This is a genomic window from Chryseobacterium cupriresistens (assembly GCF_046614675.1).
Lineage (GTDB): Bacteria > Bacteroidota > Bacteroidia > Flavobacteriales > Weeksellaceae > Chryseobacterium > Chryseobacterium cupriresistens.
The window spans coordinates 576715-634385 of sequence record NZ_JBKKJT010000002.1 but is presented as its reverse complement, the minus strand read 5'-3'; the positions used below and the strand labels follow the sequence as shown (position 1 = coordinate 634385).

At 36.6% G+C, this 57671-nt stretch carries 62 protein-coding genes and 1 other RNA gene (1 of these 63 running past the window's edge); 32 read left to right on the top strand and 31 right to left on the bottom strand.

Annotated features, from left to right (window positions below; translation table 11 throughout):
• On the bottom strand, positions 1-1045 hold the beginning of the coding sequence (locus ACLI50_RS08080) for a valine--tRNA ligase (RefSeq protein ID WP_343639560.1). The gene continues 1571 nt to the left of window position 1, outside the view; only the first 1045 of its 2616 coding nucleotides appear in the window; the start codon lies at positions 1043-1045; its stop codon lies off the left edge, out of view.
• A gap of 128 nt (positions 1046-1173) precedes the next feature.
• Here ACLI50_RS08080 and ACLI50_RS08075 point away from each other — a divergent pair, with 128 nt between their 5' ends.
• Both ACLI50_RS08075 and ACLI50_RS08070 read left to right on the top strand, forming a co-directional pair.
• Positions 1174-1638: a DUF1573 domain-containing protein gene (locus tag ACLI50_RS08075; RefSeq protein ID WP_110010053.1), complete on the top strand. Its 465-nt coding sequence runs from the start codon at positions 1174-1176 to the stop codon at positions 1636-1638.
• A 271-nt stretch (positions 1639-1909) separates the two neighbouring features.
• On the top strand, positions 1910-2779 hold the full coding sequence (locus ACLI50_RS08070) for a polyphosphate kinase 2 family protein (protein ID WP_202841060.1): 870 nt from the start codon (positions 1910-1912) through the stop codon (positions 2777-2779).
• Between the two features lie 98 nt (positions 2780-2877).
• On the opposite strand, the gene rnpB is transcribed toward ACLI50_RS08070, so the two are convergent.
• An RNA gene (rnpB, locus tag ACLI50_RS08065) (RNase P RNA component class A) lies at positions 2878-3201 on the bottom strand.
• Between the two features lie 188 nt (positions 3202-3389).
• On the opposite strand from rnpB, the gene ACLI50_RS08060 reads away from it, so the two are divergent.
• From ACLI50_RS08060 to ACLI50_RS08050, 3 genes are read left to right on the top strand one after another with little or no spacing between them, the layout of a single operon-like run.
• Positions 3390-3881 carry an RNA polymerase sigma factor gene (locus ACLI50_RS08060; protein WP_002976998.1) on the top strand — a complete coding sequence of 164 codons (492 nt, stop codon included), beginning with the start codon at positions 3390-3392 and terminating at the stop codon, positions 3879-3881.
• On the top strand, positions 3874-4548 hold the full coding sequence (locus ACLI50_RS08055) for a DUF8845 family protein (RefSeq protein WP_343639565.1): 675 nt from the start codon (positions 3874-3876) through the stop codon (positions 4546-4548). Before ACLI50_RS08060 ends, ACLI50_RS08055 begins: the two co-directional genes overlap by 8 nt.
• Before the next feature lie 58 nt (positions 4549-4606).
• On the top strand, positions 4607-6232 hold the full coding sequence (locus ACLI50_RS08050) for an AMP-binding protein (protein WP_110010056.1): 1626 nt from the start codon (positions 4607-4609) through the stop codon (positions 6230-6232).
• Positions 6233-6279: 47 nt separating this feature from the next.
• Here the strand turns inward: ACLI50_RS08050 and rpoN are convergent, their stop codons facing one another.
• The 3 genes from rpoN to ACLI50_RS08035 all read right to left on the bottom strand — a co-directional run bounded on the left by rpoN (position 6280) and on the right by ACLI50_RS08035 (position 11794).
• The gene (gene rpoN, locus ACLI50_RS08045; protein WP_330747466.1) at positions 6280-7743 is read right to left on the bottom strand and encodes an RNA polymerase factor sigma-54; all 1464 of its coding nucleotides are present in this window, start codon (positions 7741-7743) and stop codon (positions 6280-6282) included.
• Positions 7744-7903: 160 nt separating this feature from the next.
• Positions 7904-9352 (bottom strand): asparagine--tRNA ligase, encoded by a 1449-nt coding sequence (gene asnS, locus ACLI50_RS08040; protein WP_411413543.1) that lies wholly within the window; start codon positions 9350-9352, stop codon positions 7904-7906.
• A gap of 738 nt (positions 9353-10090) precedes the next feature.
• Positions 10091-11794, bottom strand: coding sequence for a helix-turn-helix domain-containing protein (locus tag ACLI50_RS08035; protein WP_411413542.1), 1704 nt, complete (start codon positions 11792-11794; stop codon positions 10091-10093).
• 217 nt (positions 11795-12011) lie between these two features.
• On the opposite strand from ACLI50_RS08035, the gene ACLI50_RS08030 reads away from it, so the two are divergent.
• The 5 genes from ACLI50_RS08030 to ACLI50_RS08010 all read left to right on the top strand — a co-directional run bounded on the left by ACLI50_RS08030 (position 12012) and on the right by ACLI50_RS08010 (position 16972).
• Positions 12012-12335, top strand: coding sequence for a hypothetical protein (locus tag ACLI50_RS08030; RefSeq protein WP_411413541.1), 324 nt, complete (start codon positions 12012-12014; stop codon positions 12333-12335).
• On the top strand, positions 12332-13138 hold the full coding sequence (locus tag ACLI50_RS08025) for a helix-turn-helix transcriptional regulator (protein WP_137905098.1): 807 nt from the start codon (positions 12332-12334) through the stop codon (positions 13136-13138). The genes ACLI50_RS08030 and ACLI50_RS08025 overlap by 4 nt, the downstream gene beginning before the upstream one ends.
• Before the next feature lie 164 nt (positions 13139-13302).
• Positions 13303-14142, top strand: a complete 840-nt coding sequence (locus tag ACLI50_RS08020) for an SDR family NAD(P)-dependent oxidoreductase (RefSeq protein WP_343639583.1) — start codon at positions 13303-13305, stop codon at positions 14140-14142.
• A 166-nt stretch (positions 14143-14308) separates the two neighbouring features.
• A complete protein-coding gene (locus ACLI50_RS08015; protein WP_343639585.1) occupies positions 14309-15223 on the top strand; it encodes a helix-turn-helix domain-containing protein in 915 nt (304 codons plus the stop codon).
• Between the two features lie 96 nt (positions 15224-15319).
• Positions 15320-16972, top strand: a complete 1653-nt coding sequence (locus ACLI50_RS08010; protein WP_411413540.1) for a serine hydrolase domain-containing protein — start codon at positions 15320-15322, stop codon at positions 16970-16972.
• A 56-nt stretch (positions 16973-17028) separates the two neighbouring features.
• Here the strand turns inward: ACLI50_RS08010 and rimM are convergent, their stop codons facing one another.
• The 7 genes from rimM to ACLI50_RS07975 all read right to left on the bottom strand — a co-directional run bounded on the left by rimM (position 17029) and on the right by ACLI50_RS07975 (position 21262).
• On the bottom strand, positions 17029-17571 hold the full coding sequence (gene rimM, locus ACLI50_RS08005) for a ribosome maturation factor RimM (protein WP_110010066.1): 543 nt from the start codon (positions 17569-17571) through the stop codon (positions 17029-17031).
• 14 nt (positions 17572-17585) lie between these two features.
• Positions 17586-18152 (bottom strand): 30S ribosomal protein S16, encoded by a 567-nt coding sequence (locus ACLI50_RS08000; RefSeq protein WP_062673921.1) that lies wholly within the window; start codon positions 18150-18152, stop codon positions 17586-17588.
• Positions 18153-18266: 114 nt separating this feature from the next.
• Complete coding sequence (locus ACLI50_RS07995; protein WP_343639591.1) at positions 18267-18851, bottom strand: hypothetical protein; 585 nt, start codon at positions 18849-18851, stop codon at positions 18267-18269.
• Positions 18852-19361, bottom strand: a complete 510-nt coding sequence (locus tag ACLI50_RS07990) for a nitroreductase family protein (RefSeq protein WP_120232096.1) — start codon at positions 19359-19361, stop codon at positions 18852-18854.
• A 44-nt stretch (positions 19362-19405) separates the two neighbouring features.
• Positions 19406-20041 (bottom strand): DoxX family membrane protein, encoded by a 636-nt coding sequence (locus ACLI50_RS07985; protein ID WP_411413539.1) that lies wholly within the window; start codon positions 20039-20041, stop codon positions 19406-19408.
• Between the two features lie 108 nt (positions 20042-20149).
• On the bottom strand, positions 20150-20599 hold the full coding sequence (locus tag ACLI50_RS07980) for a hypothetical protein (protein WP_202841088.1): 450 nt from the start codon (positions 20597-20599) through the stop codon (positions 20150-20152).
• 138 nt (positions 20600-20737) lie between these two features.
• The gene (locus tag ACLI50_RS07975) at positions 20738-21262 is read right to left on the bottom strand and encodes an SRPBCC family protein (RefSeq protein ID WP_411413538.1); all 525 of its coding nucleotides are present in this window, start codon (positions 21260-21262) and stop codon (positions 20738-20740) included.
• A gap of 215 nt (positions 21263-21477) precedes the next feature.
• Here ACLI50_RS07975 and ACLI50_RS07970 point away from each other — a divergent pair, with 215 nt between their 5' ends.
• The 15 genes from ACLI50_RS07970 to ACLI50_RS07900 all read left to right on the top strand — a co-directional run bounded on the left by ACLI50_RS07970 (position 21478) and on the right by ACLI50_RS07900 (position 33293).
• On the top strand, positions 21478-23496 hold the full coding sequence (locus ACLI50_RS07970; RefSeq protein WP_411413537.1) for a M3 family metallopeptidase: 2019 nt from the start codon (positions 21478-21480) through the stop codon (positions 23494-23496).
• A gap of 17 nt (positions 23497-23513) precedes the next feature.
• A complete protein-coding gene (locus ACLI50_RS07965) occupies positions 23514-23927 on the top strand; it encodes a hypothetical protein (RefSeq protein WP_343639601.1) in 414 nt (137 codons plus the stop codon).
• Positions 23928-24013: 86 nt separating this feature from the next.
• On the top strand, positions 24014-24433 hold the full coding sequence (locus ACLI50_RS07960; protein WP_343639603.1) for a DUF1801 domain-containing protein: 420 nt from the start codon (positions 24014-24016) through the stop codon (positions 24431-24433).
• 91 nt (positions 24434-24524) lie between these two features.
• On the top strand, positions 24525-24908 hold the full coding sequence (locus tag ACLI50_RS07955) for a tetratricopeptide repeat protein (RefSeq protein ID WP_411413536.1): 384 nt from the start codon (positions 24525-24527) through the stop codon (positions 24906-24908).
• Positions 24909-24936: 28 nt separating this feature from the next.
• Positions 24937-25137, top strand: coding sequence for a YqaE/Pmp3 family membrane protein (locus tag ACLI50_RS07950; protein WP_411413535.1), 201 nt, complete (start codon positions 24937-24939; stop codon positions 25135-25137).
• 171 nt (positions 25138-25308) lie between these two features.
• Positions 25309-25629, top strand: coding sequence for an ArsR/SmtB family transcription factor (locus ACLI50_RS07945; RefSeq protein ID WP_047378845.1), 321 nt, complete (start codon positions 25309-25311; stop codon positions 25627-25629).
• 65 nt (positions 25630-25694) lie between these two features.
• Positions 25695-26198 carry an SRPBCC family protein gene (locus ACLI50_RS07940; protein WP_202841102.1) on the top strand — a complete coding sequence of 168 codons (504 nt, stop codon included), beginning with the start codon at positions 25695-25697 and terminating at the stop codon, positions 26196-26198.
• A gap of 2 nt (positions 26199-26200) precedes the next feature.
• Entirely contained in the window at positions 26201-26614 is a 414-nt protein-coding gene (locus ACLI50_RS07935; RefSeq protein WP_343639610.1) for an SRPBCC family protein, read from the top strand.
• 220 nt (positions 26615-26834) lie between these two features.
• Positions 26835-27566, top strand: coding sequence for a class I SAM-dependent methyltransferase (locus tag ACLI50_RS07930; protein WP_411413534.1), 732 nt, complete (start codon positions 26835-26837; stop codon positions 27564-27566).
• 386 nt (positions 27567-27952) lie between these two features.
• Positions 27953-28576, top strand: a complete 624-nt coding sequence (locus ACLI50_RS07925) for a hypothetical protein (RefSeq protein ID WP_411413533.1) — start codon at positions 27953-27955, stop codon at positions 28574-28576.
• 164 nt (positions 28577-28740) lie between these two features.
• The gene (locus ACLI50_RS07920; protein ID WP_411413532.1) at positions 28741-29235 is read left to right on the top strand and encodes a GNAT family N-acetyltransferase; all 495 of its coding nucleotides are present in this window, start codon (positions 28741-28743) and stop codon (positions 29233-29235) included.
• Positions 29236-29246: 11 nt separating this feature from the next.
• Positions 29247-30065 (top strand): helix-turn-helix domain-containing protein, encoded by an 819-nt coding sequence (locus tag ACLI50_RS07915; RefSeq protein WP_411413531.1) that lies wholly within the window; start codon positions 29247-29249, stop codon positions 30063-30065.
• Between the two features lie 75 nt (positions 30066-30140).
• Positions 30141-30731 carry an NAD(P)H-dependent oxidoreductase gene (locus ACLI50_RS07910; protein WP_202841108.1) on the top strand — a complete coding sequence of 197 codons (591 nt, stop codon included), beginning with the start codon at positions 30141-30143 and terminating at the stop codon, positions 30729-30731.
• Between the two features lie 480 nt (positions 30732-31211).
• Complete coding sequence (gene tyrS / locus ACLI50_RS07905; RefSeq protein WP_411413530.1) at positions 31212-32411, top strand: tyrosine--tRNA ligase; 1200 nt, start codon at positions 31212-31214, stop codon at positions 32409-32411.
• Between the two features lie 441 nt (positions 32412-32852).
• A complete protein-coding gene (locus tag ACLI50_RS07900) occupies positions 32853-33293 on the top strand; it encodes a GNAT family N-acetyltransferase (protein WP_411413529.1) in 441 nt (146 codons plus the stop codon).
• 166 nt (positions 33294-33459) lie between these two features.
• Here the strand turns inward: ACLI50_RS07900 and ACLI50_RS07895 are convergent, their stop codons facing one another.
• The 8 genes from ACLI50_RS07895 to panD all read right to left on the bottom strand — a co-directional run bounded on the left by ACLI50_RS07895 (position 33460) and on the right by panD (position 40884).
• The gene (locus ACLI50_RS07895; protein ID WP_411413528.1) at positions 33460-34971 is read right to left on the bottom strand and encodes a helix-hairpin-helix domain-containing protein; all 1512 of its coding nucleotides are present in this window, start codon (positions 34969-34971) and stop codon (positions 33460-33462) included.
• Between the two features lie 5 nt (positions 34972-34976).
• Positions 34977-36254, bottom strand: coding sequence for a PP2C family serine/threonine-protein phosphatase (locus tag ACLI50_RS07890; RefSeq protein WP_202841115.1), 1278 nt, complete (start codon positions 36252-36254; stop codon positions 34977-34979).
• A complete protein-coding gene (locus tag ACLI50_RS07885) occupies positions 36254-37297 on the bottom strand; it encodes a TerY-C metal binding domain-containing protein (protein WP_411413527.1) in 1044 nt (347 codons plus the stop codon). The genes ACLI50_RS07890 and ACLI50_RS07885 overlap by 1 nt, the downstream gene beginning before the upstream one ends.
• A gap of 17 nt (positions 37298-37314) precedes the next feature.
• Positions 37315-37953, bottom strand: coding sequence for a vWA domain-containing protein (locus ACLI50_RS07880; protein WP_110010091.1), 639 nt, complete (start codon positions 37951-37953; stop codon positions 37315-37317).
• An 88-nt stretch (positions 37954-38041) separates the two neighbouring features.
• Positions 38042-38719 carry a TerD family protein gene (locus tag ACLI50_RS07875; RefSeq protein ID WP_202841121.1) on the bottom strand — a complete coding sequence of 226 codons (678 nt, stop codon included), beginning with the start codon at positions 38717-38719 and terminating at the stop codon, positions 38042-38044.
• A gap of 27 nt (positions 38720-38746) precedes the next feature.
• Complete coding sequence (locus tag ACLI50_RS07870) at positions 38747-39322, bottom strand: TerD family protein (RefSeq protein ID WP_034698933.1); 576 nt, start codon at positions 39320-39322, stop codon at positions 38747-38749.
• Positions 39323-39501: 179 nt separating this feature from the next.
• The gene (locus ACLI50_RS07865; protein WP_411413526.1) at positions 39502-40530 is read right to left on the bottom strand and encodes a lysylphosphatidylglycerol synthase transmembrane domain-containing protein; all 1029 of its coding nucleotides are present in this window, start codon (positions 40528-40530) and stop codon (positions 39502-39504) included.
• 3 nt (positions 40531-40533) lie between these two features.
• Positions 40534-40884, bottom strand: coding sequence for an aspartate 1-decarboxylase (gene panD / locus ACLI50_RS07860; protein WP_002976902.1), 351 nt, complete (start codon positions 40882-40884; stop codon positions 40534-40536).
• Positions 40885-41283: 399 nt separating this feature from the next.
• On the opposite strand from panD, the gene ACLI50_RS07855 reads away from it, so the two are divergent.
• Positions 41284-41574, top strand: coding sequence for an HU family DNA-binding protein (locus tag ACLI50_RS07855; protein WP_002976900.1), 291 nt, complete (start codon positions 41284-41286; stop codon positions 41572-41574).
• Positions 41575-42035: 461 nt separating this feature from the next.
• Here ACLI50_RS07855 and pdxH read toward each other — a convergent pair whose 3' ends face one another.
• Entirely contained in the window at positions 42036-42677 is a 642-nt protein-coding gene (gene pdxH / locus ACLI50_RS07850) for a pyridoxamine 5'-phosphate oxidase (RefSeq protein ID WP_411413525.1), read from the bottom strand.
• A gap of 24 nt (positions 42678-42701) precedes the next feature.
• On the opposite strand from pdxH, the gene ACLI50_RS07845 reads away from it, so the two are divergent.
• Positions 42702-43250, top strand: a complete 549-nt coding sequence (locus tag ACLI50_RS07845) for a YqgE/AlgH family protein (protein ID WP_110007966.1) — start codon at positions 42702-42704, stop codon at positions 43248-43250.
• A gap of 103 nt (positions 43251-43353) precedes the next feature.
• On the top strand, positions 43354-43938 hold the full coding sequence (locus ACLI50_RS07840; RefSeq protein ID WP_411413524.1) for an N-acetylmuramoyl-L-alanine amidase family protein: 585 nt from the start codon (positions 43354-43356) through the stop codon (positions 43936-43938).
• Between the two features lie 85 nt (positions 43939-44023).
• Here ACLI50_RS07840 and ACLI50_RS07835 read toward each other — a convergent pair whose 3' ends face one another.
• The 10 genes from ACLI50_RS07835 to ACLI50_RS07790 all read right to left on the bottom strand — a co-directional run bounded on the left by ACLI50_RS07835 (position 44024) and on the right by ACLI50_RS07790 (position 54914).
• Complete coding sequence (locus tag ACLI50_RS07835; RefSeq protein WP_202841130.1) at positions 44024-44839, bottom strand: aminotransferase class IV; 816 nt, start codon at positions 44837-44839, stop codon at positions 44024-44026.
• Between the two features lie 78 nt (positions 44840-44917).
• Positions 44918-45304: an START-like domain-containing protein gene (locus ACLI50_RS07830; protein ID WP_034696870.1), complete on the bottom strand. Its 387-nt coding sequence runs from the start codon at positions 45302-45304 to the stop codon at positions 44918-44920.
• A gap of 188 nt (positions 45305-45492) precedes the next feature.
• Positions 45493-46668: an aspartate aminotransferase family protein gene (locus ACLI50_RS07825; RefSeq protein ID WP_411413596.1), complete on the bottom strand. Its 1176-nt coding sequence runs from the start codon at positions 46666-46668 to the stop codon at positions 45493-45495.
• 96 nt (positions 46669-46764) lie between these two features.
• Positions 46765-48504 (bottom strand): OstA-like protein, encoded by a 1740-nt coding sequence (locus ACLI50_RS07820; RefSeq protein ID WP_411413523.1) that lies wholly within the window; start codon positions 48502-48504, stop codon positions 46765-46767.
• A 3-nt stretch (positions 48505-48507) separates the two neighbouring features.
• On the bottom strand, positions 48508-48981 hold the full coding sequence (locus tag ACLI50_RS07815) for a Fur family transcriptional regulator (protein ID WP_002976876.1): 474 nt from the start codon (positions 48979-48981) through the stop codon (positions 48508-48510).
• Between the two features lie 64 nt (positions 48982-49045).
• Positions 49046-51040 (bottom strand): KUP/HAK/KT family potassium transporter, encoded by a 1995-nt coding sequence (locus ACLI50_RS07810; RefSeq protein ID WP_110007970.1) that lies wholly within the window; start codon positions 51038-51040, stop codon positions 49046-49048.
• Between the two features lie 114 nt (positions 51041-51154).
• Positions 51155-52135, bottom strand: a complete 981-nt coding sequence (locus tag ACLI50_RS07805; protein ID WP_110007971.1) for a pyruvate dehydrogenase complex E1 component subunit beta — start codon at positions 52133-52135, stop codon at positions 51155-51157.
• Between the two features lie 20 nt (positions 52136-52155).
• The gene (locus ACLI50_RS07800; RefSeq protein WP_202841134.1) at positions 52156-52305 is read right to left on the bottom strand and encodes a hypothetical protein; all 150 of its coding nucleotides are present in this window, start codon (positions 52303-52305) and stop codon (positions 52156-52158) included.
• Between the two features lie 54 nt (positions 52306-52359).
• On the bottom strand, positions 52360-52779 hold the full coding sequence (locus tag ACLI50_RS07795) for a DUF2147 domain-containing protein (protein WP_110007974.1): 420 nt from the start codon (positions 52777-52779) through the stop codon (positions 52360-52362).
• A gap of 206 nt (positions 52780-52985) precedes the next feature.
• Positions 52986-54914 carry an LTA synthase family protein gene (locus tag ACLI50_RS07790; RefSeq protein WP_411413522.1) on the bottom strand — a complete coding sequence of 643 codons (1929 nt, stop codon included), beginning with the start codon at positions 54912-54914 and terminating at the stop codon, positions 52986-52988.
• Between the two features lie 89 nt (positions 54915-55003).
• Between ACLI50_RS07790 and ACLI50_RS07785 the strand changes: the two genes are divergently transcribed.
• The 4 genes from ACLI50_RS07785 (at position 55004) to ACLI50_RS07770 (ending at position 57618) form a co-directional block, all read left to right on the top strand.
• Positions 55004-55717: a CDP-alcohol phosphatidyltransferase family protein gene (locus ACLI50_RS07785; protein ID WP_202841138.1), complete on the top strand. Its 714-nt coding sequence runs from the start codon at positions 55004-55006 to the stop codon at positions 55715-55717.
• Positions 55718-55757: 40 nt separating this feature from the next.
• A complete protein-coding gene (locus ACLI50_RS07780; RefSeq protein ID WP_131435691.1) occupies positions 55758-56522 on the top strand; it encodes a 3'-5' exonuclease in 765 nt (254 codons plus the stop codon).
• 2 nt (positions 56523-56524) lie between these two features.
• The gene (locus ACLI50_RS07775) at positions 56525-56923 is read left to right on the top strand and encodes a putative signal transducing protein (RefSeq protein WP_343644231.1); all 399 of its coding nucleotides are present in this window, start codon (positions 56525-56527) and stop codon (positions 56921-56923) included.
• Between the two features lie 89 nt (positions 56924-57012).
• Complete coding sequence (locus tag ACLI50_RS07770) at positions 57013-57618, top strand: fumarylacetoacetate hydrolase family protein (RefSeq protein ID WP_411413521.1); 606 nt, start codon at positions 57013-57015, stop codon at positions 57616-57618.
• Positions 57619-57671: the final 53 nt, after the last annotated feature.

Below are 57671 nucleotides of genomic sequence, written 5' to 3'. Positions count from 1 at the left end.
CAGCACCTGTTCTCTCAGATGTTCCAACTTTATTTACATAATCTTCTGCTTTCAGCAAAAGATCTTTCTCTTCAAGTTCTTTAGCGATCTGCTTTCTTACGTCAAATCTGTTTTTCCCTGCGTAATGTAAACCATGCTCATTAAGATTTCCGTCATCATCCAGCGCATCAATCATTTTTAATTGATGTTTCTGCCCTATCTCATAGTCATTGATATCATGTGCAGGAGTAATTTTCAAAGCTCCTGTTCCGAACTCAATATCAACATATTCATCCTCAATAATCGGGATTACTCTGTCAACGATAGGTACGATTACATTTTTACCTTTCAGGTGTGCATATCTTTCATCATTCGGATTGATACATACTGCTGTATCCCCAAAAATAGTTTCAGGACGTGTAGTCGCTACTGAAAGGAACTCTTCTGAACCTTCAATCTTATATTTAAGGAAATATAATTTCCCGTTTTGCTCTTTAAAGATTACTTCTTCGTCAGAGATATTCGTTTTCGCTTCCGGATCCCAGTTCACCATTCTATAGCCTCTGTAGATGAGTCCTTTATTATATAGGTCTACGAAACTTTTGATAACCTGCTGCGAAAGTTTATCTTCCATAGTGAACCGGGTTCTGTCCCAGTCACATGAACATCCCAGTTTTTTCAACTGCTCAAGGATAGTTCCTCCGTATTTGTGAGTCCAGTCCCATGCGTGGGCTAAAAACTCTTCACGGGTAATATCTGACTTATTGATTCCTTCAGACTTCAATTTAGCAACAACTTTAGCTTCAGTAGCAATTGAAGCATGGTCTGTTCCCGGAATCCAACAAGCATTAAACCCGCGCATTCTTGCACGGCGGACCAGAACATCTTGAAGGGTATTGTTCAACATATGCCCCATGTGTAGTATTCCCGTCACGTTTGGCGGAGGAATGACCACGGTATAGGGTGGTTTGTCGTTAGGTTCTGAGTGGAAATATTTGTTTTCCAGCCAGTAATTGTACCATTTCTGTTCTGTTTCCTGTGGATTGTACTTTTCTGAAATCTGCATAAATTCTATTTCTTTGGCTTGCAATTTGCAAAAATAGTCTAAAGAAAAAAATTTTTAAGCATGAATTAAAATAATTTTTAACTTTGTTTCACAAAATTTATCTAACAAACGTATTAACATTCAAGAATATGAAAAAATTAATTGCAGGAATTGCACTATTCGGGACATTTGCTCTGGCATCTGCACAAACCATTACATTTGATAAAACGACTTTCGATTATGGTACTATCAAGCCTAATGCTGATGGTACAAGATTCTTTACAGTAACGAATTCAGGGGATAAGCCTTTGATTCTTTCAAATGTAAAACCTTCTTGTGGATGTACAACTCCTGAATTCAGCCAGGATCCTATCATGCCTGGAAAGTCTGCGAAGATCAAGGTTGGATACAATACAGCGATCCCCGGCCCTTTCAACAAAATGATTGAGGTTTTCTCTAATGACCCTGCAAACAACAGAAGTGTAATCTACATCAAAGGTAACGTAGACGCAAACGCTCCTGAGCCAAAAGTACTGACTCCTGCTGAGCAGAAAGAGGCTGCCAAAGCTGAGAAAAAAGCTGCAAAACTTGCAAAAAAGACTGCTGCAAAGTAAGCTCTACTCAAAAAAAATAAAAGAACCGTCTCTATTGAGGCGGTTTTTTTATTACATTTATGTTTGATTAGGTGGAAGATGATAGGTAATAGGTGGCAGTAAATGTATGGACGCTGATCATATATATGATTTAGGTTTTAGCTCCTTGGTTTTTTTTAAATGGCTGGGCTAAAGCCCACCCCTATTGAGTTTTAATAACATCTTTACTTTTATCTTTTTACTTTTATCTTTTTACTTTTATCTTTTTACTTTTATCTTTAAATAAAAAAATATGGACACCGACTTCTCAGATAACTTTAAGGTAAGTGGAAAATTTTCTATAAAAAAAGCATCAACATCTTATAATGGAAAGCTCACTAAAGAAGAAGGAGAGCAAATGCTGATTCAGGAGAAGGAAAAACTTCGTGAGCTGCAGGAAAAATTATATGCTGACGGAAGCCAGTCTTTGCTGGTGGTATTACAGGCTATGGATGCAGCAGGGAAAGACAGTATGATTGAGCATGTTTTCGGAGGAGTGAATCCTCAGGGATGTAATGTAACCAGTTTTAAAACACCCAGCTCGAAAGAATATTCTCATGATTTTTTATGGAGGCATTATCTGGCACTGCCACAGAAAGGAATGATCGGGATTTTCAACCGTTCTCATTATGAAAGTGTTTTGGTTTGTAAAGTACATCCTGAATATAATCTGAGTGAAAAGACATGGTCTTCCGTAAAAGATTTTGACAGCAAATTCTGGGAAAACAGGTATGAGAGCATCCGCAATTTTGAAAAGCACCTTTCACAGAATGGAACTACTATTGTGAAGATATTTTTACATGTTTCTAAGGATGAACAGAAACAAAGACTTCTGGACAGAATTGATGAACAGGAAAAAAACTGGAAATTCTCAGCCGGAGATCTTCCTGAAAGAGCGTTGTTTGGCCAATATATGGAAGCTTATGAGGAAGCCATCAATGAAACATCAAAAGATTATGCTCCATGGTATGTAATCCCGGCAGACAGTAAATGGTTTGCAAGAGTAGCAGCTATTCAGATTATTATTGATACCCTGGAGAAAATGAATCTCAAATATCCTACTCTTTCCGATAAGGACAGACAGGAATTACAGGAATCCAAAAGACAATTGGAAAGTGAATAAAATAGGGTTGGATGATGGAAGCGTGAAGACGGAGATTTAAAATCATTACGTTTTGAGAAACTTCATTCTTCAAGCCTATGACTTCCAGCTTAAAAAAAACCACGAGAAAATCTGTAAGCCGGATTCTGTACTTCCGAAGAAGTGCCTGTTATTTATCTACGTATTACATTGCTGCAATACTTGAGCTGATTACCCCTCGGCTTTCAGGACGAGCCGCCCCTATTTTCATTGCTGAAAAGAACCGATATACTTATCATTGCACCGCAAAGAGTTTACCTGGTTTCACTACAGCCGAACTGTACCTGCTTTCTGTTGCACTTGTCCTACCCTCACGGGTGACGGATGTTATCCGCTTTGCTGCTCTATGGTGTCCGGACTTTCCTACCTCCTGTAAACAGGAAATCAACAAGCCGATTTTCTCGCAGATGCAAAGGTACACAAATTTTGTGGTAAAAAGGCAAAACGGTAAAATGGCTAAATGGTGTTAGTGCTGCGTAAACGATATGGATGTATCAATATTATTCTTGCATTTTTTTACCTTTTTACTATTTTACATGATAATTTTCCCCTAATTACCAGTTTATTATTATCTTCGTGCCATTATATATCTATGGATTCCAGAGAAAAAGAATTTGCGCAGCTTATCAAAGATAATCAGGGACTGATTATTAAAGTATCGCGTTTGTATACCAATTCTCTGGAAGATGAAGAGGATCTTTTCCAGGAAATCGTGTTACAGCTCTGGAGAAGTTATGATTCTTTCAAAGGAAACTCTAAAATTTCCACATGGATGTACCGTGTAGCGCTCAATACAGCCATTACCCTCTTTAGAAAAAAAAGCAAAAGCCTTCCTACCAATGAGCTTGATATCAACCACAGAGATTTTGTGGAAGATGATGACGAAAAACAACAGCAGGTATCACTTTTGTATACGGTAATCAAGACTCTTCCTAATGTAGAAAGAGCCATTGTCATGATGTATCTTGACGATCTGCCTTACAAGGACATTGCAGAAAACCTCGGAATCACTGAAGTTAATGCACGTGTAAAAATGAACAGATTAAAGAAAACCCTTAAAGAACAGATGGAAAAATATGCCTGAATTTGATTTAGATAGCTTTAAGAAAACATGGCAGGAACAACCTGTCCAGCCTAAATATGACAACAAGGAGATTCTTCAGATGTTGAATAGAAAATCACGTAATTATGTGAAGTATATTTTCTGGATCAGCGTTATTGAATTCCTGTTCTTTTCTGTATTTGGGTTGTTCTACTTTTTTCAGGAAGAAGAGTCGGAAAGTTTTCGTAAAATGCTGACAAGATTGGGTGCACAGGAGGCTCCTGAAATAGAAAGCAACTTCGGCCATGCCTATCTGGCTATAAAAATCTTAAGCTTGCTGATTACAGCTTATTTCGTCCTGAAATTCTATCAGAATTACCGGAAAATAAAGATCGAGGAAAATCTGAAAGGGCTTATCACACGAATCATCAAGTTCAAAAGAACGGTGAATGCCTTTATTCTGATCAGCATTGTATTGCTGCTGCTATTCACTTTTGTGCTGATCGCTTTTATATTATATATATTAGATTCCCAGAATATACAGCCTACCAGCTCCAGTCTCACCATCATTATTGTTGGAATTACTGTCAGCACACTACTGGCAATCTCTATGATCTGGGTTTATTACAGACTGGTATATGGTACTATTATTAAAAAGCTTGATAAAAATCTGAAGCAGCTTAAAGAGATAGATTCTCAGGAAAATTAATATACATAGGCATAGTTCGGGATATAATCATTAATTTTATTCCACCAAATCTTAAACTATGCCCTTATCTTATGTGTATGGAACTTCTGACGTTTCATTATTAGGACAGACCATCGGAGCCAATCTTAAAAGTACTGTCGAAAAATACCCTCACCAGGAAGCACTTGTCTGCGTTCATCAGAATTACAGAGCGACTTATCAGGAATTTTACAATCAGACCACAGCTGTTGCAAAAGCTTTATTGTTTTTAGGAGCAAAAGCAGGTGACAGAATCGGGATCTGGTCTTCCAACCGTTATGAGTGGGTACTTTTACAGTATGCCACTGCCAGGATAGGAACTATTTTAGTGAATATCAATCCGGCTTACAGAACTCATGAACTGACCTATGTACTCAATCAGTCCGAAGTTCGTTTTATTTTTTCTTCTTTAAGCTTTAAAACCAGCAATTATAAAGAAATGGTTGAATATGCAAAAGAAGTTTGTCCAACCCTGGAGCATGAAATATTCTTTGATGAAAACTGGGAATATTTTGTGAATAACGGCCAGGAAATTTCAGACGAAGTACTTCACAGTTTTGAAGAACATGTACAGTTTGACGATCCTGTTAATATCCAATATACTTCCGGAACAACCGGTTTCCCGAAAGGGGTTACTCTTTCTCATCATAACATTCTCAATAACGGTTATTTTATAGGGATCCGATTGAAATATACTGAGAAAGACCGCGTCTGCATTCCAGTGCCCTTCTACCACTGTTTTGGGATGGTTATCGGAAATATGTGCTGCACAGCTCACGGGGCCTGTATGGTAATTCCGAATGACAGCTTTGATCCGGAGATTACTTTAAAAGCTGTTTCAGACGAAAAATGCACTTCTTTGTATGGCGTGCCCACCATGTTTATTGCGGAACTGGCAGTAAAAGATTTTGACAGCTATGATTTTTCAAGTTTAAGGACAGGTGTTATGGCTGGTTCCGTATGCCCTCCGGAGATTATGAAAAAAGTGGAAAGCCTTATGAATATTAAAGAAATGAGCATCTGCTATGGGATGACGGAAACTTCACCAGTATCTACTCAGACTTTAATAGGAACACCGCTGGAAAAACAGGTCAGCACTGTAGGAACTGTTCAGGATCACCTTGAGATCAAAATCATTGATGAAAACGGAAGGACTTTAAAACGTGGAGAGCATGGTGAACTTTGTACCAGAGGATATTCTGTGATGCTGAAATACTGGAATGATCCTGAAAATACAAAGAAAGTACTGGATGATGCCCGCTGGATGCATACCGGAGATATGGCTGTAATGGACCAAGACGGTTATATTACTATTTCAGGAAGGATAAAAGACCTCATCATCCGTGGTGGAGAAAATATTTCGCCTAAAGAAATTGAAGACTTTTTATATACGTATACCAACATTCTGGATGTTCAGATCATTGGTGTTCCGAGTGAGAAATTCGGGGAAGAAGTAATGGCCTGGATAAAGGTGAGAAAAGGATTTACCATCACGGCAGAAGAACTTCAGGAATACTGCAAAGGAAGGATAGCCCACTATAAAGTTCCGAAATACTGGAAATTTGTAGATGAATTCCCAATGACCATTTCCGGAAAAATAAGAAAGGTGGAAATGAGGGAAATTTCAATGAGAGAGCTGGGGCTGGAACATGTAAAGCAGGGCTAAAATTAAAAAACAAAAAGCATTTCAGACTGAAATGCTTTTTTTATATTTTAAAGTTCTTTTCTTAATCTTGCGACAGGAATATTGAGCTGTTCACGATATTTTGCAATCGTTCTTCTGGCAATATTATAGCCCTGCTCTTTCAGGATCACCACCAACGCATCATCTGTAAGCGGCTTTCTTTTATTTTCTTTACTGATCACTTCCTGAAGATGGGTTTTGATCTCCTTGGTAGAAACTTCTTCTCCATCGTCATTGGTTAAGCTGTCGGAGAACAGATCTTTAAGATATACAATTCCGTTAGGCGTATCTGCATACTTGCTTTTTACCACCCTTGAAATGGTAGAGATATCAAAACCTGTAATATCAGCAACATCTTTTAAGATCATTGGTTTCAGGGACTTTTCGTCACCTGTAATGAAATAATCCTTCTGGAACTTTACAATCGCTGTAATTGTTTGTAATAAGGTATTCTGACGTTGATTAATCGCATCAATATACCATTTTGCAGCATCCAGTTTTTGCTTGATAAATAAAGCAGCCTGCTTGTGTTCCGATGAGTTTTTATCATGGGAATAGGTTGTCAGGATATCTTTATATTCTTCAGACACTCTTAAAGTAGGCGCATTTTTGCTGTTCAGCATAGGAATTACCTGCCCGTCTTTCACCTGAATCACAAAATCCGGAATAATTTCCTGATTGATCGTAATCGTCTGGGTATCAAAGTTTCCTCCAACTTTCGGAGATAATTTTGAAATTTCATCCAGCGCATCTTTCAGATCATCTTCTTCAATATCATATTTCTGAATGATCTTGTTATAATGCTTATTGGTTAAAGCTTCAAACTGATGTCTTAAGATATTGGCAGCCAAAGAAACAGCTTTATCAGAGCTTACTTTCTTTTCGATCTGCAGTAAAAGACACTCCTGAAGACCTCTTGCTCCTACTCCCGGCGGATCCAGTTTCTGAACATAATTTTCAAGGATATCCTCCACTCTTTCTTTCGTGGTATAGATTCCCTGTGAGAAAGCAAGATCGTCAACGATAGATTTGATCTCTCTTCTCAGATATCCGTCTGTATCTAAATTTCCGATAAGGTATTCTGCAATCTTCAGATCTTCCTCACCGATATTCACCAGGTGAATCTGTTCTGTAAGATAATCATATAAGGACTGTCCTTCCGTTAAAAGACTCTCATTATCAAATTCTTCATCATCCGGAGAATAGTTGCTGGATGCGGTTTTATAGCTAGGTTCATCGTCATAGATATATTCGTTGACGTCGAAATCTGTTTCAATGCTGTCTGTACCCTCATCCTGATAAGCGTCTTCAAGGGAAGAATAGTCATCTTCCTTAGAATCTTCTTTTGCAATTTCCAAAGCTGGGTTTTCTTCCAACTCTCTCTCCAACTCCTCTTCAAATTCAAGAGTATGAAGCTGAATAAGCTTCATCAACTGAATCTGCTGAGGGGCCAGCTTCTGTCCTAATTTGAGTTGTAAGTGTTGTTTAAGCATATTCTTATTTGGCGTTTTAACATAACATATTCTACGAATTTAATAAATTTATTTGATAAAAAACATATTTAGCATGATTTTTGCATTACTTGTCCTAATATAATAAACTATTAAAGAATAAAAAAAGCCTTAACTTGTGATTAAGGCTTTTTTTATTGTTCTAGAATTCAGCACTTTTGGGTGTTCTAGGGAAAGGAATTACGTCTCTGATATTCGTCATTCCTGTTACGAAAAGAACCAATCTTTCCAATCCTAAACCGAAGCCTGCATGCGGCACAGAACCGAATTTTCTGGTATCAAGATACCACCAAAGTTCATGCTCATCTACGTGCATATCTGCCATTTTCTGTTTTAAGACATCTAATCTTGCCTCTCTCTCAGATCCTCCGATGATTTCACCGATACCAGGGAAAAGAACATCCATAGCAGCAACGGTTTTGTTGTCATCGTTCAGTTTCATATAGAAAGCTTTGATTTCTTTCGGATAGTCAAATAATACTACCGGGCTTTCAAAGTGTTTTTCAACAAGATATCTTTCATGCTCAGACTGAAGGTCTGTTCCCCATTTTTCAACAGGGTACACAAATTTTCCTTTTTTATTTTCTTTAGAGTTCAATAAAATTTCGATTGCTTCTGTATAGCTTACACGCTTGAAACGCTTCGCTACCACATTCTGAAGTTTTTCGATAAGACCTTCTTTTGCTCTTTCTTTTTCCGGTTTTGTCTTTTGTTCTTCTGTAAAACGGTTATCCAGGAACTCAAGATCATCTTTGCAGTTATCCAATACATACTGGATCACATATTTTAAGAAATCTTCCGCAAGGTCGATGTTATCTTCAAGGTTGTTGAATGCCACTTCCGGCTCAATCATCCAGAACTCGGCAAGGTGTCTTGTCGTGTTGGAATTTTCAGCACGGAAAGTAGGTCCGAATGTATAAATTCTTCCCAATCCCATAGCTGCAGTTTCTCCTTCAAGCTGTCCTGAAACGGTAAGGTTTGTTTTTTTACCGAAGAAATCCTGTGCAAAATCAATTTCACCATCTTCAGTTTTCGGCATGTTGTTCAGATCAAAGTTGGTTACCCCAAACATTTCACCTGCACCTTCTGCATCTGCTCCTGTAATGACTGGTGTGTTGATATAGAAAAACTGATTCTGGTTGAAGAATGAGTGAACAGCAAAACTTACTGCGTGACGCACTCTGAACACCGCTCCGAAAAGGTTTGTTCTGAATCTTAAGTGAGCCTGCTCACGAAGTTTCTCAAGACTGTGTTTCTTAGGCTGAAGAATTGTACTCTGAAGTTCTTCTGTAAAGTTATCTCCTAAAATAATGATCTTTTTAGCAATAATTTCCACAGATTGTCCAGCTCCCTGGCTTTCCACCACTTCTCCTACCACTTTCAGGGAAGAAGCCGTACTGATATTCTTGATGATTGCTTCATCAAAATTTTCGAAATCAACAACTATCTGCAAATTATTAATCGTAGAACCATCATTAAGCGCAATAAAGCGATTAGCACGGAAGGATCTTACCCATCCGTAAACAGTAATGTCATGATGTAATACTTTCTTGTAATCCTTTAGGATTTCTTTGATCGTTTGCTTTTTCATTTGTTGATGATAAATTTTTTATATAAAAATTAATGTCTGCAAAGTTACAAAAAAACAGCGCAACTTGATGATTGCGCTGTCTTTAAAAATCATTTAACTGGTATTTAAACTCTCAGTTCAGGAAATTCACCTTTTCTTCTTCGGACTCTTCTGCATTTTCAGGTACATTTCCACTCAATATTATCCTGAACTTCAATAAAATCCGGAATACCCGGAATGAACACTTACACGATCACTTTTAAAAAGAATAAAATATGATTTTATTCTGAGTTTTCATGGAATTAGTTATTGAAATGGTTATTAGTTTTTAGATGATACGTTCGTGGTCATTACCGGGGCTTACATCCATTTTTAGACTATACTATACTTTTAAACTGTGGCGGATTCACCGGATTTATACTGTTTAATGATTTTTAAATAATCACTACACTTTATATTCTAAATTTCTAAACAAGTACTTCATTATTTACATTTAATTTTCTGGTTATTATTTCTGTTTTTACCCTCATTTGTTATTCTTTTTCTGATACAATTCCAGACCTGGATTTTAAATAATCAGGAGTTTGAAACTGATATCTTGTATTGTGCACATACAAAATAAATGATTGTGTTTTTACCTGAAGCAAAGATGCAGGAAGTGAAATAATGATACAAGGGAATGGTTTATAGATTCATAAATTTATATACCTAAAATCATGAATCTATAAATAATATTAAACTGAAAATCAATCGATTAAATTAATCCACAGACATATTTTCAATTTCTTTCAGGTAGATAGAAAGTGGTGTTCCGGTTCTTTTTTTGAAGGCTAAAGTGAAAGCCTGTTCATTATTATACCCTAATTCTTCGGCGATAAAAGGAATTTTATAAGACCTGAATTTTTTGTCATTGGCCAGTCTGCTGATGGCATAATCAATACGAAGATCATTGAGATAAGTTGCAAAGTTTTTCCCTTTGTAAGTATTGATAATTTCTGACAGATATTTTGAGTTTGTTTTTATTTTTTTGGCCAGACTTCCCAACGTGATTCCTTTATTCAAAAACTGATCTTTGCTTTCAAATATCTCAAGTTCATGTAAAATATTCCTGGCAATATCTTCAGAAATAGTTCTTGATGTTTTATCTTCTGTATTTTCTGTGAGAAGAGGTTCTGATGAAATTTCCTTTTTAATTTCCCCGTCACTTTTTCTCCCTACCCTGTTTTCATTAACGGATTGAATAAGATCCTGAGCGATCTTTTTATAGTTCTTTTCAGATTTTTTATATTTAAAATAAACGTTGATAAACAGCAAATGCGAAATCAACAAAAGGCTCAACACAATATAAAAGAGGCTTTTTCTTTTTGTAAGTTCATTGGTAATATCCTCTTTCTCCTGCTGCAGTTCCGGAGTATCATATCTTCTGGGAAGCTCTCTGGAAATATACCTGAACTGTGTATACAGTACCTGATCCACCTTTAAAAACCGGTCCACATAATACAGCTGCTTTTCTATATCATTATTTTCTTTATAATGATCAATGAGGTAAGTATATACATCTCTCAGCTCGGGATAAATATAATTCGTTTTAAGAACCAAAGAATCGATCCTGTGGAAAAAGCCTGCTGCTTTTTCTTTTTCCTGAAGTCCGGCATAGGATTTTCCCAGGTATAAAAGAGTGTAATTCTGGTCTCTTTTATCATTAGTATTTGTAAAGAAATATTTTTCGCACTCCAATAAGGCGTTAATTGCTTTCTGATAATTTTTCAAATGCAGATGGTAAGATCCCAGCAGCCCAAGATTCTGGTAATATCGGTAAAGATTTTTATTTTTTCTGGAATCCAGTAAGCCTTCCTGTATCAATGTATAAGCAGAATCCATTTTATTGATCTCTATATAGGCGTCTGCCAGATTCAACTTAAGAGATTTCTGTTCATCTTCATTCATATAATCGGTATCATACGCATAATGTCTTAAAACTTTAGCTGTCTCAGCGTGTTTACCAATATAATTATTAAGGGAGGCAATACTGATATGTGCCATGGCAATCTGCCTTTTATTTCCTTTTTCTTTTGCATATTTCAGACCTAAAATATAATTGTTCAATGCAGCCTGAAGATTATCATTTCTGAAATACAGATTCCCTTTTAAAAGATAAATTCTGGCCGGATATATATTTTCTTTGGAATTCCTGGTGATCTGTTGTAAGCTGTCAAGATATTTTAATGCAATGGGCAGAGTTTCACCAAAATGGAGCATAACATATCCTTCAGCAATCTGAATCGTATTTTTTTCAGATTTTGCTTTTTTAAGATAGCTTTCTGCAATGCTTTTACTGTTCACATCCCCGACATGGCTGTAGAATTCTTTTTCCAATTTGTCATAAGACCGTTTTTCGGGAATATTTTTTTCAGCATTATTGGTTTGTGCATGAAAAAACACATTCCCAATAACCAATAACATTAGTAAATATTTTAATTTCATCACTCATCCTGGCTATATTACAAAAATATTATTTTTCTTCAGTAGATACACCACAGCTTTTGCTTTTTTCGTGTATTTATCCATATTTTCATTAGAAGTAATGAAAATTAATCAACAAAAAGAGAGAACAGCCTTAAAAAACTGTACTCTCTTCAAAAATTATTTCCATTCTATTTTACCTTCCATATAATATACCTTGGCAGACCTAAGAAAATTACTGGAAGAACTGGAGACTAAAACACTGGAAAAAAATAATTTTCAGATCTATGTCAATGATTTAGTAATTTTAAACAACAGTATTTTATTCAAAAATGAAGAACAGTGTTCCTTTTTTGTGCCTTTCAGCATGTTTGGATATATGATGACCAATGATAAAATGACGTGCGAAGATTCTCTGAGCTATTTTGAACATCAGATCAAAAACTCAAGATCACTGAACGAATCCGGAAACAGAGAGAGGAAAATATTTTTTAATAAGATGTATGAGCAGATCGACAGATTAAAACAAAATTTATCATGAACAGTCTTCGTAGCGGCGAATATTTCGGGGAAACCAATCAAATGGTCAATTTGGAAGGATTGACCATCACCGATACGGAGTATACTCATCCTTACGTAGACTGGCACTATCATGAAAATGCTTATTTCACTTTTCTTCTACAGGGCACCATGACAGAAGGAAACAGAAAAGAAACCTACGGCTGTTCTGCAGGGACATTATTGTATCATCATTGGGAAGATCCGCACTATAATCGTAAACCGGATATTTTCACAAGAGGCTTTCACATTGAGCTTTCGCAAAGCTGGTTTGATCGGTTTGATATTCAGAAAAATAAAGTGGAAGGCAGTTTTAATATCAAAAATCCTGCTTTAAAACTATTGGTTTATCAGATGTTCAAAGAAACCAAAACCAATGATATTTCTTTTGATCTAAATATTAATCAGTTATTACTGCATCTTTTCAACCAGTTAACTCATCAGAAGGAAAATACAGAAAGAAAACCTTTGTGGGTAGGCCGGATCAATGAAATTCTGCATGAAAGCTTTACAGAAAATCTCAGTCTTACAGAACTTTCCAAAACACTGAACATCCATCCTGTTCATCTCAGCAGGGAATTTCATAAACATTTCCATTGCAATCTGGGGGAATATCTCAGAAAATTAAAGATTAATAAATCAATGGAACTTCTCAATTCACCTTCTTCTTTAACGGATATTGCTCTGGAATGTGGTTTTTCAGATCAGAGTCACTTTATCCGATGTTTTAAAGAAAATATCGGAATTACTCCTTTGAAATACAGGAATCTGTTGAAAAATCATTGAAACTTGATTGTTTGAGATTCTTCATTACATTGCATTTCATTGAGACTGACACGCTTTAAATAACATCATTCACGATTTGGATACATCATTCCCCGATTTGGATACATTTCCCTTTTCGTAAGTGTTCATCTTTGTACCATCATTTAAACAAAAAATATTTAAAAATGGAAACAAAAAAAGTATGGTTCGTGACAGGAGCTTCAAAAGGCTTAGGATTCGAGCTGGTAAAAAAATTACTCTCAGAAGGATTTCAGGTTGCTGCAACAAGCCGTACCGTTGAATCCTTGATCTCCAACATTGGAGAAAGTTCAGAAAACTTCCTTCCGCTCAGCGTAAACATCACAAACAATAATGATATCAAATCTGCTATTGAAAAAACAGTAAACCATTTCGGACAAATTGATGTAGTGGTCAACAATGCAGGTTACGGCCAGATCGGAACGCTTGAAGAACTTACTGATGAGGAAGCAAGAGAAAATTATGCTGTAAATGTTTTCGGAACTTTAAATGTGATCCGAAACGCCATGCCTTATCTGCGTAAACAAAGGTCAGGAAACATTTTCAATATTTCTTCTGTCGGAGGATATTCTGCTAATTTTCCAGGCTGGGGAATCTACTGTTCTACAAAATTTGCGGTTGCCGGATTTACGGAAGCGCTGGCTGAAGAGGTAAAAGATTTCGGAGTTCATGCTACCGTGGTTTACCCGGGATATTTCCGTACCGATTTTCTAACTAAGGATTCTGTGAAAACGCCAGCCAATCCTATCCAGGCTTATGAAGCAGCGAGAAATTCGGAACAGGCTCACCTTAATGAAATCAATGGAAATCAGCCTAACGATCCTGAAAAAGCAGCGGATGTCCTGATTCAGATCAGTAAAGAGAAAAATCCTCCAGTACATTTATTATTGGGTGTAGGAACGATGGAATTTCTGAATAACAAAATTGATATTTTAAAGAAAGATGCTGAGAAATGGGAAAGCCTGACTGTTTCTACTGCAATTTAATATAATCATGTCCTTCGACTCCGCTCAGGGTGACATTTCTAATACTGAATGTTTTAATTTATATTCCTGAATTCGATATAAAACTTTAGAGAGATCAGTCTTAGCGGAGCCGAAGACTTTTTGGATCAATGTGTTATCATTTTGAAAAAACAACTAACTTCGTTATATGAAACAACCTGTTCGTTTTAATTCTATATCCGATTTTCATGCTTTCTGCGGACTTCCGAGTCCTGAGCATCCGCTGATCAGCCTGATCGATTACAGCAAGGTCCGCTATGTTGTAGAAAATGAAGAATTGAGATGGATCCAGAATTTTTATTCCATTGGTTTGAAAAAAAATGTTACTCCAAAGTTCAATTACGGGCAGCAGCAATACGACTTTAACTCCGGAGTGCTCTGTTTCGTTTCCCCGCAACAGTATTTAAGCCTGGAAATCAATCCGGATATAGAAGCAGAACCTACAGGATATTTATTGCTTATTCATCCTGATTTTCTATGGAATACTTCATTAACCCGGAAAATAAAGTCTTACGATTTCTTTAGTTATAAGGTGAAAGAAGCACTTTTCCTTTCCGATAAGGAAGAGAAAATCCTTGTTGATCTATTTAAAAATATCGAACGGGAATATATGGCCAATATTGATAAATTCACACAGGATCTGATTATTGCCCAGATTGAATTGTTACTGATTTATTCAGACCGCTTTTATGAAAGGCAGTTTTTCACCAGAAAAAAATCAAGTCACGAATTGTTATATAAATTTGAAGACATTCTTTCTCAATATTTTGAAAACGGAAACCTCCTTGAAAACGGAATTCCCACAGTGAAATGTATTGCCGGGCAGATGAATATTTCACCTAATTACCTTGGAACGCTCTTACGTCTTCACACCCGGCAAAATACACAGCAGCATATTCAGAATAAATTAATTGATGCGGCAAAAGAACGTTTAAGCACCACCAATTTGTCTGTCAGTGAAATTGCTTATGAGCTGGGCTTTGAGCATCCGCAGTCTTTCAGCAAACTTTTTAAGCAAAAAACAAATCAGTCACCAGGAGAATTCAGAAAGCTTTTCAATTAGCACCGCTTTGAAATGATCATTATAAAATAGCAATGTTAATTTCATTCTATTTCACTCTAAAAAAGTTTATTATTTTTGATTAAATACTTCTTTGATATGAAATCATTTCTACTATTGATCTTTATTTTTATATTTTGTCTACATCACGGGCAAAACAACAATATTGTCAATCCTGAAAAAATTGAAAATCCGGTTCAGAAAAAAAATAGTGGAAAGATTGTTTTCCTTTCACAAAATACGCCGCTGGACAACCTGAAAGATTCAGATATTCTCACTTCTACTGTATTTCAGGAAAACGGAGATCTTGGTATTCATGCTTTTTTTGATAACTCGCTGATCAATTATCTTCATCAGCTTGAACCCGGCTGGACTATGGATGAATTGTTGAAAAAAGGAAATTATCAGTTCTCATTTTATGTAGACGGAAAACTTATTTATCAGGAAAATATCAATACAGGAGCGGGAACTTCCGACCATAAAAAATTCAAAACCAGCTTACGAATTCCTCTTCTCAGCAGCAAAAATGAAGATTCCTGGGGAAGGTATTTATGGATGCGTTTTTATATGGCTCATAACGGAATTGATGCGCTGACAGTAGGAAATCATATTTTAAAAATTGAAATCAGACCTTATATCAATACTTCTACGATCCAAACGGGATCAGTCATTGCAGAAGGACAAATCAATCTTACTGTTCCTGCTCAAAACACTACAGAGCAGCAAATCGCCATTCAACCTATTCAGTCCAATAGCGGTTGGAATATTTCACAGGAAAGAATCAATACGGAAAGCATCAGAACTCTGAATAAGAAAATTGCAGAAAACAGGTTCAAAAATATCACCGGAATAGCTGTTATAAAGGAAGGAAAATTACTTCTTGAAGAATATTTTAACGGATCCGGAAGAGATTCATTACAGGATACGCGCTCTGTGGGGAAATCTTTTTCTTCTGCTTTAACGGGAATTGCAATCCAGGATGGATATTTAAAAAGTGAAAATCAGACTCTGAAAGAATTTTATGATCTGAAACTTTTTAAAAATTATTCTTCTCCAAAAGAAAATATTACTATAAAAAGCTTACTGACAATGAGTTCAGTATTTGACGGAAATGATGAAGATTCTGAATCTCCGGGAAATGAAGAAAATATGTACCCGACAGAAAACTGGGTAAAGTTTACGCTGGATCTGCCTTTGGCAGGGAATAAAACCGGTAAAAACTGGAGTTATTTTACGGCAGGTGTTGTATTATCCGGAGATATTTTGGATAAAACAGTTCCAAAAGGTTTAAAAAATTATGCAGATAAAACATTATTCCAGCCACTCGGAATCACCCGCTATAAATGGCAGTTTACACCACAGCAGAAGCCTTCTTTGGCGGGAGGACTCCGTATGAGACTACTGGATCTTGCAAAATTCGGACAGTTGTATAAAAATAATGGCGACTGGAATGGAAAAACGATATTGAGTAAGGAATGGATTAAAAAATCCTTCACCAATTATTTTCCTGATCATCCTGATTTCGAAGGATATGGCTATCTGTTCTGGCGAAAGATTTACAAGGTGGGAAACAAAAGTTATGAAGCTTTCCAATCCAGTGGAAATGGAGGAAATAAGATTATTATTTTCACTCAGATACCAGTTGTCATAGTAATTACAGCGCAAGCCTACAACAAGCCCTATGCACACCAGCAATCTGAAAAAATAGTACAGGATTATCTTTTACCCGCCTTAAAAATGAGTAATGAATAATCAGTAATGAGTAATGTAGAAAAGTGAGAAAGAATAGCTTATTGCTTATTGCTAAACTATTCGTCTTTTTTTGAAGGAACTAGAAAAACATCAATAAGACCTTCAGGAAGTTCCATTTTGATGATTCTTTCTTCTCTGTCTACCTCAAGAATCCAGTCTTTGATCATTGGAATAACCACTTCTTTTCCATCCAGATTGGTAATGAAATACACCTGTGCTGTCTGATCGTTCACAGATCTGATCACGCCACAGTTGTTATCATTCTGATCAAGAATTTCAAATCCGATGATTTCGTGGTAATAGAATTGTTTTCCTGAAAGTTTAGGCAGTGAAGCAAGCGGAAGGTAAACACTTTTACCCAGCACCTGATCTACCATAGCTTCAGAAGAGTTTTTGAATGCAAGATTCAGAGCATCCAGTTTGCTCCATGATGATTTTTCAATAAAAAATGGAACCAATAATCCGTTGATTTCAACGAATATTGATTCCAATTTATTGTAAAGCTCGGGTTGATCGGTATCCAATTTAAGGATCACGTTACCCGCAAGTCCATGTCTGCGTGTGATTTTTCCTAAAAAATAGCAATCTTCTTTACGCATAACAGGTTTTGTTCTTAAGCTTCAGTGTTTTCTTCAGTTTCAGCAGCAGGAGCTTCTCCTTCTGTAGCTTCAGCAACAACTTCTTCAGCAGGTGCATTAGCAGCTTCTTCAGCAGCTTTAGCATCAGCTTCAGCTTGTGCAGCAGCAGCAACTCTAGCTTCGTTTACTTTTACTTCAGCTTCTAAAGCAGCTTTCTTAGCATCAGCTTTAGCAGTAGCTAAACCTTCTACTTTACCTTGTACTTTAGCATCTTTAGCTTCTACCCAAGCATTGAATCTTTTTTCAGCTTCAGCTTCGTCAAAAGCACCTTTAGCTACACCACCTTGTAAGTGTTTTTTGTAAAGAGCACCTTTGTAAGATAAAATAGCTCTAGCAGTATCAGTAGGCTGAGCACCGTTGTTTAACCACTTTACAGCAGAATCAACGTTCAATTCGATAGTTGCCGGGTTAGTAATTGGGTTGTAAGTACCTAGTTTTTCGATGAATCTACCATCTCTTCTAGCTCTAGAATCTGCAACCACGATGTGGAAAAAAGGTTTTCCTTTTTTACCGTGTCTTTGTAATCTGATTTTTACTGACATAATGTTTGAATTTTACGGGAACTCGTCCCAGTTAAATATTTAAGAGTGCAAAGATAGTAAAAAAGTTTGAAGTAAAGAGCTCTGAGTAAAAAGTTTTATAAAATTCATTATTTTTTAACTAATCAGTGCAAAAGAGAATACTGTTGAAATAATCACAGAAATTAAAACTGCCATAAAAACAACAAAATTATCTCTTGTTTTTCCTGTAATCCCATAGATCACCAAATAGTTGATGATATACGCAGGCACCAGTAGAAAAAATGAAAACTGCCCGGTAGATGTAAGCACAGCCTTAAAAAAAAGACTCCCGGTTACAGAAGCTATGATAAGCCCTAAAAGACTTTTAAAAATGATTTTCTCATCTATCTTATCATTTTCTTTGACTTTTGAAAACTGATCAAATTTATTCAGAATAAAAATCTTTAAATCGCTGCTGCTAATCATTTCTGAAGAAATATTTTCAAGGATAACATCTATATTTTCTCCCTTTTGTACCCTTTTGTGTACTTCAAATGAGATTCTCCCTTTTTCTTTGACTAAAACTTTCCTGTATTCTGCTGTTTTTACAAATTCATCATAATTGAATTGCTGACTGATGGCTTCCCGCAGTTCATCATTGACTTTACCAGTATGATCAGTCATATGAAGATAGGCAGCATGAAGATCTTCTTCATTATAATTTCTGTAAATATTCTTCATCTACACCGTTCCCATATAGAAAAGTCCAAGGCACTTCTGGTTTTCCTCAATGGTCAGAGAGTCTTTCAGCTCGTCCACGATTTTAGGAGAACTCCAGTAACACCCGATATTATTTGCTGTACAGCTAAGATACATATTCTGAACCGCCATTGAAGTCGCTGCTATTTCTTCCCATTCAGGAACCATTCCGCTGAAGTTGACAACAATAGAAACCACAACATTGGCTTTATTGATTTTAAAACCGATATCGTTGTATTTTTTTTCTAAAAAAAGTTGTTCTGGAGTAACGGTCTTATAGATAGCCTGCATTTCTGCTGCCAGCTGTGCTTTTTCTTCTCCTTTGAATATTTTGAAACGCCAAGGCTTAGTACGTTTGTGATTGGGAGCAAACGTGGCAGAATTTACAATCTCTTCCAAAACTTCCTGAGATATTTCTGTGTCTGTATAATCTTTCGGGAAAATACTTCTTCTCTCCTCTATAATTTCTTTTAAAATGGTTGCTTTACTCATACCTGCAAATTTACAACATGAAATTCAATCTTCATTTTAAAATGTTAAGGATGTATAGCCAGTTTACGATTTTTATACGCCTGATAATTGCTTATGATAAATGTTGCGGCAATGATTAAAGTAATCAGAATACTCAGCCATTTTTCATAGACTTCCCCTTTTGCCGGGTTCAGCATAAATAACACAATAAAACTTATGGAATATACTACCCCGGCAATGATCCATCTGTTTTCGGGATCAGGATATTCCTTCACGGTACTTGCTTTGTTATAATTAAAAACAGGAAGCAGTTTATGTTGATCCCAAATGACCAATATCAGTACGGCAACCATCATTAAGGAGGTGATTATCCAGGTCCCCGAAAAGGAAAGGCTGAGGGTAATAACCCAGATATTACTCAATATAGCCAGAAACATCAATGCTCCCAATGTTGCAAAGCGCTGTGTCATCAGTAAAATTCCGGCTGCCACCTGTGCCAGTCCTAAAAAATTCCAATACAATCCGGATTGATATAAAGCTTCAAAAAAGTATCCGATTGGGTTATCAGCTGAAATTCTGGTAAACCTCTCTCCCATAAGCTTTATTAAACCTGATGGAAAAAAAGCAGAGCCTACGAGATAACGAAGGTGAATAATGATCCACTGATTAATTCTGCCTGTTCTTAATTGTTCAAATTTCATAGTATAGTATTTTGCATAGCAAGGTACTAAATAAAAATAAAACTTCAAATATAAATCTGAAGTTAATCTTATTAAGATGAATAACTATATGATACTGCAGAATCTTATTTACAATACCTCTACAATCTTCTGATGGATTTTATTCAGAGTAAACTCGTCTCCGGGTCTCATTCCCATCATTTTTTTAGCCATGGGGCTTTCCGGAGAAATAGCGTAGAATCTGTCGCCCTCAAAAAAGAACTCTCCCAGCGACACGGAAATGTAGAACCTGGCTTTATTGGTAATCACCAGTGAACCGAGCTGTACCCTTTCTGTAGCTGTATTTAGAACCTTTGCCATATTCCTCCTAAGATCATTCAATGCGCCAAGTTGCCGCTGCATCTGATAAATTTCCTCCTGCATTTCTTCTCTCATGCTGTCATATTTCGGAGTTTTTTTGATGTCACGGCTGGCTTCCATGGTAAATTCGATAAAGTTTTTCAATTTTTCAATTTTCTCTGCGATGGTGGTCTTCACAAAGTCTCTGATATCACTTTTTTCAAATACAATCTTCTCCATATAATCTATTCTTTATATAAAGATAATATTTTTAGAATAATATTTCAATGACTTAATACAAAATAACGCTTCCTCAATCAACATGATGGGTAAAAAGAATTTAATAAAAAAGCCCTGTACATTGTACAAGGCTTCCTATTATTTTTCAGCAAGTCTCTTCAGATCTCCCAGTCCCTGACTAAACATTTTATCCATATTACTGTCCATCATAGGCTTCATAATTTTCATCATGGTATTCAGCTCATTATCTATCATCCAGGTCACTTTTGTACCGCTGCCCTCAGGAGTCAGTATGATATTACTTTTAGCAGTTCCCTCAAAAGGCTGTATGAAATGAAGCTGGGTTCCCAGTTTTTCATTCGGGATAATTTCTGTGATAGACTGTTCTCCTTCACTGCCGTCACCCTTCCAGTGATAAGAGCTGCCAGGCTGGTTACCCGCACCTGAATAAGTGACAGAAAAGTTTTTGATTTCTTTAGAAAAAGGATCCCAGGTATTGTATGCTTGTAAAGAGCTGGTATGCTGCCATACTTTTTCCTTTGGAGCATTAATGACAATTGATTTTTCATAGTGATAATCTTTACTGAAAGCCAGCATGGCAATGACAGCATAGATAAGAATCAGTACGATGATAATACCGATAATTTTTAAGAGTGTTTTCATAGTCTGTATATTTAAGGTTACTTATTTAATGATGACTTTTTAAATCTGTTCTCAAAATTAAATATTCCCACATCACTCCTTCTTTCCATATGACAAGATTAATTAAAGATAAGGTATTTTTGTCATACCACACCAGTAAGGCATTATTTTTGAGCGTTTCAGCTTTGATTCCCGATGAATCATTAAATTTACCTTATCTAAAAAAGATCAAAAAAATGAATATTTTAACAGAAAAATTTAACACTCCATATCATTCGGCTCCGTTCAACAGTATTAAAAATGAAGATTATCTGCCTGCATTTAAAGATTTAATTCAAAAATCTGAAGCGGAAATTGATGCTATTGTCAACAATCCTGATGCTCCCACATTCGAAAATGTTATTGAAGCTTTGGCCTATTCGGGAGAACAGCTGGATGTGGTTTCTAATATTTTTTTCAACTTAAATTCGGCAGAGACCAGCGATGAGATCCAGCAGATTGCCCAGGAGGTTTCTCCGATCTTAACGGAATATTCTTCAAAAATTTCTCAAAACGAGGCCCTTTTCAACAAAATCAAGAAAGTATATGATGAAAAGGAAAAATATAATTTGAATGAAGAGCAGGAAATGCTTTTGAATGAGACCTACAAAGGTTTTGTAAGAAGCGGAGCTTTACTGAATGAGGAAGACAAAGAAAAATTAAAGAAAATCAGCATGGATCTTTCTGTAAAATCTTTACAGTTCGGACAAAATGTTCTGGCTTCCACCAATGCTTATTTTAAACATATCACCAATAAGGAAGATCTAGCAGGAATTCCTGAAGCCATCATGGATCAATATGCCGAAGAAGCCAAAGAAAGAAACCTTGACGGTTGGGTGGTCACGTTACAGTATCCAAGTTATATCCCGTTCATGACGTATGCTGAAAACCGTGAACTGAGAAAGGAACTGGCTTTGGCCAATGGTAAAAAATCTTTCGACGGTGGTGAATTTGACAATCAGAATTTGATTAAAGAACTTCTGAATTTAAAACAACAAAAAGCTGAACTTTTAGGATATAAAAACTACGCTGATTTCGTTCTTGAAGAAAGAATGGCCAAGTCTCCGGTGAAAGTTTTCGATTTTTTAAATGAACTTCTTACCAAAGCAAAACCTTATGCTGATAAAGAAATTGAAGAATTAAAATCTTTAGCAAAAGCTGACGGGATTGAAGAAATGCAAGGCTATGACCATGCATTTTATGCTGAAAAACTTCGTAAGGCGAAATTTGATCTTAATGATGAAGAATTAAAACCTTATTTTCCATTACATCAGGTTCAGGATGCTGTATTCGGGCTGGCTGGAGAACTTTTCGGACTGACATTTGAGGAAAGAAACGACATTCCGAAATATCATGAAGATGTAAAGGTATATGAAGTAAAAGAGAACGGAAATTACAAATCATTATTATATGTTGATTATTTTCCAAGAAAAGGAAAAAGAGCCGGTGCATGGATGACCAGCTACAAAAACCAGTATAAGCGAAACGGCGAAAATTCCCGTCCGCATATTTCAATTGTCTGCAACTTCAGCAAACCGACAAAAGATACGCCTAGCTTATTGACCTTCCAGGAAGTGACGACTCTATTCCACGAGTTCGGGCATGCTCTTCACGGGATGATGGCAGATACTCAATATCCTACTCTTTCCGGGACTTCTGTAAAATGGGACTTTGTGGAACTTCCATCACAGTTTCTGGAAAACTTCTGCTATGAGCCTGAGTTCCTGAAAACTTTTGCAAAACACTATAAAACAGGAGAAGTTCTTCCTGACGAAAAAATTGAAAAAATCGAGCAGTCCAAAAATTTCATGGAAGGTTACCAGACTTTAAGACAACTAGGTTTCGGACTTCTGGACATGAATTATCATACTAAAGTGGCAGAACTGGAACATGAAAGTGTAAAAGAGTTTGAAGATAAATATACCAAAGCAACCACTCTTTATCCTTCGAATTCTGAAACAGCGATGAGCCCAAGCTTCTCTCACATTTTCCAGGGAGGATATTCAGCAGGATATTATTCTTACAAATGGGCGGAAGTTCTGGATGCTGATGCTTTCCAGTATTTCAAAGAAAACGGAATTTTCAATCCTGAGATTGCAGCCAAATATAAAGTCTTGCTTTCTTCGGGCGGAACAAAAGACCCAATGGAGCTTTACAAAAGTTTCAGGGGCAGTGAGCCGAAAGTGGAAAGCCTGTTGAAAAGAGCATTTGGATAGGATATATCTTGAAAATCATGACAGAAGAAATCAACAAGTTAGAGGCTGTTTTTAATCAATCTTTAAAAACAGTTTTTGAACGTATAACTCCTAAAAAGATTGATGAAATTCTTGACAAAAGAGATTCAACAAAGTTTTCTGATGAATGGATGAAGGCCTATCAGGAAATTGAAGAAAAATCTTTTGATGAAGAAACCGAAGACAAAATAAGTGATATCCGGAAGGAAATTTTTATTTCCACCTTCAGAACCACAGGCTCTTCAGATCTTCCCGCTTATATTTCCGATGATTTTGGTTTGATCTGCTCTTACCATATTCATCAGATTGAAAACAGATGGGTAACCAATCTGCTTTTCACTTATCTTCATCATCAGATTCCGGATGGTGAACTGCTGAAAACAGAAAAATCAATAAAAGAACTGATTCAATAGATCAGAAAACACAATAAAAGAACAGCGTTTGCTGTTCTTTTTATTTTAAATTAGCCGCTCGAAAACCTCAAAATAATTCCTGATCCATGACCATTCAAGAACAAATCCAGGACTACATCAACAGCCAGCCGGAACTGAAGCGTAATGATATGCAGGAAATCCACAACATTATTCTGGAGCTTATGCCGGATGGCCAGCTGTGGTTTCTGAATGGTAAAGACAATGACAATAAAACAGTTTCCAATCCTAATATCGGGTATGGATTTTATACATTACAATATGCTGACGGAAAAACCAGAGATTTTTACCAGATTGGGATGAGTGCCAATACCACAGGGATTTCCATTTATATTATGAATATCAGTGACAAAACTTACCTTTCAAAAACGTATGGAGAAAAGATAGGTAAAGCTGTTGTAACGGGATATTGCATCAGGTTTAAAACTTTAAAAGATATTAATAGTGAAATATTGAAAGCAGCCATACTAGATGGACTCAAAGAATAATTTTTTTAATTCTGCAAAAAATAACAGATCATTTTCAGGAAAGCTAAATTTGTACAGGAAATGAATAGTATCCATTTTGTAATTTTAAATAATGAGCACGATAAAACAAAGATTAGAAAACGTAAAAAAACTTCAGGCCAAAAGATGGGAAAACGAAGATCACTGGGATACTTTAAACGATCTGCTGATCAGAGAGCTGGATGAAATTTTACTGATTGAGCCTGACAACACTCCGGCTTTAATTAATATAGGGGCTGTTTATTCCGATATGGGAGAAAATGAAAAAGCACTGGAATATTTAAATACAGCATTAAATTTAGGTTCTGAAGACAAAAATCTGTTTGTCAATCTTTCCATTGTGCTTGTTTATATGGGAAAACATCAGGAAGAGTATCTTGAATATCTTGAAGAAGCTGAGGACAAAACTGAAGATCCTCTTACTTTTAAAGCACATTTTGATCCGCAATCCCTTTAAAAAATCATTTAAATTAAAACTTACAATCATGTTACTGGCCATATTATTACCCTTTTTATCTTTTATCGTCCGTGGAAAAATTTTCACCGGAATCATCTGTCTGATTTTACAAATTACTCTGATCGGGTGGCTTCCTGCGGCAATCTGGGCAGTTCTTTCTTTAAACAATGAAAGAGCAGACAAAAGAAATGACAGATTGATCAAAGCGATGCGGGAAAATAAAAAATAAAAAATAAAAACTGCTCAAACCCATTACAAGCACCTGTTTTAAAACCAATTAACAGATATCATCTATTATTTCTTAGTTTTTGATTTGTAATTTTCATCAAAAAAAAATTGCGAAACCGAAAAGTTGCGCATATATTTGCAACCATATGGTTTCATTTAAAAATCATCGTTTATGAGAAGAGATATTTTTCAGGCTATAGCAGATCCCACACGCCGGGCTATTATTGCACTGATTGCAGTACAGGCGATGACACCCAATGCCATCGCAGAGCATTTTGATACCACCAGACAGGCTGTTTCAAAACATCTGAAAATTCTGACGGAATGTGAATTGGTAACCCAGAATCACCAGGGAAGAGAAATTTATTACTTTTTAGAAATTGATAAAATGAAAGAAATAGATCATTGGCTGGAACAGTTCAGAAAGATTTGGGAAAGCCGTTTCGAGCAGCTTGATACCTTACTGGCAACATTGAAAAGCCAGCAGAAATAAAATTCAGCAATGTAAAACCTCATATTTTCATCATTTAAGCCAAAAAAACTATAAAAAATATTATTATGAAACATCATCTTCAGTTCGATTTTCTGGCAGACAAGGAAAAGAACACCCTTACGATCAGACGTGAATTTATGGCAAACCGGCAAATGGTTTGGGACTGTTACACAAAAAGTGAACTTCTTGACCGTTGGTTTGCTCCAAAACCGTTGACCACGAAAACAAAATCAATGGAATTCCGTGAAGGCGGACACTGGCATTATGCAATGGTAGAGCCTAATGGAACAGAATACTGGGGCTGGGTAAGCTACCACACGATAAACCCAATAGATTCTTATACATCAGGTGATGCTTTTTGTAATGAAAAAGGAGAAATCAACACCCATCTTCCTCAGGCAGAATGGACAGTAACTTTCACTGATAAAAATGAAAATACCCTTGTAGAAACAATTGTTCACTATCAGTCCTTAGCTGATCTGGAAACCATTATCGAAATGGGTATGGAACAGGGAATGATGGCAACTCTTGAAAAACTCGACGAATTATTATCATCATTAAATCAATAAAAATGAGCCACAAAATCACAGTTTCTGCAGCCATCAATGCAGATGCACAAAAAGTATGGAATTATTACACCCAACCGGAACATATCACCCGGTGGAACTTTGCTGATCCTTCCTGGCAGTGTCCTTCCGCTTCAAATGATATGAAAGTCGGAGGAAAATATGCAGCAAGAATGGAAGCAAAAGACGGAAGTTTCGGTTTCGACTTTGAAGCTGTTTATAATGAAATAAAAGATGGTGAAAACTTTACCTATACCATGCCGGACGGAAGACAGGTACATGTTGACTTTAAAGAAAACAATGGCCAAACCCATGTAGATGTAGCTTTTGATCCTGAAAACCAGAATCCTGAAGAAATGCAGAAAGGAGGCTGGCAGGCAATTCTTGATAATTTCAAAAAATATACGGAATCAAATTAAAAAATTTTCAATTGAGAGTTGATATAAAGCTGGATGTTTTACATTCAGCTTTTATTTTTAAGGGATCGGAAACCTCTCATCTCTGATATTGTCGTAAATTTATATTTCAAAATCTGGAATATCTGAGATTAATATCAGAAAGAACAGTAGTCTTTGATCCTTGTCAAGGTTTAAAACCTTGACAAGGATAGATAATTAAGAACCCCATTTTTTTGAAGCTATGAAAGAAAACAAATACGATAATCCTTCATTTTTTGATCAATACGAGAAAATGCTTCGTTCTCAGATAGGATTAGAGGGAGCAGGAGAATGGCACACCTTAAAAAATATGCTGCCTGATTTTCAGGGAAAAAATGTTCTTGACCTTGGCTGTGGTTTCGGGTGGCATTGCCGCTATGCGATAGAACACGGAGCAAAATCTGTAACCGGAATTGATCTTTCAGAAAAAATGCTGGCAAAAGCTATGGAAATCAATAATCTTGAAGGAATTCAATATGAAAGAAAAGCCCTTGAAGATGTTGACTATCCTGCAGAACAATTTGACATCATATTGAGCTCTCTCACCTTGCATTATATAGAATCATTCGATAGTAGCGTTCAAAATATTCATAAGTGGCTTGTTTCCGGCGGATCATTTATATTTTCGGTAGAGCATCCTGTTTTCACGGCAGAAGGCGGTCAGGATTGGGTATATGATAAAAATGGTGAAAAAAACTGCTGGCCGGTAGACCGTTATTTTATAGAAGGAAAAAGGAACACTACTTTTCTGGGAGAACATGTCATCAAATATCACCGTACTTTAACTTCTTATTTAAATACATTATTAAAAGCAGGCTTTAAAATCAAAGAAGTTATTGAACCTCAACCAGGCGAAGAGATGTTGAAAGAAATTCCGGAGATGAAAGAGGAACTCCGCAGACCGATGATGTTGCTCATTTTAGCTGAAAAATAATTTTCAACCAGAAATTCCCGCATGCATTCCCCTTATTATCTGATGATGTAAGAAATACTAAAAAAACAATATCATTTTCTGTTTTTCATTCGGAAGAACATCGTCCGGAACTTTAAGAATATCGATCATTACAAAAAACATACAGAGAATAGTGATCAAAAATTGGAGAAAGCCGTTCACCATGGTGGTTCTGTTTTTACCCCAAAAGAATTGATGAAAAATAGGGATTTGCTGTAGCAGAGTTCGAAGACTCAGAAGGTAACAGCATTGCACTGCATGAAACAGTACAATAGCATACCATTCATTGCATATTATTTTTTTTAATACAGTTGATGCATATTTTGTATATTTAAACAACCATTTGAAATCTAATTTGGTAAATAACTATGGCAGAAGAACTATATTTCATCAAGACCAATCCCACTATTGCCAAAATTAATTTGTACAATAAGCTCAGCCGTGAAGAAGAACATATTCTGAAATTTCTTCAGCCTGAAGCGAAAAACAGCCTTGAAACCATTAAAGAAAAAGTAAAAAGTTCTTTTGAAGAGCTAACTCAGGAAGAGCTTCTGCTTATTTTTCAATGGTTTCACAAAGTATATTCTTCAGATCACGAAGAGACCAAAACACAGCTTTTCATCAATGGTATTGATCTTTTTTATGAAATTCCAACAACCGTTCATGCCGAAAATTTCCTTCAGATCCTTTCCGATTATGAAAAACTGCTGAAAAAGGACATGAATTATATTGTGGATTCTAAAAATTTCAATCAATTTCTGATCTACGGAATATTTCTGACAGAGATGATCAACAGAAAACAAAATTCTGATAATATCCTTTGTGAATATCTGAAACCGGATAACCAGTCTTTGTACCTTCTGGCAGAAGATCAATGTGGCTTGAAAGATTTTGATCCTGCCATCATCCCGGATCTTCAGCATTACTTTACCGATCTTTATGATCTGACCAGATTTTATAAGGGATCTATCATCAAGCTTGAGCAGGAATAGAAAATTATGCGGTTTATGTAACATCCTGCATTCAATAATTGTCTTTTATAGTATTGAACCAGGATAAAAACTATAACATAGCCGGCAGTTTCCTTTTACGATGCGGAACTGCTTGCTTTTTTTATGAAACTTCTGACATCAGGTTAAAGAACAGCAAAAGCTTTATGAACAACTTTACATCAGATACTCAAATCATCATCAGAAAAGGATTCAGTGATGATCTTCCGGAAATGCTACAGCTTTTTACGGCAACCATAGATGAAGTATGTAAAAAAGACTATAATACTCAACAGCTTGAAGCCTGGAAATCCGGGGCTCAGAATGAGGAGAGATGGATGAAAGTGATCCGTGATCAATATGTTTTGATCGCGGTCATAAAAAATAAGATCGCTGGTTTTTGTACACTTGATGACGGAAATTATATTGATCTGCTTTTTGTACACAAAGATCATCAGCACCAAGGTATTGCAACCATGCTTTATCGTCAGATTGAAAAAGAAGTTTTGCTGAATTATGAAACGAAGGTTACTGCAGATGTAAGCAAAACGGCCAGACCATTTTTTGAAAAAACAGGCTTTCAGGTTGTTCAGGAAAAAACGGTCTATGTAAAAGGAGTTTCTTTGACCAACTTTACAATGATCAAAAACCTCATCGCTTAATTTTCAGGCTTATGGAATTACATTCTGAATACAAAGAGTATAGAATTTCAGTTCCTCAGGAATTTGAAAATGTATTTACTCATTTTTATTTTGCGGAAAATACCTCTGAAAATCCGGTTACCAAAACACTGCTGCCTACTTATCAGACTATTTTACTATTCTGCTTCGGAGAAAGTGCTACAATGTCTAGCCGTGGAAAAACCATCATACAGATAGATAAATGTATGGTGTTCGGGCCAGTGAGGCAAGCTTTTGAATATACACTTCCCGCAGGATGCTCTATTTTGGTTGCCAATTTTAAGGATGATGCTTTCTTCAGATTTTTTGGAAAAATATCTATTGAACAATTGGTAAAACATCCGGATGAACTGCTGGAAGAAAATTGTTTTACAGACCTTTGGCATCAGCTTAAAAGCTTAGATTTAGTCACAAAACAGGTAGATTACATTCTTGAATTCTGTAAACCTTATCTGCAGGATCGGGACATTACAGGACAGCTGTTGAGTAGTTTTGAGAATGATCTGTTAAATCCCGTTAAAGTAATTGCAGAACAGACTCAGCAGACAGAAAGAAACATCCAGCGAAAGCAGAAAGAGCAGTTTGGCTATTCTTTAAAAGAACTTAACCGTTACAATCGATTTTTAAAAGCTATACAAATCATTGAAAAGGAAACTGAAAGGCAAAACCCTGTCAAGTGGTTTACGATCATTGATGAATGTGGCTATTATGACCAGAGCCAGCTTATCCATGATTTCAGGCATTTTATCAACATTTCTCCGGCTCAATATTTAAAATTCCAGCAGGAAATCTGTAATCCCAGGTCCGGATAGACCGTTTCGTTTTCTTACAATTTTTGAGAAGGACGCCGCAGTACTTTTGTCTCATTAATCTTAACAATCAAAACAATGAGACATTTAATCATTTACGCGCATCCAAATGAAAACAGTTTAAATCATCATCTTTTAAACACAGTTGTTGAAACCCTTCAGTTTCGTAACGAGGAAGTTGTTGTGAGAGATCTTTATACCATAGACTTTGATCCTGTACTTTCTCTGGATGATATGCAGGGACAGCGTATGGGAAAAGTTTTGGATGATGTAAAAACCGAACAGGAATACATTTCGTGGGCAGAGCAGATTACTTTTATCTACCCAATCTGGTGGACCGGACTTCCTGCGATAATGAAAGGATACATAGACCGTGTTTTCAGCTATGGATTTGCCTACCGTTATGATCAGGGGATACAGAAAGGACTCCTGAAAGGTAAAAAGACGGTGATTATCAATACCCATGGAAAATCTCATGAAGAATATGAAAAAACAGGAATGGATAAAGCATTGACACTAACTTCTGACAATGGCATTTTTATCTATTCAGGGCTTGAAATCATCAGGCATTTATTTTTTGATAAAGCAGATAAAGCTTCTCCCGAAAATCTGGAAATCTGGAAAGGTCAGATTAAAAATTTATACTCTGAACATGTTCTTAACTATTAATTTTTTTCTTTAAAAAAACTTATTGAAAAATGAATGATTTACCCTTTATCAGAAGCTTTATGCAAGGCAACTAAGAAAATAATAAAATACAGTTTTTACATCTTTATCCTGTATTTTATTTTTAAGGGATTTATGGCATGAAATTAGCTTCAAAAATCGCAAGTAAAATTGTTTTGAACCATTATTTTAAGCCATTAAGATTGATGGATGGTTAAGTTTTTCTTTTAAAACAAATCTTGTTATAACCCTGCAATGCGTCTTAATGGTTTAAATATTGGATCCTCAGGAATTCCCTGTATATTTGCATCACAATGAAACATCTGAACAGTATATTACGTCTTCCATTCTTCAGTGAATATTACACTCCGGGCTATCGTTCGGGAAGACTTTCTATATCTGTAATCCAATAAAATAATCTAACGTATATATAGAGCCCGGACATTACCTGTCCGGGCTTTTTTCATTTTAAAACTATTCAACATGATTCATCCATTACAAGAAAATGTGGCTATCATCCTACCAGAAAACGGTCTGGAAGAAAAACTGACTCTGGCCTCTAAAGAAAACAGAAAACTTTCCATCAAACTTGGTTTTGATCCCACGGCTCCGGATCTGCATCTGGGACATGCAGTCGTCTTAAAAAAACTGAAACAGTTTCAGGATCTGGGACATCAGATCGTTATTGTTGTGGGAAGTTTTACAGCAAGGATTGGCGATCCTACAGGAAAAAATAAAGCAAGAAAACCTTTAAGCGCTGAAGATGTACAGCATAATGCCCAGACTTATATCAATCAGCTTTCAAAGGTAATTGATGTACAGAAGACAAAAATTGTTTTCAATTCCGACTGGCTGGATGCCCTTACTTTTTCTGAGGTGATCCAGCTTCTTTCAAGAGTTACCGTTGCACAGCTGATGCACCGAAATGATTTTAATAAAAGGTTTACAGAAAATACACCTATTGCCATGCATGAACTGGTTTACCCGATTCTTCAAGGTTTTGATTCTGTAAAAATTGAGTGCGATATCGAGATGGGAGGCACAGACCAGTTGTTCAACTGCACGATGGGAAGACAGCTTCAGGAGGTGCATCAAATGCCCGCTCAGATTGTAATGTGTATGCCATTGCTGAGAGGTCTTGACGGAAAAGAAAAAATGAGTAAATCCCTGAACAATATTATCGGACTGACGGATGAACCTAATGAAATGTTTGGAAAAACCATGTCTATTCCTGATGCTTTGATTGAAGAGTTTATCAATCTGACCACAGATTTTTCGATGGAAGAAAAAACAGCGATTTTTTCCCGGTTAAACGAAGGCGAAAACCCAATGAATATTAAAAAAGTCATCGCTAAAAATATTGTCAGCCAGTACCATGATTCTGCTTCAGCTGAAGATGCAGAACAGTTCTTTATCAACCAGTTTCAGAATAAAAATTTTGAAGAGAAAATATACGAACCTATTGCAATTGGTTCCCTGAAAAGTACCGACAACAGGATTTCTATTGTTGAGCTTTGCCACCAGCTTAAAAATGACCTCAGCAAATCAGCGGCCCGTAGATTAATTAAGAGCGGAGGAATTCAGATCAATACAATCAAAATAACGGATGCTGATGAAGAAATGGAGCTGATCCCTCAAACGAAAATTAAAATCGGGAGAAGGGGCTTTTTTGAGCTGGTGTAAGGCTGGAAGATGGAAGCTGGAGGATGGAAGTTTCTGGCAGACATGAAAACTTCTGAAGTTTTTTGACAGGAATATTTAAAAAAAACAAAGGCTAAAATTAAAATAAGGCTGGAAGATGGACGCTGGAGGATGGAAGTTTCTGGCAGACATGAAAACTTCTGAAGTTTTTTGACAGGAATATTTTTTAACAAAAGCTAAAATTATAAGGCGGGAAGACAGGAGCGGGAAGATGGAAGTTTCTGGCAGACATGAAACTTCTGAAGTTTTTTGACTGGAATATTTTTAAAAAACAGAAGTTACAATAAAAAATGCAGAAGTTCTCTACAGCACAATAGTAACTTCAAGCTTCCAGCTTCCAACCTTTACAACCTTTACCATATGCAAGAAAAAATGGGACTGAAAATTGCATTCAAGTAAGAGCTTAATTTTTTATTTTTGACTATGGATCTTAACCTGCGCTATCAACAAGCTGAGGATACTGATATTGATTTTCTTCTCGATCTCAGAATGAAAACCATGAATCCTCATTATGAAAATTCCGGGCTTTCTACCGACAGGGAAACAACTTTGCAAAGAGTTCTGTATCAGTTTGAAAAAGCCAATATCATTTTTTTAAATGATCAGCCCATCGGGCTTTTAAAAGTAGACAGAACATTTACCAATATTGAGGTTCTGCAGCTTCAGATTGATCCCAGTCAACAGGGCAAAGGGCTTGGAAAAAAGATCTTGTCAGATATTTTAGAAGAAGCTTCTTTAGCAGGGAAAACGGTTTCATTAAGTGTTTTAAAAACGAATAAAGCACAGCATCTTTATAAAAGTCTTGGGTTCAGAATTGTGGGGGAAGACCAGTATTCTTATTTTATGGAAACGGAAAGACAATAGATGCTTTTTTAAGTTTTGAATAAAGCCGTTGAATGTTCTCTTTGATTTAAACACAAATCTCAAATAAATGAGCACAAATGCGCACGATCATCTGTGAGATTTTTCATTATATTTCATTCCATTCAGAATGACACTCCGGAAACAAGCCTTGATTATCCGTTAGATTTTACTGGTTTGCCATGGTTACGTAAATCAATCTTCCGCCTTCTTCTGAGGAAAGCAGTATTTTTTTACCATCAGTAAGTTCTACCATAGAGCCTGGTGGAATTTCTTTCTGTTCTGTGACATCCTTCATTCCTGATAAGCTTTGGTTGACCAATACCCACCTTCCCTGGTAGAACGTAAAATATCCTACCGGCATTTTATCCTGCATCGTCAGATTCTCGTTGCGGATCACTTTCCTGGAAACATGCCATTTGAAAAGATACTGATTATGATAAACCATTAATCTGTGATTTTCCGGTTTCCAGACCTCATCATCAAATTTAAAATATAAGTCTAAAACGGGTAATGTTCCCTGATGTGGTGTTCCGCAAAACGGGCATTTGGGATTACTCGTATTATCAAAGACGTACCATTTTTCTGTACAATCCGGATTAAGACATGGTTGGATCAGATCTACGGTTTTCAATAAAGCAGTTTCCCACTCATTGGCAGTGGGACGTCTGATGGGATCATGTAATCCGTCTACGAATGTTTTCCTGAACAGTTCTGAAATATATGGCCCTGTAACGGTATATGGAATCTTTTGAGGATCTCCCCAGAATGCATCCCATTTTCTGAGATGATCTGCTTTTACATAATTGGAAGGATTTTGCGGATGTTCTACAAACATCGCTTTTTCTCCCATGGACAGAATTTCATCTTTTTCAGAATCCAGATCCCAGATTTTACCTCCACGCAGCGGATGCCTTCTCAGCAGATACATATAAATGAGAACCGCAAGAGCATGCAGGTCTGTTTTTTGATTGGGTAAATGCCTGTCCGGATCCTGAAGTTTCAGATGTTGGGTTTTTAAAACTTCGGGGGCAATAAAATCAGAAGTTCCTATAACTTCCGGCGGAAAGAGTTTGGGTACCACAAGGCCGTCAATATCGATGATACAGGCAGATTTTGTGACAGGATCCACCAGAATATTATTGTAAGATAAATCGGAATGTGCAAGCCCCATCTGATGCAGCTTTTTCACTCCTCTGCTGATATTGACTGCAATCTGAAAATAGCTCAGCCAATCTCCAAGCTCCGACTGATCCAGTCTTAAAGGGTATTGCGGATTCCTGAACATGGGAGCTGTAAACCACTTCCCCACTTTATCCTGTCCCCGGATATTATCCGAACCGATATATCCTTTGGCAAAATAAAATTTATGGTGATAAACAGGAACTACAATTCCTGTGAGTTTATTTCTTTCAACAATATCATAAGGCCATCTGAATATTTCGTTCAGAAAGTATTCTGAAGCATTTCCACTCTGTATACTTTGCAGATAAGTGGAAACAATTCTCATGATCCTTTCTTTTTGTCCTTCATCCAGCGGATTCCGGTAAAAAGCAACTACATATTCTTTATCAGGCGAAAAATAAACATCTTTCACACCGCCCCGGATGGGGTTTTCATCTACATATTCATAGGATTTGGCTGTGTCCAGAACAGAAACAACCTTAATGGTCTTTTTCATTCGTATTAATAGATTATTGCCAATGTACGGTCATCGTGGTTTCCCCTGCTCCAGAAATCGCTCCAGATTAAAAGTTCTTCATCAATCTTTTCATCGTTGATAAAATCTACTTTCGCCCTGTCATCATTATTCCCGGCAAGGTCTTCAAAAAGTGCTTTCCAGTTTTCTGTGTCTTCCAGTTTGTTTTCGGTGGTAAATTTAGGATCATAAATGCCATCTGTCATCAACACCAGATAAGAAAAATCTTCTACACAGGTGATCTGAAAACGGGAAGCTATTGTATCATTAAAAATTTCTTTCATGGTGATGAAACGTGTCCCTCCACCAAATTCTCCCACATCCATCCGGTTTAAAAGCTTAACTTCAGAAAAATCCGTGTTAATAAGATTGATCGGGCAATCTCCCACTCCAAAACTCAGCACAACATATCCGAAGCTGTACTTTTTAAGCAAAATAAAAATAAGGGTTGCATGCAGATCATTTACTGAAAAATCATTTTCCACTGCTGTTTTTTCCAGTGTTTGATAAACATGTAAAACACCTTCCGATAAGATATTGATGATATTCTGTTTAGATTCTGACTCATTTTCTACGAAAGATTGGCCGTTATACAGCATGCTGACGTTATTTTCAATCTGGTTTAAAGTCTCCTTTGAGTTAAAAAACCGGTTGATCGTTTCTGTTGCCAGTCTGGAACCTTCTCTTGCAGCTTTTGCTGAGCCCGCTCCATCTGAAACAGCAATAATATTCCAGCCATCGGAAAGCCTATTTACAGCAAAATCGTCTTCACGAAATTTGCCTTCATGCGCATGGGAACGTCCTCTTTTGGAAGCCACCACAATTTTTTTGTCTGAAAAAGAACCTTTCAATGAGTCTTCTTCCGGTTTATAAAAAGCTGCGTTTGTATCGCTTGGAATATTCTTCCATAAGTCTTTGGGATCTGCGTTAACGAAAAGTTGTATTTTCTTAGTCTCCATCTGATGCTGATCGTGAATATGATAAAACTGAATATCCAGATGATACATATTATTGGTAACCGGGATTCCTGAGATTGTATTGTTTTCAAAAGTAAGCCCTGTTTCTTCAATGTTTCCAATATTCTGAATCTTTATGTTCGGGAAATCTTCCATATCGAAAGTGAATTCATAGAACTGCTTTGCACTGGCATTTTTCAATATCCAATGAGCATCTTTGAACTCTTCTTTTTCTTTAAAAACAACAGCTTGTTCCATCGTCTTTGACTTGGATTCTGCGGCAGACTTCCTGAAAAATTTGCCCATCATTAGCCCAAAGTTCGGTTAATATCAAATCCTCCTCCGGAAAATCCGTAATAATCCGAAGTTCCGCACCACGGACATTTGCTGTACCCTTCTCCTCTCAGACAGTGTATACCTCCGCAAGAGCAGGTGGCCAATGCAATAGGATTGGCACAATGAGGACATGAAGTACCTCCATCCAGTTCTTCTATATTGATTTTAAGATACGTTTTCTGATTGGAAGAAAGTCTGTAGTAGGCTTTTTCATCAATTTTATATGCTCCGTCCAGTCTGTAATATCTTGTAGCCATTCCCGGTATGCTTGATTCTGCGAATGCTTTTTTAAACTTCATCAGATAAAGCTTTTCCGTTTCCTGGCATTTTCCGTTCAATACTACAAAATTATTATCCGGGAATCTCTGTTCCATTTCTGGATCTACTTTCTCCAGAATCATGGAATCTATTTTAGACAAATTAATTCCTTCTTTTTTGGCTTCTGTGACACTCTGGCTGGTTGTTTTAATAGAATCTGTTACCCATTTGAAAAACTCTTTGTAAGAATTCTCATCAGAATTGTTGAACAGTAAAACATGGTCTGCCAGAGATCCGAGAAGTTTATAATTGGTATTTTCTCCAATAGAAACAGCAATAGTGTTAGATTTTCCGTTGTATTTGTGAGTCCATCTTTCAATGGCTTTGGTCGCATCATCAGTGGGCACTCCGTCTGTAAAAAGAAACACTATAGGTTTCCAGTCGCCTTTTCTTTCATACGTTGTTTTCACAATATCCCTGTCAATACAATCCATTAGTTTAATTAAACCCTGGGAAAGTGATGTACCACTTCCGACCGGAATTTTAGGCGGATAAAAACTGATAATATCCTGCATCGGCGTAATGACTTCAGCTTCTCCCGCAAAACCAATCACGGAAATGTAGACAGTTTCAAGTGAATAAGGATCTTTTTTTAATTCCCTGATGATATTGGCGATCCCTTCCTGTACCTGCTCAATAGGTTCTCCTACCATAGATTCGGAGACGTCTACTAAAAAATAAATAGGCAGTCTTCTCATGCTGTAAAGACAATTTTTTAAATAATAATAGTAAGCTCCGATGGTGGCGGAGGTAATGTGATGTTTTCTCCTGTATTCTGTGATTGTCCTCCCTGAGTAATGGAAGAACTCACCCATTTGAAAAAGGAAGAAAGGGTAATGGCATCCGTAGTATCAAGCTTTACCACATGATCTGTGAGTTCCTTCAGAAACTTTTCATCAGCTTTCGGGCCTGCTGCACATCCTACGATAGCACCAAATTCCAGTCCTCTGATCACCGGGATCATCTGCCTGTATTTCTGAATATCCGAAGGTTTTCCATCCGTAAATATAAAAAGCAGCGGCTGCCAGTCTCCCTTTGTATCGGCAGATTCTTTTACAATTTCCTTCTGCATCAATTCTGAAACCATTTCCAGGGCTGCTCCTGTATGCGTCGGACCACTATCCGGACAGGTAATTTCCATGGGATAAAAGCTCGCCAGGTCTGTTAAGGGTATCATATTTTTAACATCTCTATCGAAGGTAATAACACTCAAATGCAGGCTGTCCATTGCCTGCGGATCTGCACGGAGCATACTGATAAGGCCGTTGAAACCATTATTCAGTGCCTGAATAGGCTCTCCGTTCATGGAACCTGAAGTATCTAATAAAAAATAAGCTAATAATCTCCTGCTCATTATAGACAAGTATTAATTCGAAGCCGTCGGCGGAAGTCTTCGACTTCCGCCGACGGCTTTTATTATGATTTGATAAAAATTTGAGAATCTAGTTGGAATACGCGTATTGCTGTCTCAGAATATCGATAAAATTATCTGTATTGTGTGGTTCTCCCACAGCACGGAATTTCCAGTCTCCGTTGTGGCGGTATGCTTCTGCAAAAACCATTGCACATTTACCATTCATACTTGAATCACCGGAAAGGCTGTATTTTGTAATTTCTTTTCCTGTAGCATCTACAGCACGGATAAATGCATTTTCAATCATTCCGAAGTGCTGGTTATTGGTTCTTCCCTGATAAATGGTAACCAGGAATACAATTTTCTGATAACTCTGATCCAGCTGATCCAATCTTACAATGATCTGTTCATCATCTCCATCTCCTGCTCCGGTTCTATTGTCTCCGGTAAGCCATACATTTCCGCTTGGATGCTGCATGGAGTTGAAGAAAACCACATCTCCCTGGTAAAGCCCCATCTGTCTTCCGTCATTGGTCTGTACCGTTCTTCCCAAATTGGCTACTTTTCCGTTGCCATCTAAAAGAAATGCTACTGCATCAAGGTCGTATTCTGCTTCTTTACTGAATAGTTTTCCAAAAAATCCACCTCCCTGCTTTCTTACGTCCCATCCTAAGCCGATGGTTACTTTTGAAAGATCATACACGCTTTCGCCGCGGTCATTCTTTCTTAAATCTATCGTTTGTCCTTTCTGTAAATTAATTGCCATAGTTATAGTTTTTGTGTATCTGATATTTTATTTGATGATTTGCCCTTTGTAGTATTTTTCAAGAAAGAAGCCAAGATCTGCTCTGTATCCTATTCCTGAAGCTTCAAACTTCCAGCTTCCGTTTCTTTTGTACAGTCTTCCGAATTCTACACCGGTTTCAATAGAAAAATCCTCATCCAGTTCGTATTTTGCAATCTCCTGGTTTGAATGGTTATCTACTACTCTGATATAGGAATTTCTTACCTGTCCGAAATTCTGCCTTCTTCTTTCAAAGTCTTCTATGGTGACCACAAAAAGGATCTCTTCTACTCTTGAATCTACTTTATCAAGGTCTATAATGATCGCTTCATCATCGTCTCCATCACTGTTTTTACCACTCGGATCATCTCCTGTATGGGTAAGGGCTCCATCCGGAGAATTTAAGTTATTGTAAAAAACAAAGTATTCTTCGCTTACTAATTTTCTGTCAGAATCAATCATGATTGCAGAAGCATCCAGGTCAAAATCGTAGCCGGTTCCTTCATTCGGATCCCAGCCTAATCCAATCGTCATTTTCGTCAATCCTATCTCGATCTTTTGTCCTTTCTGTAGATTAATTGCCATAGTGTTTTATATTATGATTATTTTTTGCATTAAGATAGAAGTGATTTACGAATTGACCAAATTTATTGATGAAAAAATGTTCCATACCGCTTAATTTTAAACTCTTTAAATCACAAAATGCTCATAAAAAAAGGTCCAATTAAAAAATTGAACCTTGTATTATATAAAAATGTATTGAATTAATTTTCAAATTCTTTATCCGAAACTGCTGTATTTCTTGCTTTGGCCAGCATAGGAATAGAGATTAATCCCATTACCAGCATTATCACAATCTGCAGCGGTAAAGAAATAAAGGAGTACGTAAGTCCCATTTCACCACCGAAATCTGCACTTTTCCCTACTGAAATAAACAGCGCCATAAAACCATACTTCATGGCAAGGTTATACGCTCCGATTCCTCCACTGGCAGGGATAATCATTCCTAATGTTCCTACTACAATAATGAAGAAACCGTCTGCAAAGGTAAATGCTGAAGTTTCAGGAAGAGCAAAACATACCAGATATGCAGCAAAGTAATAGCAAATCCAGATTCCTAATGTATAAAGAATGAATTTTCCTTTTTCTTTTAATTTAAAAATAGAAGTAATCCCCTGAAAAATCCCATCAATAAAGCTAACCACTTTTCCTAAAAAAGGAATTCCTGAAAGTTTCTTTTTAAAAACAAAAAATACAATTGTTCCAATTACCAGAATGGAAAGGATCAATATTATTTTATTAGGATTAATATTTACTCCTGAATTTTTATAGAATGACAGAATGGCTTCGTATTTAAACAATAACGTCAGTCCTAAGAAACCGAGCATACAGATCAGATCTACTACTCTTTCCAGAATAATAGTTCCGAAAGATTTATCTACTGGTACTTTTTCCACGCCATATAAAGCGGTTGCCCTTGCCACTTCGCCACTTCTGGGAATCGTAAGATTCATCAGGTAACCAAATGAGATAGACCAAAGCGCATTGGAATTGGAAATTCTGTGTCCCATCGGCTCCAGCATCAGATTCCAGCGGATCGCCCTGAACCAGTACGCCAGAAGACCAAATACGGAAGCAAACAATACCCAGATATAATTAGCTTTTGCCAATGACTTTTGAATGACTTTAAAATCCAGACCTCTTAAGGCAAGCCATAAAAAAAAGCCTGCAAAAGCAAGCGATATTACTATTGTAAGTATTGATTTTACCGGACTTTTTGATATTTTCTCCATGTACTACGTAAGAAGATTTGTTTTTTCATCCGGGAAAACGATTTTTGGCTGGAAGTCTTTTGCTTCTTCCGGAGTCATCTGAGCATAGGCAATGATGATAATGATATCATCTTTCTGTACTTTTCTTGCTGCAGGACCATTCAGACATACTTCACCTGATTTTCTTTTCCCTTTGATCACGTAGGTATCAAAACGTTCTCCGTTGTTCACATTCACGATATAGACTCTTTCTCCCACTACCAGACCGGCAGCTTCTATAAGATCTTCATCGATCGTTATACTCCCTATATAATTAAGGTCAGAGGCAGTTACTCTCACCCTATGAATCTTAGACTTGAAAACTTCTATTAACATGTTGCAAATTTATTAATAAAAATTAATAAAACAGGCGTTTATTATCATTTTAAAACTCCCACAAACACAGGTGTTTAATTTAACAAAACACAAGAAATATAAAAATTACTTATAAATTTAATAATCATATGGTCAAAAAAATTAATTCTTCATACACAATTTAGGATTTAATAAATACGAAAAATAATATTAACTTTTTGCTAAAGTCAATACACATAAGCATTTGGCATGATTTTAGTAACCTGTAACGTAGATTTTCTGTGAAAAGTGGAATTATCATATTTTAACTGATTTCAGTGAAATGCAAAAAAATTGCACAAGTTTTAATAAAAAAATTGCACAATTAGAAAATAGTACTATATTTGCTATAATTACGAACTAACTTTAATATTAAAAATTATGAACAAGTCTGAATTAATCGACGCAATCGCAAAAGATGCAGGTATCACTAAAGTTGCAGCAAAAGCTGCTCTAGAGTCTTTCATTGGTAACGTTACAACTACATTAAAGAAAAAAGACGGAAAAGTTTCTTTAGTAGGTTTTGGTACTTTCTCAGTAGCTGAGAGAGCGGCTAGACAAGGTATTAACCCTGCAACTAAAAAACCGATCAAAATTGCTGCTAAAAAAGTTGCTAAATTCAAAGCTGGAGCTGATTTATCAAATGCAGTTTCAGGTGCTAAGAAAAAATAATCATTCAGATTACAAAAATTCAGGGCTGTTTCTTAGAAACAGCCTTTTTTTATGTCAAATTGTGACCGGAAATTCAACTATTAAGAAGCTTTAAGTGGTTTAGAATTATTAAGTTTTGGCTAAAGCCGATCATCATATCTAATAAAAATAAGCGGGCTAAAATCCGCTTCTATTGATAGTGGAAGCCTATGATATTTTGAAAAGTATAATCATTCGATAGGAACGGGCTTAGTCCGTTTAAAAGATAAATATTCAATTCCGATGGCTTTAACCAAACCTAAAAAAGCTACAGTAAGCAGCTGAAAACTAAATTGTGGTTAAATCCTCTATCATTGTACACATAAAATAAGCGGGCTAAAGCCCGCTTCTATTGATATTACAAATTTTTCAAGCGCCTTATCTCCTATTAAAAACCGCCACTTCTAACTTCTAACTTCTAACTTCTAACTTCTAACTTCCCATTACGGAGCCAGTCTCGAGATTTTCCAGTCAAGATCTTCAAGCTCATAAATAATCCTGTCATGAAGACGATTAGGTCTTCCCTGCCAGAATTCAATTTCATAAGGTCTGGCAAGATATCCGCCCCAGTGGGCTGGTCTTGGAACTTCCGTATTTTCATACTCCTTTTCAAGCTCTTTTAATTTATCTTCCAGAAATTCTCTATTGGGAATCTCCTGACTTTGCGGCGAAACAACAGCTCCTAACTGACTTCCTTTCGGTCTTGAATGGAAATAACCGTCGCTAAGGTTTTCTGCCACCTTTTCAAGATCAGCTTTGATGATAATCTGCCTTTCAAGATTAGGCCAGAAAAAATGCAGGCAGGCTTTATGGTTGTTTTCTATTGCTTTTCCTTTTCTGCTGTTATAATTGGTATAAAAAATAAATCCTTCGTGGGTATATGCTTTAAGCAGTACCATTCTTGTTCTTGGGCACCCATCTTCTTCCACTGTAGAAACCGCCATAGCATTAGCTTCTGAGATCATCGGGCTCTCATTGGCATCCAAAAACCAGTCTCTGAACTGTTCAATTGGATTTTGTTTTATCTCACTTTCAATAAGTTGGGATTTCTCGTACACTTTTCTTCTGTCGTGCAGGTTTTCCATAAATATTTTTTATTAAATTTGAGTATGAATCACTCATACAAAGGTAAAATATTAATCTCGACACCCGACATTTCCGGCGATATTTTTTCAAGATCGGTAGTATTGGTTATTGAACATAATGAAAGTGGTGCATTTGGTTTGATATTGAATAAAAAGAACAGCCAGATGAGTAGCAAATTCAAAGATTTTTTTGACTTTAAAATTGAGGTATATGATGGAGGACCTGTAGAAAACGACAAGGTGTTTTTCATTGTAAAAGGCAAAAGAGTTACAGAGATCTATACAGACATTACTGATGAATACTATCTTACAGAAGATATTGAACGGATCATTAATGCGGTTTTAAGCAGTGAACTGGATATCAACCACATCAAAATATTTTCAGGATATTCCGGATGGTCTTCTCATCAGCTGGATACTGAAGTTCAAAGGAAAATGTGGACAGTAGTGGATGTTTATAATCTTGATTATACGCTTCCCAATGATCAGACACTCTGGAAATCTATTATGCAGAATCTTGGAGGAGAATTTCTTCTCTGGGCCAACTCCCCTGAAGATATTTCCCTGAACTAAAAGTATATTTTTCGTATCATTCTGATAATTAACAAACTTTAAGATTCTTTTAACCAATTTTAAAGAAAGTTTTTCCGTTCTTTGAAAAACTAAAATCACTGATATGAAAGGTATTACACTACTTGCTTTATCAATATTTTCTACAGCGTTTTTATCATTTACTCCTATCAGCAAAAAATACATTGTCATTGATGCCGGACATGGCGGAAATGATTTTGGGGCTGCTTATGGTGAAATTCTGGAAAAAAATATTGCATTAAGCATTGCTAAGGAAATCCGGAAAATCAATGAAAGCCAGGATAAGTATGAGGTCATTTTAACAAGGGATTCAGACAGTTCTCCTACCCTTGCTGAAAGAACAGATCAGATCAATAAGCTGAACCCTGAAATGGTCATTTCTCTTCACGTTAACAGTTCTCCTCAGAAGGAGAGATCTGACAACGGATTTGAAGTTTACGTTCAGAATTCTGACGTATCAAAGGAGTTGGCCGGAAAAATCTATAAGAAATTCAATGCCCGTAAAATTGAAGAACGCCAAAATCTTCACATGCTAAGAGAAACCAAAGCACCTGCTGTATTGGTAGAACTTGGTTTTATCAATAATTCCGATAACAGGAATTATATTACCAGTGAGAAAGGGCAGAAAGAAATCGCACAAAAATTTGTTGAGATTATCAACGAATATTAAATAAAGAAACAATTTCTGATTTTACTCAGAATAAAACCCGGTAAAGGACTTCTGGAACTTTGTTGTTTACCGGGTTTGTCAATTTTTATGAATTAAAACTTTTCTTCCAGCTTTCTACCAATCCGGAGAAACGCGAGGTTTCAAAAGTCTTGTTTCTTATCTTACCTACAGAAAACATACCTTTCTCATCAGAAATCATTAAAATTTCTTCAGCCTTCTGAGATTCAAATGCGATAATCTCGTGTTCCTGAATATCTGCAAGATTATTTTTATGTAAAAAAGTAACAAAGTTTTCCATCAAAGGAGAAATGTAAGCTCCTTCCGTCTGCTTTGGTACTTTGATAACATCACCTTCCAAAAAGAGAAGGTTTCCGGCAGTGGTACGTGCTATTCTTTTGTTTGGATTCAGAAGGATCACATCGTCAAGATCATTTTCCTGCGCATAGATCACTCCGTAAATGTTTTCCGGACAGTGAACCCGGATATTGCTCAAAAGGTTGTTATTAACATTAATTTCCTTAATCAAATCCAATTCCAGAGGTCTTTGATGAACAGCAAGCACATCAGCCATTTCCGTCACTTCGTAAAAATAGGAAACAGAAGATTTTGCCAATGTCATTCCATCATTATTTCTGAACACCTGGAAATTGATAATTCCATTGCTTATGCCTTTGCCTTCAATAATTTCTTTTTGAAAAAGGGTCTGGAAAAACTCCAGCGTGTAAGTCAAAGGAATATTCAGTCTCATCTTTCTCATGGAAGCCATTAGAAAAAAATAGCATTCTTCGTCCATGATCAATCCACCATTTCTTAGAAAGAAAGAAACTTTTACTGAGTCTCCCCAAAGAAAAGCTCTGTTCTTTACATGTAACTCGTCTGATGTAAAATATTGATTTTCCAAATTTTGATGTAATTTATTTACAAAAAAATAATGAACGATAAATCGTTCATCAGTTTTATCATTTCATATAGCCCGGTATTATGCCGCACCTAGTTTTATTCTCAGGTTTTCGATAAGATTTTCCCAATACATTGCATTTTCCTCTTCATCACCTTCTTCACAGAAGTCTGTAATATTTAAAGCAAGATCTTCTGTAATATCATCGATAGTGATCGTCATTTCAAAGAAATTTTTTGTTCCTTCATCTTCTTCCCATCTGAAACGCACGAAACCTTCAGGCTTATATCTGATCAAAGTGGCCTTCTCAGCAGGACCTCCACCCCAGCTAAAAAAGAAATCATCGCCTTTCTCTGTTACCTCATCCGCAAACCATTCAGACAATCCCTCTGCAGTCGCCAGATATTCATATAAAATCTCTGATAAACAGTGCATTGGAAATTCGTAATGGACTTTATGTTTCGCCATATAATCTTTGTTTTATCGTCCCGCAATATATAAATTAATTTTTTTATTACGCAAAAAAACAATTACTTTTTTATAGAATCTGCATGATATTTATCACTGGCTTTACATCCCTGTGATGGTAAGTTTTAAAGCTAAAAGTTACCATGCAAGACATAAAAAAATCTCTCCTTTCCGGAGAGATTTTATTTTTAATTTTCATTCAGTATATCGAGAATAATCTGACATCCTTCTCTTATTTCATCCAGAGATAATGTAAGAGGCGGAGAGATTCTGAGGTATTCATTTCTGTACAATTGCCAGAAAACAACAAGCCCTTTGTCCATGCATTTTTTAGCTACTTCCAGTGTGTATTCAGGAGTTCCTAAGTTGACGGCAAGCATCAGCCCTTTACCGTTGATATTTTTGATTTTAGGGTGAACCAAAAGTTCTCTGAACAACTTCTCTTTTTCCTCCACTTCGTTCATTAAACCGCTTTCCAGCACTTCTTTCAATGTAGCATAACTTGCCGCTGCAATGAGTGGATTTCCTCCAAAAGTAGTAATATGCCCTAATTTAGGAGAATGTGAAAGCGTTTCCATGATTTCTCTGGAGCTCATAAAAGCTCCCACAGGAACACCTCCTCCCATACCTTTACCCATCACAAGAATATCCGGAACAATTCCAAAGTGTTCGAAAGAGAACAACTTCCCTGTCCGTCCGAATCCCGGCTGTATTTCATCCAGAATCAGAAGTGCCCCTACTTCTTCACATCTTCTCTTCAGTTTGATCAGGTAGTCGTTATCCGGCACTAAAAACCCTGCTGCTCCCTGAATGGTTTCAAGGATAACACAAGCCGTCTTTTCTGTGATTTTATCGAAATCTTCTTCATTGTTAAATTCAATAAAAGAAACCATCGGTAATAAAGGACGGAATTCTCTCTTGTGAGTTTCATTTCCTGAAACACTCAAAGCGCCGTGGGTATTTCCATGGTAAGAGTTTTTAAAGGAAACAATTTCTTCTCTTCCGGTGTATCTTTTGGCTAATTTTAAGCTTCCGTCAATGGCTTCCGCACCGCTATTCACAAGGTATGTAACTTCCAGGGGATCAGGAGTAGCTTCAGCAAGCAATCTGCATAGTGCTACAGGCTTTTCCTGTGCATATTCACCATACACCATGACGTGAAGGTATTTATCGGTCTGCTCTTTGATAGCATCCACAACTTTAGGATGTGAATGTCCCAGCGTATTGGCAGAAACTCCTGCTACAAAGTCAAGATATCTTTTTCCGTCTGTACCGTAAATATAGCTTCCTATTGCTTTCTCTACTTCAAAACCTGCAGCAAATTTTGTGGTTTGAGCCTGATATGTAAAAAAATCTTTATGCATTTCCATTGTCTCCAAAAATTTCAGCAAAGCTATAAAAGATTCATTAAACGTTAAAATTAATCCACAAAAAAGACCAGCACTTTACTGGTCTTTCTGTTATTTTCTGGTACGTTTAGGTTTTTTAGCTTCTTCTTTGGCCTTTTCATCATCTATGGCTTTCTGTGCTTTATCGAAGAGCTCATTATCTGCTGTATATTGTATTTCTTCGTTATTCGGAGTGTCTACAAGGATGTCCTGCCATTTCCGGATCCTGTCTTTGGTATTCCAGTTAAAATCCGGGAACTTTCTTTTTGACGGCTCTATCATACTCATCGGATAGGTATCGGAAACAGCTCCGATACTGCAGGAAATAATCTGTAATGCTCTTTCTTCAAACAATGCTCCGATAATTCCGCAGGTAGACAAGGTAATCCCTATTCTTTCCGGTTTTTTGGTTTCCTGATCGGTATCATCAACATAGACGATAGATTGGGCGTTTCCAACTACTCTTGCTTCTTTAATAGCATTTTTCTCATAGTACACCGTCATGAATTTCCCTTTCACCTGATTGAACTCATCTTTCAGGTTCAGGGAGTCTACTTTACTGATGGCAAAAGCATTTCCAATTACTTTTAAGGAATCAATATCTTCCGTTTTGGTATTGAAGTAGGCTTCTACTTTATCTCCGGTTACCTGCTTTTCACCGCTCCAAAGAATCGGGTTGGTATACATATGCATGATTCCGTCTGTTTCGTTGAAAGCAATGGAATCTGCTCTTCCCTGTGCATTGGATTTATAAATACGGGCTTTTTTGAAGGCTCTAAGATAGCTTTTCTTCACTTTGATATCCAGTGAGTCCGGTCTTTGATAAGAGATAATTTTTTCTGCAGCGAAATAAATGGAGTCTTTTTCCATCACTTTTACAGCATACGGACTTTTGGTCATCATTGCAGAGTCTTTTTTCTCAAAAATTTCTCCGTATCCTCCTTTTATGTATCTTCTTTCTTTAGGATCATCCAGGGTTACATTGCCTGTTGCTTTACCAAACCCTGAAATCTGATTGTAGTACATATCATCACCGGTAAGGATTTTTTCATTGTAAAATATCCTTGAGTTTTTGGTTAAATACGCCTCCTTGGAATCCATTTTATAGGTTCCTCTTTCCGTATAGATTCTGTTTCGTGGATTGGTTTTGCTGGTAATGGTTGTAGGACCATTAAAATCGGCAATTTTTGTGTTTTGATTCTGCTTGATATTTGGACCTTCTATAGTATACTGAGGGGTTTCAATCTTTACATTTCCTGTAAGGTCAACTACTCTTGTATTGAGAAAATAAGTTCCTACTTTAGCATAGGTAACATTCTGGCCATCCGAGATCGTTCCTCCTGTATTAAAATACGCTTGATTAGCCAGCCTGTCATAATACAGAATATCTGTTTTTATGGTCTGTTTAGGATCCGTCAGGACCACATTTTTTCGGGCAACACCTTTCTGGGTATTGGCATCATATTCCATTTCTCCTGCTGTGATTACAGAGCCGTCTGTATTTTGAAGTCTTGTATTACCTATTGCTTTTACAAAGTTTTCTTCATTATACAGAACTACTTCATCTGCAGTAAGAATGGATCCCTGATGTTCTATCTGAACATGACCGGTAAAATATTGATTCCCGTCGTATTTTTCAGGATCTTTCTTGATTTCGTCTGCGTGGATGATCTTTACTTTATCTTCAGGTCTCACCTGTTGAGGCTGAGTGGGTGAAGGAGCCTGCAGATAAGGATCTCTCTTCACAGGAGTTTTATCCTGCGCAAAGTTGAGCGTAGAAATAAAGAGTAACAGAAAAAGGGCTATTCTCATTAATTAGTCATTCTTAGTGCCATAGAAATATAGCGAATGAGAATCAATTTTTACGCCAAATGCTTCTTCAATGGCTTCTTTGATTCCTTGGATTCTTGGGTCACAGAATTCAATAATTTCCTCAATCTCTTTATCAGAGTCTTTTTTGTAGATCACCAGGTGATCATGCTGTTTGTCAAAATAAGACTTTTCATAAGACGAAGAAGTCAATGTCTTTTCTCCGAACTGATGCTTACGGATTAAACCTGCATCAAGGAAAATTTCAATCGTGTTGTAAATCGTTGCTTTGGAAACGTGATATTTCTTCTGCATCATCAGAAGATACAGATCATCAACATTGAAGTGATGATCCATATTATAAATTTCTTCCAATATCGTATATCTTTCAGGTGTGTTTCTGAACCCTTTTTCTAATAAGTAGTTTCTCAAAACATCCTTGATCAAAGCTATATTTTTTTCTTTTTGTATTGTATCCATTAAAAAAATTATCTACAAATTTATTGAATTTTATTTAAATAGATAGTATGGTTAATACAGGTGGCTACGAGTTGTGACGGAAATACCCGGACTGCTCGATCTTATTGTCATAAACTGTTAATTCTGTGATCGGTGCAGATTCCACTTCAACATTGTGCGAAGATACTCCCCAGGCCTTAAAGTCGTCACTTCCTATATACTTCACAAAGTTGTAAATGTTAAGAGTAATCTTTTGTTTAACAGTTAAAAGGATATCGTTGATATAGGTGTTATCTATGATGACATATTTAAGATCCGGCGGTATATCATGAGCTCTTAAAGATGGATGGCTGCTTCTTGAAGGAATGGTTCCGTCCGCCATTAAGTCTTTAAGAACCATATTGAAATAATCGTTGATTCTTCGGTCTACTTTAAATCCTAAAAGGAAATTGATCTTATAGACGGTTCCCGGAAGAATCTCGTCTACAGTATATCTGAAAGTATAGGGATCTTCCTGATTGACAATACTCAGGATAAAATAATGATCTGCTCTTTTCGGCTGTTTTTTGATGATGGAATAGATAATTTTGGATTCCACTTCATCATTTCTTTTTGCCCTGCTCAGGTAAGCAAGATTGGTAGCATATTTCGGAATAGTTTCGTCCAGCTTCATGTCTTTAAGGATAGACACATATTTTTCTATTTTCACAAACTGGATAAATCTTGTTTTGATCAGTCTTCCGTTGTACCATGCATACATAGAAACTCCGATAGAACCTGCCAATACAACGGTAATCCATCCACCTTCCATAAATTTGATGATGTTAGCACTGAAGAATCCTAATTCGATAGCCATGTAAACCATTGCGAAAACCAGAATCAGAACCTTGCTTACTCTATGCTTCAGCAGCCAGAATACTAATAAAACGGTGGTCATCAACATCGTTACGGTAATGGAAAGTCCGTAAGCGGCTTCCATTTTTCCTGATTCTTTGAAATGCAGAACGACAATGATACACAGGATAAGAAGTCCCCAGTTGATTCTTGGAATATACATCTGTCCTTTTACTCCGGAAGGGTAATCAATTTTCTGATTCGGCCAAAGGTTAAGAGACATTGCTTCTGAGAATATGGTGAACGAACCTGTAATCAATGCCTGGCTGGCAATAATTGCAGCGGCTGTTGCTAAAATTACTCCCGGAATGATCATCCATTCCTGCATGATTCCGAAGAACGGGTTTATTACAGAGAAACCTGGTTTGTTATGATTGGTCAGAAGCCATGCGCCCTGTCCAAGATAGTTTAGAATAAGCATGATCTTAACGAATGCCCAGCTTACTCTGATGTTTTTAGCTCCGCAGTGTCCCAGGTCAGAATACAGTGCTTCTGCTCCGGTAGTACAAAGGAAAACCGCTCCAAGAATGACAATGGCACTCGGAGAGTTAACAATGAGCTTATAAGCGTAATAAGGGTTGAAAGATCTTAAAATCTCAAAGTTTTCACTTAAATGCATTACTCCAAGGCCTCCCAATACCAGGAACCAAACTACCATTACCGGACCAAAAAATTTTCCGATAAAACTGGTCCCGAACTGCTGTACCACAAAAATGGCAATCAGAATTCCGATGGTGATTGGAACAACAGGAGTATGGGGATTATAAATTTCAAGACCTTCAATAGCTGACATTACCGTCAGTGATGGGGTAATTACTCCGTCTGCAATAAGTGCCGCAGCACCAATAATCGCAATAAGGTACAGCCATCCTTTTTTAAGGTTTCTTACCAATGAAAACAAGGCAAGAATACCTCCTTCACCTTTGTTGTCTGCTCTCAAAGCAATGATCACATATTTGATTGTGGTCTGCAAAGTAAGGGTCCAGATAATACATGAAAGAGCTCCTTCTATGTATTCATTGAAAGGCATATTGCTTCCCTGGGATCTTGCATTCACAATTGCTTTCATTACGTAAAGCGGAGAGGTACCAATATCTCCAAAAACAATTCCTAGAGACACTAAAACTCCTATGAAGGAAAGTTTCTTTATGTCGAAGTGGTAGCCATCTTCTGTAACTTCTGCCATATCAGCTTAATTTATTTTAAAGGCGCAAATTTATACTAATTTTATGACGTCAAGAATTTTTCTTCATGAATATAATAAATGAAAAAACTTCCTTTCGGAAGTTTTTTTCTATAACTATTTTACGTACATCGCTTTTTTGATCTCCTCTTTTACTTTTTCAAGTTTTGGGAACCATTCTGCAAATAATGCTGCAGAGTAAGGTGCAGGTGCATCAGGAGTAGTAATTCTCTTGATAGGAGCATCTAAATAATCAAATGCTTTTTGCTGTACCATATAAGTAATTTCTGAAGATACTGATCCGAATGGCCAAGCTTCTTCTAAAATAACCAGTCTGTTTGTTTTCTTTACAGATTCTAAAATTGTATCGAAGTCAAGAGGACGAACAGTTCTAAGGTCGATAACTTCTACAGAGATTCCTTCTTTAGCCATATCTTCTGCTGCCTGTAAAGCCAGTTTCATGATCTTTCCGAAAGAAACCAGAGTAACGTCTGTACCTTGTCTCTTGATATCTGCTTTTCCTATTGGTAAGTAGTATTCTTCTTCAGGAATTTCCATTTTATCTCCATACATCTGCTCAGATTCCATGAAAATAACAGGGTCATTATCCTGGATCGCTGTTTTTAACAATCCTTTTGCGTCATAAGGGTTAGAAGGTACCACCACTTTAAGTCCAGGGCAGTTGGCAAACCAGTTTTCAAATGCCTGAGAGTGAGTAGCTCCTAATTGTCCTGCAGAAGCAGTAGGCCCACGGAAAACAATTGGACAATTCCACTGTCCGCCACTCATCTGACGGATTTTCGCTGCGTTATTGATAATCTGATCAATTCCTACCAATGAGAAATTGAATGTCATAAATTCTACGATGGGTCTGTTTCCATTCATTGCAGCTCCCACAGAGATTCCTGTAAATCCAAGTTCTGCAATCGGTGTGTCAATTATTCTTTTTGGACCAAATTCATCCAGCATTCCTTTTGAAGCCTTATATGCACCATTATATTCTGCAACTTCCTCCCCCATCAGGTAGATGGATTCGTCTTTACGCATTTCCTCGCTCATTGCCTGTGCAATTACCTCACGAAAAGTATATTCTGCCATATTTTCTTGAAAAATTTAGACTACAAAAGTAGTGTTTTTTTATTATACACATCATAAAAACGCTCTTCATTTCCATGAGAAGTCATAATATTAACTGTATTTAAAATAAATTTTTCTTCCTGATGTCCCGTTCTTGTGGATTTTCCAGCTTCCTGAGAATTTTTGTTCATAAAAAATGACATCTCATTTCTGAAATGTCATCTAAAATTCTATTTAAACTTAAATTAATTAGCTTTCTCCCAAACCTGGGTTCTTCCTAATAAAGATAATCCTAAGTAACCTCTTACGTTCAGTTTATCACCGCTTCTTGTAATGGTACATTTATATGTTTTTCCTGTTTTAGGATCAGTGATGGTTCCTCCTGTGAACTCATCGCCGTCTTTTTTCAGTCCCCTGATGATTTCCAATCCTAAAATTGGTTTTCCTTTTCTGTCATCTTTACAAGCCGTACAGTTTGATTCAGCTGGTTTTATCAATAACTGAGAAACTTTCCCATAGTATTTTCCGTCTGATTTTTTGTACACTTCAACAATAGATTTTGCCTGTTTTGTCTCATCATCTATCGTCTTCCACTTACCTTCTATCTGTGCAAATGTAAGTACACCACATAAAGAAAGTGCGAACGTTAACAATATTTTTTTCATATTTCTTATAGTTTTAATTTTAATACAATATTCTTATCTACGTATTGATAAAAATATAAATTAATTTTCAACGAACAAAAACTTTTATTATACAAAGCATAAAGAGGATATAAAAAGTATAATCGCTAAAATGCGAAAAAGCTAAATTTCAATCGGCCTGTTGATGTTTTCGCAATTTTACAGATTTACCTTTTTGCCATTTCGCCCTAATACAGTTTCCTGTTAATCACTCTGTCCATGTAATCCTGATACCACGCTTTTGCTGTTTTCTTTCCCTGCTCTACTTCCGGATTTCTAACTTCATTCATGATATTTTTTTCCAGACTCAGATCAGATTTATCATATACTCCGATGATTTCTTTTCCGTCAAAACGGTAAATATAATTTCCGATCATGAACTGATCCGTACTTCCATCTGAATTGACAACGATGAAAGGATATTTTTTATCACTCACCAGACTTCTTCCCCAGCTTCTGATTGGTTTATTGTACCCGATAAGGTCAGCCAGTGTAGGATAGATATCTGCCTGCTGCGCTATTTCCTGACTGACTCCTTTTAACTGATAGGCAGGATTCGGAGAATAGAAAACCAACGGAACAGCATAACGGTTCATGGCTCTTTCATATTCAGGATAATATACCTGGTTGGTGTGATCTCCTGTGAAAACAAAGATTGTATTATTATACCACGGCTGTTTTTTAGCCGTTTCAAAATATTGTTTGATTGCATAATCCGTATACTGCATCGGCTCATGGATTTCAATTTTTCCTTTTTTAAATTTACCGTTATATTTTTCAGGGATTTTAAAAGGGTGATGGGATGATGCCGTAAATACAGTAGTCATAAAAGGCTGCTTCTTTCCGACATTTTTCGCAAAATACTGAAGGAAAGGTTCGTCCCAGATGGCCCACATTCCATCAAAATCTTCATCATGATTATATTCTGTTTTCCCGAAATAATGTTTAAATCCTAATATATTTCCGAACCCAAGGAATCCCATAGAACCATTAGGCGCCCCATGATAGAAAGAAGTATCATAGCCAAGATCATTACATACGGAAACAATGGACTGAATTTTCTGATTGGAATACGGAGACCCTGTAAACGCATCCGTCAGGCTCGGAATTCCGGCCAAAACACTGCTCATCCCGTGAATCGACTGTCTTCCGTTTGCAAAAGTATTCGGAAAAATAAGACTCTGGGTAGCCAGGCTATCCATAAACGGAGTGTAAGAAACATAATCTTTGATATTTTTATCTTTATTAAATGCCCCGGAATATTCTCTCCCGAAAGATTCTACGATGAAAATAACAATATTCGGACGTTTCTCTACTTTTCTGTCGTACACTTTATAAGGCTGTACATACTCTTCTATATCTTTTTCGCTCACAAAATGAACTTCCTTGAAATTATTGGTATTTAAAGTCCTGAAAAAGGAGAATGTACTGTTGAGCACCATATTACCCTGCAGAGGATTGGTTACAAAACGGGTTGCATCCACCATATTAATCGGTCTGGTACTGTGTTTAAAATCTCCTCTGATTCCTCCCACAACCAGCACCGCTGTGATACATAAAGTAATAATGGAAGTAATAAAATAAGGTAGTAATTTCAAAGGTTTCACCTCTTCTACTTTCACCTTTTTATAAAGGAAAACCCATAAGATCATCAGGATCATATACCATATCAGTACAAAAGGATGTTGTCCGATAGAAATCATCAGCACTTTAGAAACGTTAGATTCGTGTTCAGCCACCTGAAATACTGCTGAAGTAAGCCTTGCCTGTGAAAATTTATAGTAAATAAAATCTCCGAAGTTCATGGCATAAGCAATCCCGTTGGTAATAAAATACAGCCAAAAAAGAACTTTCTGAAAGACTTTCTTTGTGTTGATGACCAATGGCAGTAAACTAAGCAATATAAACAGTGCATTAACATACAAAATGGCTGTGGTATCAAAGGCAGTACCATGGAAAGCCAGCTTTATATATTCTGAAACGGAGTCTACTTTAATCAGATCTTTATTGAAATACCAGAATAAAAGTCTGGCAATCTGATAAAAAACATAGGCCAGAAAAATCCTGTAAACCAATGCCAGAACTTCCTGTTTTCTAAATCCTTTTAAAAATTTCATGGGGCAAATTTACATCAAAATCATTTTAATGCGTTTTTTAGTTCATATTATTTTGAGTTAGAATTTTTAAAAACTGTAATTTTGTGTTTATGGATTTTATAAAGAATAATCTGGCCAATGCTTTAACCCTGGCTAATTTATTTGCAGGCTGTGTAGGTGCAATACATTTAATTTTAGGAGATTATCAGACAACGGCAATCTGCCTTATTCTCTCTTCGGTTTTCGATTTTTTTGACGGCTTTGTAGCCAGAGCTTTAAAATCAAACTCCAATCTTGGTCTTCAGCTGGACTCGCTTGCGGATATGGTAAGCTTTGGAGTGATCCCAGGACTTACGATGTATAAAGCCCTTGAACCTTTTGGAGCTGAGCTTTTGGGAATGCATTTCCCATTTGAGATCAAGTATCTGGGACTCATTGTCACAGTATTTTCCTGCCTGAGGCTTGCCATTTTTAATTTGGATGAAGAGCAGCGTTATTATTTCAAAGGATTGAATACACCTACCAATACCGTTTTACTGTTCGGTCTTTATTATGCCTTTAAAGAAACCGGAAATTTCAGCTTTTTATTTGATCATGAATTGCTATTAATCCTGCTTACTCTTCTTACTTCATGGCTTCTGATCAGCCCGATCAGGATGATGGCTATGAAATTCAAATCAAAACAATTAAAAGATAACTATCCAAAAATTATATTACTGGCAGGAGGAATTGCCATTCTTTCGATATTCCAGATTGTAGGAATTCCTATGCTTGTTATTTATTATATGCTGGTATCTCTCATTTTTCAGGGACAGCTAAAATAATTATTAAAATAAAACACATTTCAAATTATTAATCATTGACATGAATTTAAAACTCCATAAACCGCTTTGTATTTTTGACCTGGAAACCACAGGAACCAATATCGGAAAAGACAGAATTGTTGAAATATGTATTTTAAAAGTAAACCCGGATGCCTCCAGAGAGAGCAAAACATGGCGTGTAAATCCTGAAATGCCGATTCCAAAAGAATGCAGTGAAATCCACGGGATCTATGATGAAGATGTAAAAGATGCTCCTACTTTCAGGGATATTGCCGCTAAAATTATGGAAATGATTTCAGGAAGTGACCTGGGAGGATTCAATTCCAACAGGTTTGATGTTCCGCTTTTGGCTGAAGAGCTTTTAAGAGTAGGAATGGATTTTGATCTGAGTAAATTCAGACTGGTCGATGCACAGACTATTTTCCATAAAAAAGAACCTAGAAATTTAGGTGCAGCTTACCAGTTCTACTGTGGAAAAACATTGGAAAATGCCCACTCTGCAGAGGCTGATGTAATGGCAACGTTTGAAGTTCTTGACGCTCAGGTTGGAAAATATGATGATATTCCGAATGAAATAGCACCGTTAAGTGAATTTACATTCCATAATAAAAATGCAGACCTTGCCGGATTTATCGGATATAATGAAAAAATGGAAGAAGTTTTCAACTTTGGAAAATATAAAGGACAAGGCGTGAAAGCGGTATTCCAAAAAGACTTAGGATATTTCGGGTGGCTTCAGAACGCTGACTTTCCGTTGTATACCAAAAAGATTTTTACAAAAATTCAATTATCAAGCAGGTTTTAAAAATGTCTGATCTGATTCGTTTTAAATTTTATGAAACTGCCCTTGAAGCTAACAGGGACAAACAGATATTGGCTGAAAACGGTATCAACAGTTTCATTGCGAATGAGCAGCTCATCCAGTCGGATTGGCTTCTGTCTCAGGCGGTAGGCGGCATACAGCTTCAGGTATTTGAAGATGATATGGAAAAGGCCCGGCAGATCCTGCAGGACTATAAAGACAATGAACAATACTCGCTGGAAGTAGAACATACCATTGAAGATCCCGAGTTTGATTTTGTCTGCCCGAAATGTGGTTCCAATCATATTTACAGAGATGACAGTGCTACCAGTTTCTTTGGAATTTCTTTTCTGACGAGCCACAAATTCAAATGTTATTATTGCGGGAATGAGTTTACCCACTAATTTATTCAGGAATCAATAGTTTTAAACGATCTAAAAGATTGCTTCGTCCCTCGCAATGACGGGGTTAAAAAAAATATAAAAAAAGAGTTATGAAAATAATCTGCATAGGAAGAAACTACAGTGAACACGCGAAAGAATTGGGAAATGAAATTCCTGAGAATCCTGTTATCTTTATGAAACCGGATACGGCAGTTCTAAAGGGAAATGATTTCTACATCCCTGAATTCTCCAATGATATTCACTACGAGCTTGAAGTGGTATTAAAAATTTCAAAGGGAGGAAAATATATTCAGAAAGAAACAGCGCACAAGCATTATGAAGAAATTGGTCTTGGAATCGATTTTACAGCCAGAGATCTTCAGAGCGAACTGAAATCAAAAGGGCTTCCATGGGAGCTTGCCAAAGGTTTTGACGGCTCTGCTGTGGTAAGCTGTTTCTTCAAAAAAGAGAACTTCAGTCTTGAAAACCTTCAGTTTTCGTTATTAAAAAATAAAGAAAAAGTACAGGATGGCAATACGAAAGATATGATGTTCAATTTTGATGATATTGTAGCTTTTGCTTCTCAGTATTTTACGTTAAGGGTAGGTGATCTTATTTTCACAGGAACTCCAAAAGGGGTTGGCAAAGTAGAAGAAAATGATATTCTGGAAGCTTATCTTCAGGAGGAAAAAATCCTTGATATCCGAATATTATAAGTATTTAATATTAAAGTCTGACAAATTTTTCCTATCTTTAGGTAACAAAATTA

Coding starts and splice junctions, on each gene's coding strand:
- ACLI50_RS07920 (WP_411413532.1), top strand. CDS start 28,741: ATGAACAACTTTACATCAGATACTCAAATCATCATCAGAAAAGGATTC.
- ACLI50_RS07945 (WP_047378845.1), top strand. CDS start 25,309: ATGAGAAGAGATATTTTTCAGGCTATAGCAGATCCCACACGCCGGGCT.
- ACLI50_RS08010 (WP_411413540.1), top strand. CDS start 15,320: ATGAAATCATTTCTACTATTGATCTTTATTTTTATATTTTGTCTACAT.
- ACLI50_RS07895 (WP_411413528.1), bottom strand. CDS start 34,971: ATGAAAAAGACCATTAAGGTTGTTTCTGTTCTGGACACAGCCAAATCC.
- ACLI50_RS07885 (WP_411413527.1), bottom strand. CDS start 37,297: ATGAGAAGACTGCCTATTTATTTTTTAGTAGACGTCTCCGAATCTATG.
- ACLI50_RS07815 (WP_002976876.1), bottom strand. CDS start 48,981: ATGGATACAATACAAAAAGAAAAAAATATAGCTTTGATCAAGGATGTT.
- ACLI50_RS07775 (WP_343644231.1), top strand. CDS start 56,525: ATGTCTGATCTGATTCGTTTTAAATTTTATGAAACTGCCCTTGAAGCT.
- ACLI50_RS07940 (WP_202841102.1), top strand. CDS start 25,695: ATGAAACATCATCTTCAGTTCGATTTTCTGGCAGACAAGGAAAAGAAC.
- rpoN (WP_330747466.1), bottom strand. CDS start 7,743: ATGCTTAAACAACACTTACAACTCAAATTAGGACAGAAGCTGGCCCCT.
- ACLI50_RS07790 (WP_411413522.1), bottom strand. CDS start 54,914: ATGAAATTTTTAAAAGGATTTAGAAAACAGGAAGTTCTGGCATTGGTT.
- ACLI50_RS07865 (WP_411413526.1), bottom strand. CDS start 40,530: ATGGAGAAAATATCAAAAAGTCCGGTAAAATCAATACTTACAATAGTA.
- ACLI50_RS08060 (WP_002976998.1), top strand. CDS start 3,390: ATGGATTCCAGAGAAAAAGAATTTGCGCAGCTTATCAAAGATAATCAG.
- asnS (WP_411413543.1), bottom strand. CDS start 9,352: ATGAAAAAGCAAACGATCAAAGAAATCCTAAAGGATTACAAGAAAGTA.
- ACLI50_RS07965 (WP_343639601.1), top strand. CDS start 23,514: ATGACAGAAGAAATCAACAAGTTAGAGGCTGTTTTTAATCAATCTTTA.
- ACLI50_RS08050 (WP_110010056.1), top strand. CDS start 4,607: ATGCCCTTATCTTATGTGTATGGAACTTCTGACGTTTCATTATTAGGA.
- ACLI50_RS07875 (WP_202841121.1), bottom strand. CDS start 38,719: ATGGCAATTAATTTACAGAAAGGACAAACGATAGATTTAAGAAAGAAT.
- ACLI50_RS08075 (WP_110010053.1), top strand. CDS start 1,174: ATGAAAAAATTAATTGCAGGAATTGCACTATTCGGGACATTTGCTCTG.
- ACLI50_RS07960 (WP_343639603.1), top strand. CDS start 24,014: ATGACCATTCAAGAACAAATCCAGGACTACATCAACAGCCAGCCGGAA.
- ACLI50_RS07785 (WP_202841138.1), top strand. CDS start 55,004: ATGGATTTTATAAAGAATAATCTGGCCAATGCTTTAACCCTGGCTAAT.
- ACLI50_RS07880 (WP_110010091.1), bottom strand. CDS start 37,953: ATGAGCAGGAGATTATTAGCTTATTTTTTATTAGATACTTCAGGTTCC.
- ACLI50_RS07995 (WP_343639591.1), bottom strand. CDS start 18,851: ATGAAGAATATTTACAGAAATTATAATGAAGAAGATCTTCATGCTGCC.
- ACLI50_RS07870 (WP_034698933.1), bottom strand. CDS start 39,322: ATGGCAATTAATCTACAGAAAGGACAAAAGATCGAGATAGGATTGACG.
- ACLI50_RS07990 (WP_120232096.1), bottom strand. CDS start 19,361: ATGAGTAAAGCAACCATTTTAAAAGAAATTATAGAGGAGAGAAGAAGT.
- ACLI50_RS07935 (WP_343639610.1), top strand. CDS start 26,201: ATGAGCCACAAAATCACAGTTTCTGCAGCCATCAATGCAGATGCACAA.
- ACLI50_RS07770 (WP_411413521.1), top strand. CDS start 57,013: ATGAAAATAATCTGCATAGGAAGAAACTACAGTGAACACGCGAAAGAA.
- ACLI50_RS07980 (WP_202841088.1), bottom strand. CDS start 20,599: ATGGAGAAGATTGTATTTGAAAAAAGTGATATCAGAGACTTTGTGAAG.
- ACLI50_RS07840 (WP_411413524.1), top strand. CDS start 43,354: ATGAAAGGTATTACACTACTTGCTTTATCAATATTTTCTACAGCGTTT.
- ACLI50_RS07900 (WP_411413529.1), top strand. CDS start 32,853: ATGGATCTTAACCTGCGCTATCAACAAGCTGAGGATACTGATATTGAT.
- ACLI50_RS07780 (WP_131435691.1), top strand. CDS start 55,758: ATGAATTTAAAACTCCATAAACCGCTTTGTATTTTTGACCTGGAAACC.
- ACLI50_RS07985 (WP_411413539.1), bottom strand. CDS start 20,041: ATGAAATTTGAACAATTAAGAACAGGCAGAATTAATCAGTGGATCATT.
- pdxH (WP_411413525.1), bottom strand. CDS start 42,677: ATGGAAAACCTGCACGACAGAAGAAAAGTGTACGAGAAATCCCAACTT.
- ACLI50_RS07825 (WP_411413596.1), bottom strand. CDS start 46,668: ATGCATAAAGATTTTTTTACATATCAGGCTCAAACCACAAAATTTGCT.
- ACLI50_RS07970 (WP_411413537.1), top strand. CDS start 21,478: ATGAATATTTTAACAGAAAAATTTAACACTCCATATCATTCGGCTCCG.
- ACLI50_RS08015 (WP_343639585.1), top strand. CDS start 14,309: ATGAAACAACCTGTTCGTTTTAATTCTATATCCGATTTTCATGCTTTC.
- ACLI50_RS07795 (WP_110007974.1), bottom strand. CDS start 52,779: ATGAAAAAAATATTGTTAACGTTCGCACTTTCTTTATGTGGTGTACTT.
- ACLI50_RS08035 (WP_411413542.1), bottom strand. CDS start 11,794: ATGTTATTGGTTATTGGGAATGTGTTTTTTCATGCACAAACCAATAAT.
- panD (WP_002976902.1), bottom strand. CDS start 40,884: ATGTTAATAGAAGTTTTCAAGTCTAAGATTCATAGGGTGAGAGTAACT.
- ACLI50_RS08025 (WP_137905098.1), top strand. CDS start 12,332: ATGAACAGTCTTCGTAGCGGCGAATATTTCGGGGAAACCAATCAAATG.
- ACLI50_RS07845 (WP_110007966.1), top strand. CDS start 42,702: ATGAATCACTCATACAAAGGTAAAATATTAATCTCGACACCCGACATT.
- ACLI50_RS07975 (WP_411413538.1), bottom strand. CDS start 21,262: ATGAAAACACTCTTAAAAATTATCGGTATTATCATCGTACTGATTCTT.
- ACLI50_RS07805 (WP_110007971.1), bottom strand. CDS start 52,135: ATGGCAGAATATACTTTTCGTGAGGTAATTGCACAGGCAATGAGCGAG.
- ACLI50_RS07925 (WP_411413533.1), top strand. CDS start 27,953: ATGGCAGAAGAACTATATTTCATCAAGACCAATCCCACTATTGCCAAA.
- ACLI50_RS08020 (WP_343639583.1), top strand. CDS start 13,303: ATGGAAACAAAAAAAGTATGGTTCGTGACAGGAGCTTCAAAAGGCTTA.
- ACLI50_RS08055 (WP_343639565.1), top strand. CDS start 3,874: ATGCCTGAATTTGATTTAGATAGCTTTAAGAAAACATGGCAGGAACAA.
- ACLI50_RS07820 (WP_411413523.1), bottom strand. CDS start 48,504: ATGAGAATAGCCCTTTTTCTGTTACTCTTTATTTCTACGCTCAACTTT.
- ACLI50_RS07855 (WP_002976900.1), top strand. CDS start 41,284: ATGAACAAGTCTGAATTAATCGACGCAATCGCAAAAGATGCAGGTATC.
- ACLI50_RS07810 (WP_110007970.1), bottom strand. CDS start 51,040: ATGGCAGAAGTTACAGAAGATGGCTACCACTTCGACATAAAGAAACTT.
- ACLI50_RS07950 (WP_411413535.1), top strand. CDS start 24,937: ATGTTACTGGCCATATTATTACCCTTTTTATCTTTTATCGTCCGTGGA.
- ACLI50_RS07800 (WP_202841134.1), bottom strand. CDS start 52,305: ATGAACAAAAATTCTCAGGAAGCTGGAAAATCCACAAGAACGGGACAT.
- ACLI50_RS07910 (WP_202841108.1), top strand. CDS start 30,141: ATGAGACATTTAATCATTTACGCGCATCCAAATGAAAACAGTTTAAAT.
- ACLI50_RS08000 (WP_062673921.1), bottom strand. CDS start 18,152: ATGTCAGTAAAAATCAGATTACAAAGACACGGTAAAAAAGGAAAACCT.
- rimM (WP_110010066.1), bottom strand. CDS start 17,571: ATGCGTAAAGAAGATTGCTATTTTTTAGGAAAAATCACACGCAGACAT.
- ACLI50_RS08070 (WP_202841060.1), top strand. CDS start 1,910: ATGGACACCGACTTCTCAGATAACTTTAAGGTAAGTGGAAAATTTTCT.
- ACLI50_RS07890 (WP_202841115.1), bottom strand. CDS start 36,254: ATGATGGGCAAATTTTTCAGGAAGTCTGCCGCAGAATCCAAGTCAAAG.
- ACLI50_RS07955 (WP_411413536.1), top strand. CDS start 24,525: ATGAGCACGATAAAACAAAGATTAGAAAACGTAAAAAAACTTCAGGCC.
- ACLI50_RS07915 (WP_411413531.1), top strand. CDS start 29,247: ATGGAATTACATTCTGAATACAAAGAGTATAGAATTTCAGTTCCTCAG.
- ACLI50_RS07930 (WP_411413534.1), top strand. CDS start 26,835: ATGAAAGAAAACAAATACGATAATCCTTCATTTTTTGATCAATACGAG.
- tyrS (WP_411413530.1), top strand. CDS start 31,212: ATGATTCATCCATTACAAGAAAATGTGGCTATCATCCTACCAGAAAAC.
- ACLI50_RS07830 (WP_034696870.1), bottom strand. CDS start 45,304: ATGGCGAAACATAAAGTCCATTACGAATTTCCAATGCACTGTTTATCA.